The organism is Streptomyces viridochromogenes (assembly GCF_001270495.1).
Classification (GTDB): domain Bacteria; phylum Actinomycetota; class Actinomycetes; order Streptomycetales; family Streptomycetaceae; genus Streptomyces; species Streptomyces viridochromogenes_A.
In genome coordinates, this window is the sequence record NZ_LGUR01000236.1 from 1 (window position 1) to 53,561 (window position 53,561).

Below are 53,561 nucleotides of genomic sequence, written 5' to 3' on the forward strand. Positions count from 1 at the left end.
CGCACATTCAGCCGCCCGCCCCGAGGACCTCACCCAGATCCTCGCCGACCTGGCCCTCGCCGACCGCCTCCCCTTCGTCGCCTCGCCCGAGCCCCTGCCGCCCCGCCGCGTCCTGCTGACCGGCGCCACCGGCTTCCTCGGCAGCCACATGCTGCTGGACCTGCTGCGGCACAGCGACGCCCACGTCTACTGCCTGGTCCGCGCCGCCGACGAGGAGACGGCCACGGCCCGGCTCGGCACAGCGCTCAAGAGCTACGCGTTGCCCTGGTCGGCAGAGGTCCGCCGCCGCATCACCGTGCTCCCCGGCGACATCCGCCACCCCCACCTGGGCCTGTCCGACGACCTCTGGAACACCCTCGCCCACGAGCTGGACAGCGTCGTCGGGGTCGCGGCCGCGGTGGACTTCCTGCGCGGCTACCAGTCCCTGCGCACCAGCAACGTCCTCGGCGCCCTCACCCTGGCCGAACTGGCGGCGACCGGCCGCCCCAAGCCGCTGCACCACATCTCGTCCATCGCCGTCTTCAACGAGGTCGGCATCCCCTCCATGGGCGAGGACGACCCGCTCGCCCACGTCGACCGGCTGATCGCCGGCTACGACCAGACCAAGTGGGCCGCGGAGGTCGCCCTGCGCCGCGCCCGCGACCACGGTCTGGTGGTGACCGCCCTGCGGCCGGGCGGCATCGGCGGTCACACCAGGACGGGCGCCTACAACCCCCAGGACCTGAGCAGCGGCCTCATCTCGGCCTTCGGCCGCTTCCGCACCGTCCCCGCGTTCCGCTACCTCAACGCCGCCCCGGTCGACTGGGTCAGCCGCGTCGCGGTCGCCGCCGTCTGCGAACCCGACGCCTGGGGTTTCGACTACAACCTCACCGGCGTTCCCAACACGCTCGACGACGTCGTGGGGGACATGGCCCTCGGCGGCGTGCACGTCCGCGTCCACGACTGGGACGAGTGGCGTACCGACGCCCTTTCCCGCCTCCAGGCGGACCCGATCCCCGAACTGGCCTTCCTCGCCCGCGTGTTGCAGAGCCCCACCGCCCTGAAACTGTGCGAGGCGACCCTGAAGGGCCCGGCCGCCACGGCCGACCGCACCACCGCACTCGTCGACGCCCTCGGCCTGCCGCCCGCCGCCCGCTACGACGCCCGGGCCCAGCTGCGGACCTTCGAACGCCTCGCCCGCGACGGCCTCGCCCGCCTCCCGCAGCAGGACGACCAGCCCTACCTGTGGTTCTCCGAGACCACCGAGGGCAGCGTCGGTCCCGTCGGAGCCACCCCCGACACACCCTGCGCCATGTCCCTCACCCTCTCCATCGCGAGCATGCACCAGCTGGTGACGGAACGCCGCGTCGACGTCCGCGGCGAGGTCACCTGCCCGGCCCTGCACCCCGAGCCGCTTACCGTGGCACGCGGTGACATCTGGATCCGCCCCGAGGAGGGCATCCCGCACCGGCACGGCCTGCGCCACCAACTGCTGCGCTACCGGCTGGAGTTGACGGACACCGAAGGCGGCCGCTGGTGGCTGGAGGGCCACAAGTACGCCCGTGCCCGCCGCGACGTCTGGCGGCAGACCCGCGCCCTCACCGTGGAGCTCGGCCGCGAGGGCGGACCGGCGAGCCTGGCGGGCGAGGTCGTCGTCCCCGCGGATTCCTACGTACGCGACCAGATCGACGGCATCAAGGTCGACCCGCGCCTGACCAGCCAGGAGAAGCGCGCCGCCAAGCTGACCTGGCTCGCCTGGTTCGGCCTGGAGATGGGTCGCGGCCTGCTCGGACCCTTCGCCCGCGCCGCCGCGGACCTGCTCGACCTGCGCCGCACCCAGACCCCCACGGAGCAGCACCGATGATCTTCCGGACGACGAACACCAGAACCCCCCGGCCGGCACTGCGCAAGGTCAGAACCACCCCGACCCCGCGCCCCCTCCGCCACCGCCTCGACCCCGCGAGGGTCGAGGAGATCCCGTTCCGCACCACCGACGGCGTACGCCTCGGCCTGACCCGCATCGACACCGGCGACCGCGCCCCCGCCCACGACCGCCCCGCCGTCCTGCTCCTGCACGGACACACCGCCTCGGCCGACATGTTCCTGCTGCCCGAGACCCGCAACCTGGTCGACTCCCTCCTGGACGAGGGCTACGAGCCCTGGCTCCTCGACTGGCGGGGCAGCTGCCGCCTGCCGTACAACGAGACGGGCCGCCGCTACACCTACGACGACGTCGCCCTCTACGACATCCCGGAGGCCGTCGCCCACATCCGCACCCGCATCGGCGACCGGCCGCTCTTCGCCGTCGCCCACTGCATCGGCTCCCTCACCCTCTCCCTGAGCATGACGGCCGGCCTGGTGCCCGGCCTCGCGGGTGTGGTGTCCCAGGGGGTGTTCCTCACCCCGAAGCTCGCGGGGCGCACCTCCCTGCGGATGTCCCTGGCCGGCGAACTGCTGAAGTCCCGTATCGACCACATCCCCGTCGACTTCCGCAAGGTCGGCCTCTGGTCGAAGTACACCCCGCTGTTCGCCCTGGCCTCCCGCAAGGCCACCTGCCCGGACCCCACCTGCCAGATCCTGCACAACTCGGCCTGGGGTACCGGCGCCTCGCTCTTCGTCCACGAGCATCTGACCGAGACGACACACGACCGGCTCGCCGAACTCCTCGGCCCCGCCCCGCTGTGGATCCTGCCGCACCTGCGCCGCATCGAACTGGCCCGCACCGTCGTCCGCTGGCACGACACCGACCACCGCTACCGGACCCTCCCGCAGAACGCCCTGGACGCGGCGGCCCGCATCGACGCCCCCGTCCTGCTCCTGGCCGGCAGCGAGAACGGCCTGTGGCTCGACTCCCAGCGGCTCTGCCGCGACGTCCTCGCCCACCGCCAACCACAACTGGACGTCACGTACACCGAGATCCCCGGCTACGGCCACCTGGACACGTTCCTGGGCAGGGGAGCGGCCCTCGACGTGTTCGGGCACATCCTCGGCTTCCTGGGGGAACGCCGGTGACGGCACCCCGCGCGGCCGGTTACCGTACCGGGCAGTAACCAGAGATCGCACTCCAGGAGGCCACCCATGCCGCAGCTCGCAGTCGACGCCGCGACGCTGACGTACGACGACGAGGGCCCCCGCGACGGCGGGGGTGTGCCCCTGGTGTTCGTCCACGGCTGGACGGCGAACCGGCACCGCTGGGACCACCAGGTGGCCCACTTCGCCGAGAAGCGGCGCGTCGTCCGGCTGGATCTGCGCGGCCACGGGGAGAGCAGCGGGGCGGGAGCACGCCGGGTCGACGATCTGGCCCAGGACGTCCTCGCCCTCCTCGATCACCTCGGGATCGAGCGGTTCGTGATCATCGGCCACTCCATGGGCGGGATGATCGCCCAGACCATCACCCTCGCGCACCCGGAACGCGTCGAGCGCATGGTGCTGGTGAACTCCATCGGCAGGATGGCCTACAGCCGGGGTCGCGCCCTGCTGATGGCCGCCTCGACCCTCGCCCCCTTCAAGCTGTTCGTCGCCGCCAACATCCAGCGCGCCTTCGCCCCCGGCTACCCGCGCGAGGAGATCCGCGAGTACATCCGTGCCTCCGCCGACACTCCCCGCGAGGTCGTCATGACGCTCTACGGCGCCATGCGCGCCTTCGACGTGCTGGACAGGGCCGGCGAGATACGGACGCCCACCCTGATGGTGCACGGCTACCACGACATCCAGCTGCCCCTCGCCCAGATGCTGCGGATGGCCAAGGCGTACCCGGACGCGTTGATCCGTGTCCTGGACGCCGGTCACGAACTGCCGGTGGAGAAGCCGGCCGAACTGACGGCGGCACTCGACCGGTTCCTCTGTGACTGCTGTTGACGGCGGAGGGCGGTGCTCCTAGGGTCTGCCGCGAAATTCGGAAATCACTCCGAAACTTTCGGCAGGCTCACGAGATGGTGACCCCCCACTTCCATCGACCCGCCTCCCGAGCGCCGGCGGCCCCGGCCCCGGCGCTCACGCACCCGCACCGCACTGACCCTCGGCATGGCGGGCCTGCTCGCCACGGCCGCTGTCACCGCCCTCGCGGGCACCGCCCAGGCCGCGAGCACCCTCGGCGCGGCGGCCGCCGAGAAGGGCCGCTACTTCGGCGCCGCGGTCGCGGCGAACCACCTGGGCGAAGCCCCGTACGTCTCGACGCTCAACACCGAGTTCAACTCGGTGAGCCGGAGAACGAGATGAAGTGGGACGCCACCGAGCGCACCCGCGCAGCCTTCACCTTCGGCTCCGCCGACCAGGTCGTGAACCACGCCCAGAGCAGGGGCATGAAGGTCCGCGGGCACACCCTGGTCTGGCACTCCCGGCTGCCCAGCTGGGTCGCCGGACTCGGGGCCGCCGACCTAGCCTCGTTGACGACGTCCCAGGAATGGATCTTGCCCTTGTAGTGCTGCACGACCTGGGTGATGTGGTTGTTCATCGCCGATCTGCCTGCCTGGCGGTCTCACGCTGCACCGGCATCACCGTCTGGGGCGTCACCGACAAGTACTCCTGGCGCGCGAGCGGAACACCCCTGCTGTTCGACGGCAACGACAACAAGAAGCCGGCCTGCAACGCGGTCCTGACCGCACTCGGCGGCTCCTCATCCGGTGGCGGCACACCCGGCGCCGCCTGTACGGCGACCTACAGCAAGGCCGAGGAGTGGAGTGACCGCTTCAACGGCAAGGTCACCATCACCGCGGGGAGTTCGGCGATCGGCAACTGGACCGCGACCGTCACGGTGACGGCCCCGCAGAAGGTCTCCGCGACCTGGAACGGCACCCCCAGCTGGGACAGCAGCGGCAACGTCATGACGATGAGGCCGAACGGCAACGGCAGCCTGGCCGCCGGAGCGTCGACGAGTTTCGGCTTCACGGTCATGAAGAACGGCACCAGCACGGCCCCGGCGATCGGCTCCTGCACGGCATCCTGATCGGCCCCGCACCGGCCCCGAACGGTGTCCGGCGCGGCGCTCATACCGCCCCGCGCCGGACACACCCGCCGCTCAGCCGACCCGCAGGGTCTTCTTGGCCAGTTCGTACGCCGGCAGCATCGCCCGGTGCTCGTCGGTGTCCATCCCGCCGAGGTGTATGACGACCGGACCCTCCTCGGTGGAGACCGCCAGGGCGGTCTCCTCCTTCGTCTCCTCCAGGAGTTCGCTCGTGACGAGGTACTCGACCTCGGCCCCGGCGAGGCCGCCCGCCTCGAACTCGCTGTACTTCGCCTTGCTCACGCCGTTTTCGTCCGCCAGGAAGGCCTCCAGTACGGTGCGCGCGTCGTCGGCACCCGGTTCGCCCGTCCAGATGCGCAGGAAGCCGATGTTCCCCGCCGGCTTGGCGTCGACCTCGCAGGCCGCCGTGACCGGGCCCTGGTGCATGAGGGCGTCGGCGATCTCCTGGGCCAGCTCGTCGTCCTCGGCGTCGGCGGAGCCGTCACCGCCGCCGGCCGACTCGTCCTTCTCCGTCCCGGCGTCGACGGCCTCCGCCTCCCAGTACTGGGCGATGTCGAAGGTGACCGGGAGCTCGCAGGCCGATCCGGCCGCGCCGATGGTGCCCCCGCTCCTCACCGCCGTATCGCTGTCACTCGCCGCCTCGGCCGACGCCGTAGCGCTCGCCGATGTCTTCGTGTCGTCCTCGGCCGCACCCGAGCAGCCCGTCAGCACCCCGGCCAGCAAGGCCACCTGGGCCAGCCGACGACGATGTGCCTGTCTTGCCCCCACCAGCATCGTGCTCTCTCCCCACCCGATCCCGCCTGCGGATCCCGTTTCAGGCGGCATACAGTATCCGAGCCCACCGGCAAGGCGGAGCCCGGACCACCGGCCGAACGGATTTGGGCCTGCGGCATCATGAGGCGATGACCTCGCTGAGCTTCGACCGCTACTGCGACGAGATCGTCTCCCAGACCGAGCGGCTGATCTCCCACGTGCGCGGCGCGGACATGACCGCCCCGGTGCTCTCCTGCCCCGGCTGGAACCTCGGCCAGCTGCTGCGGCATGTGGGCGGCGACCACCGGTGGGCGGAGGAGATCGTGCGCACCGGCGCCACCGGCCCGCTCCCCGACGACGGGGTCAACGACCTCTCCGCCTACACCCACGAGGACGCGACCGTCCTGATCCCGTGGCTCACCGAGGGTGCGGCACGGCTCGGTGCCGCCCTCCGCGCCGCGGGACCCGACGCCCTGGCGTGGAACCCCTCCGCGGACGGTTCGGCGCCGGTGGTGTTCTGGGCGCGGCGCATGACCTACGAGACGGTCGTGCACCGGGCCGACGCGGCGCGGGCCGCCGGAGCCGGGTTCGCTCTCGACAAGGACCTCGCCGTCGACGCGGTGGAGGAGTGGCTGGAGTACTCCACCTTCCCCGAGGCCTTCGAGCCCGGCACGGACCTGCCCGACCTGCTCGGCCCCGACCGCACCCTCTACTTCGACGCAACGGACGCCGGGGAGTGGGTCGTCGACCTCACCGGCGAACGGCCCGTCTGGCGCCCGGGGTCCGACGGGGCCACCGGGACGGCACGCGGCCCGGTGACCGACCTCCTCCTGTACTTCTACCAGCGGCCCGCGCCCGGCATCGAGACCAAGGGCGACACGGCACTTCTCGACCTCTGGAGGACCCGCTCCGGATTCTGGCTGGAGGCGCCGGAGGAGTGACCTATGCGGCGGCGCGGGGGACCACCTTGATGTTGAACGTGTGGGCGCCCAGGCCGCCGGCGATCCCCATGAAGAGCAGAGCGAAGTGCTCCTGCCCGCGCGCGGTGGTGATGCCCCCGATGTCCAGCTGCGACGACGGGGGCCAGCCCAGGTCGGTGAGCAGCCGGCCGGTGGTGCGCTTGGCCTCGGCGTCGTCGCCCGAGAGGAAGACGGTGCTCGGACCTTCCAGACCGTCGGGGGCGGTCATCGCCGTCGAGTCCATCGTGCACAGCGTCTTGACGACGGGGGTCAGGGGGAAGGCCTCCTGGATCTGTTCTCCCAGGCTGCTGTTGGGGTGCGAGAGCTCGGTGTAGTCATCGGTGAGGCCGACTCCGACGTCGATGAGCACCTTGCCGGCCAGGGCTGGTGCCCCGATGGAGCGCAGCAGTTCCACGGACACGTTCCCCGGGGTCGCGTTCACGAGCACCTCCGCGTGTGCCGTCGCCCCGCTCAAGTCCGCCACGGGGAGGCCGAGATCCGTCCGTTCCTTCGGTTCACGGGAACCGAGCAGGGTGTCGTGCCCTGCGGCTCGCCAGCCCTGGGCGAGTGCTCGTGCGACGTTGCCGGTGCCAAGCAGTCCTATACGCATGGTTCGACGCTAGGCGGGGCGACGGGTCCGGCGAATCGGGCCGCGGGTCCAGGAGGTACGGCACCAAGGTCGTAGTCCTGTGGTCCCGGCCGCCCGGCGGGTTTGCCGAACCGGCAAGGTCGTTTGTCACTCCTCGGGGCGTCCCGCAGGCTTCTTCAGTGTGAACGCGACCACACCTGCGCACCGGGAGATGCCATGACCGAGACCCCCGCTCTGAAGGCCGCCGAGTTCTGGGAGGGCCGCTACCGGGACGGCGACCGTCTGTGGAGCGGTCGCCCCAACGCGCTCCTCGTCCGCGAGGCCGCCGAGCTCGCGCCGGGCACCGCACTCGACCTCGGGTGCGGTGAAGGAGGCGACGTGGTGTGGCTCGCCGCACGCGGCTGGCGGGTCACCGGCGTCGACATCTCGCACACGGCGCTGGAGCGTGCCGCCGGGCATGCCGCCGAGGCGGGCCTGAGCGACCGTACGGCCTGGGAACGGCACGTGCTGGGAGAGACGTTCCCCGAGGGGTCGTTCGACCTCGTCAACGTCCAGTTCCTGCAGTCGCCGGTGGCACTCGACCAGCGGCGGATCCTGCGCCAGGCCGCCGAGGCCGTCGCGGCCGGCGGCACGCTGTTGATCGTCATGCACGCCGGTTGGCCGTCCTGGCAGAGCGAGCCGCCCTTCGCGGCGGAGTTCCCGACGCTGGACAGCGTCCTGGACGAACTCGCGCTGCCCAAGGCCGACTGGACCGTGGAGACGCTGGAGACGGTGCGCAGCGTGAGCGTGTCACCCGAGGGTGTGGAGGGCTTCCGGGACGACAACGTGTGGCGCATCCGGCGCGGCGGCGACGCCTGACACACCCCGCGACCCGCTCCTGCGCCTACCTCTCACCCATCTGCGCCGACACCTCGCCCAGCACGTCGTGCACGGCGTCCAGCGCTGCCGCGCGATCGGCGGGCACCAGCCCGATACGGGTCCGCCGGTCCAGCAGGTCGGCCTCGTCCAGGGCGCCTTCGTGGCGTACGGCCCACAGCAGTTCGGCGCCGGTGACGGGATGCCCCGGCAGCACGGGTTCGGCCGACCGGGGATCGCGCGCGGCGAGCGCCTGGACGGCCGGTGCTTCCGTGCCGTAGCGCTGGACGAGGCGGCGCGGGGCCCGGAGGGAGCCGAGGGTGCCGGGTGACGCGGCGCCGACGAGGGGGAGGGCGGCGGTGGGGGAGGGGCCGGCGGTGACCCGGCGCGTGGCGACGGCCGCGTCGACGGCGTCCTCGGCCATGCGCCGGTAGGTGGTGAGCTTGCCGCCGACCACCGTGATCACGCCCTCGGACGAGGTGAGGACCGCGTGCCGCCGGGAGATGTCGGAGGTCCGACCGGCCTCGCCGGACCCTGCTGACCTGGTGTCGAGCAACGGGCGCAGGCCGGCGAACGCGCCTACGACGTCGGTGCGTTGGACGGGCGCGTCCAGGACCGAGCCGAGGACGTCGAGGAGGAAGCCGATGTCCGTCTCGGGTACGTCGGGAACATCGGGGATGTCACCCTCGACGGGCTCGTCGGTGAGCCCGACGTAGACCCGGCCGTCGCCCTGGGGCAGCACGAGGACGAAGCGGTTGGTCTCGCCGGGGACCGGCACGTGCAGCCCCGCGGGCAGGGGGCCGAGACGGTCGGAGCGCAGGACGAGGTGGGTGCCGCGGGACGGGCGGATCCGGATGCCGTCCACCAGGTCGCCCGCCCAGACGCCGGACGCGTTGATCACGACGCGGGCCCTGATCTCGCCCTCCTCGCCGGTGAGTTCGTCGCGTATCCGGGCGCCGGACGCGGTGAGTCGCAGTGCCCTGACCCGGGTCAGGATCCGTGCGCCGTGCGCGGCCGCGGTGCGGGCGATCGCGGTCACCAGGCGGGCGTCGTCCGTGAGCCGCCCGTCCCACGACAGCAGGCCGCCGCGCAGTCCGTGGGTGCGCAGGGCGGGGGCGAGGTGCCGGGTCTCCACCGCGGAGAGGCGGCGCGGGGCGGGCAGGGTGGCGCGGGCGGTGCGGGCCGCCAGGCGCAGGCCGTCGCCGGCCCGGAATCCGGCCCAGGCCAAGGCGGACTGACCGCGGGAGACCAGGGGCGTCAGGGGCAGGACGAAGGGCTGGGCCCGCACCAGGTGCGGTGCCGTGCGCTCCATCAGCACGCCGCGCTCGACCGCGCTCTCGTGGGCCACGTCGAGCTGGGCCGAGGCGAGATAGCGCAGCCCGCCGTGGATCAGCTTGCTGCTGAAGCGGGAGGTGCCGAAGGCCAGGTCGTGGGCGTCGACGGCGGCCACCGTCAGACCGCGGGCCGCGGCGTCCAGGGCGGCCCCGGCGCCCGTCGCGCCCAGCCCGACGACCAGGACGTCCACGACGGGACCGCCCACGGTCTCGGCGAGTTCGCGCGAGCGCCGGGCGGCGGACAGCGACGAACCGGGCACCGGCCCGGGAACCGATCCGGCGGCGGATCCGGGAACAGGGGCGGGAGGCGGAGGAGTGGCGGGACTCATGGCGTGAGGGTCCTTTCCAGGATGCTGCGCAGTTCCGCCAGGAAGGCCTCGCTGCTCAGGTCGGCGTCGTCCTCGTCGGTCATGGTCCGCAGGGACAGGGTGAAGGACTGGACGATCAGCAGCAGGGCCCGCGCCTGCCGTTCGACGTGACCGGCGCGCACCGACCCGTCGGCGTGGCCTTCGCGCACGGCATCGGCCAGCAGCGCGATGAGCGCCTCCTGGCTCGCGCCGCGGCGGTCGAGGACGTAGGGGAGCAGCAGCTCCGGGTCGACGTCGACGATCTTCCGGAAGAGCGGGTGGGCCCCGAATGCCTCCACTCCGGCCACCAGACCCTCGACGATCAGGCCGCGCGCGTTCGCCCCGGGCCGCCGCTCGGGCATGGCCCCGGTGGCGACGGCGACCCACTCCCGGGTCATCAGGTCCCCCACCAGGGAGCGCACGTCGGGCCACCGTCGGTAGAGCGTCATCCGGGAGACACCGGCGCGGCGGGCCACGTCGGTCAGCGTCGTACGGCGTACTCCGACGGCCAGGACGCAGTCGCGCACCGCGTCGAGCACCGCGTCGCCGTCCGAGTGGTTGTGACGAATAGGCGTCATGTGTCACAGTGTAACGCCTGCGAGGCCGTCCGGGACACGGCATCGCTCGAATCGACCGGTGAGGACAACAGCCATGGACATGCTGTGGAGCGGCTGGGGCGACCCGGCCAAGGCGGCGCCGCTGCCCGAGACCGTGACCGGGCTGCTGCGCGACCTGCTCGGCGTCAAGCCGCGCACCGCCGGGCCGGTCGCCCTGGAGGACATCGCCGTACCCGAGCCGCGGCTCGAACCCGCCGTACGCCAGGCCCTGTTCGCCGCGGTCGGCGGTGCGGAGCACGTCCGCACCGACGCGGAGACCCGCATCCGCCACACGCGCGGCAAGTCCACCCCCGACCTGCTGCGCATCCGTGAGGGCGAAGTCGACGACGTCCCCGCGGCCGTCGTGCTCCCCGCCGACCACGACGAGGTACTCGCCGTGCTGCGTGTCTGCGTCGAACACGGCCTGCCGGTGGTCCCGTTCGGCGGTGGCACCTCCGTCGTCGGCGGTCTCGCCCCCGGCCGGCCGAGTCGCTTCGTCGCGCTGGACCTGCGGCGCATGAACCAGTTGCTCGCCCTCGACCCGGTCTCGCGCACCGCCACCCTGGCGCCGGGGCTGCGCGCCCCCGAGGCCGAGGCGCTGCTGGCCGAACAGGGCTTCACCCTCGGCCACTTCCCCCAGTCCTACGAGTGGGCCACCATCGGCGGATTCGCCGCCACCCGCTCCAGCGGCCAGGCATCCGCCGGCTACGGCCGCTTCGACGAGATGGTGCTCGGCCTGACCCTCGCCACCCCCGAGGGCACCATCGACACGGGCCGCGCACCGCGCTCGGCAGCCGGACCCGACCTGCGCCAGCTCCTGCTCGGCTCGGAGGGGGCGTTCGGCGTCATCACATCCGTCACGGTCCGGATCCGGCCCGTCCCCCAGGCCCGTGTGTACGAGGGCTGGCGCTTCGCCTCCTTCGAGGAGGGTGCCGCGGCGCTGCGCCGCCTCGCCCAGGACGGCCCGCGCCCCACGGTGCTGCGGCTGTCCGACGAGACCGAGACCCTGATCGGCCTCGCCCAGCCCGACGCGATCGGCGCCGCCGACGCCGGGCAGCGGTCCGCGGCCGGATGCATGGCGATCACCGGCTACGAGGGCACGGACGAGGACACCTCGTACCGCAGGGAGCGGGCCGCGGCCGTCCTGCGCGAGTGCGGCGGAACCCCGCTGGGCGAGGAACCCGGACAGCGCTGGGCGCACGGCCGCTACTCGGCCCCCTACCTCCGGGACGCCCTGCTGGACGCGGGGGCGTTCGCCGAGACACTGGAGACGGCGACGTTCTGGTCCCGGGTCCCCGGACTGTACGCCTGCGTCCGCGACGCCCTCACCACCGCACTCACCGAGGCCGGCACCCCGCCCCTGATCATGTGCCACATCTCCCACGTCTACGAGAACGGAGCCTCGCTGTACTTCACCGTCGTCTCGGCCCAGGGCGACGACCCGGTGGCGCACTGGGAGAGGGCCAAGCACGCCGCCAACGAGGCGATCCTCGGCGCGGGCGGCACCATCACCCACCACCACGGAGTGGGCACCGACCACCGGGACTGGTACGTCCGCGAGGCGGGCCTCCTCGGAATCGACGCGCTGCGTGCGGTGAAGCGACGACTGGACCCGGCGGGCCTGCTCAACCCCGGTGTCCTCGTCCCCCTCGACTGAGCCCACGCCTCAGCCGGCCCGACCGCCGGCCACCCCTCCACCGGCCCACCCTCACCCCCAACCCCCCGCCCGCCTCCGGCAGCGCGCCCTCCCGTCGGCCCGAAAGGCACATCGATGCGACAGTTCACCGCCATCGTCAACCCCACGGCGGGGGGATCCGCCTCAGCTGCCGCACTGCTGAACGTGGCCCGGCCGCTGCGGGAGGCCGGGGCCGACCTGGAGACCGAGTACAGCCGCAGCCTGGAACACGCCCGGGAACTCGCCCGGGACGCCGCAGAGCGGGGCCGCGTGGTGCTCGCCGTCGGCGGGGACGGAATCGCCGGCGGCATCGGCGGCGCCCTCAGCGGCACGGACGCCCTGCTCGGCCTCGTGCCGGCCGGCCGGGGCAACGACTTCGCCAGAGCACTGAACCTGCCCACCGACCCGGCCGCACTCGCCCGGGTACTGCTCCACCACGAGCCCCGCAGGGTCGACACCATCGAAGTCGAATCGGCCGTCCATCACCGCACGGTGGTCCTCGGCAGTGTGTACGCCGGTGTCGACGCACTGGCCAACCGCCACGCCAACAACGCCACACTGCTGCGCGGCGCGGCCTCCTACTACGCGGGCGGACTGCGCGCCGTCACCACCTGGCGCGCCGCGCGCTACCGGGTCACCGTCGACGGCCAGGAACACCTGCACACCGGGTACACGGTCGTGGCCGCCAACTCCGGCTACTACGGTTCCGGTCGCCACATCGCCCCCGACGCCCGCGTGGACGACGGCCTGCTCGACGTCGTGATGATCCGAGAGGCGCCGCGCCGGCTGTTCTTCGCCCTGATGAACGACCTCAGGACGGGCGCCCACGTCCACCGCCCCCAGGTGCGGATCCTGCGCGGCAAGGAGATCCGCATCGCGGCCGACCGCGAGGTGCCCTACGGCGCGGACGGCGAGGTCGAGGCGACCCTCCCGGTCACGGCGAGAGTCCTGCCGGGAGCACTGCGCGTCCTGTGCTGAGCCCGAGTCACGGCGCTTCCCCGGCCGGGTCCGGTGACGGTTCACACCGGGTTCTCGGTGGCGGTTCACACCGGGTCCGGCGACCGCTCATCCACCGTCGACGGGCATCCGTGGCCGTGCCGCCCTGAGGTGCTCCGGGGCGGTGGTGCGGTCGGCCTCGGCCTGCACGAGCAGGGAGAGCAGTTCGGCCACCGTCAGTCCGGCTTCCGCGGGGTGACGCAGCACCCTGGCGGGGTCGATCCGGTAGGTGTTGGTGCGCCCCTCGCGAGTGTGCGACAGGTAGCCGTCCCGCTCCAGATCGGAAATGATCTTCTGGACGGCGCGCTCCGTGAGCCGACAGTGCGCGGCGATGTTCCTGATACGCACGTTCGGGTTGTCGGCGATGGCCGCGAGAACGCGGGCATGGTTGGTCACGAACGTCCATCCGGTGTGTGGCTCAGGCACTCCGTCCATGGACCAAGCCTACGACTGAGCGTTCACGTATACAAAAACACGCACGGCATTTCATGTATCTGTTGACGTGTTCGGCGGTTCGGGTTCACTCTGGTACCCAAGACGAGGGAGCGCATCTTAGGGAGAGGCGGTCATGCCGGAGTTCGCGTCCTCTGCACAGCCTCCGAACGGGGGCTCTGCCGATCGTGCGAACGCCGAAGGCGCACCAGGAGCGAGCCCGCTGTGGACGCTGGTCACCTCCGTCCGCCCGGACGGCGACAGGGTCGTGGTGGAGGTCTCCGGTGAACTCGACCTCGACGCCAGTGAGCGGTTTCGGAGCGTTCTGCGCGCGGCACTGAGCCGCTCGGTCCGTGGAATCGACCTGGATCTGGAGGGCGTCTCCTTCTGTGACTGTTCCGCCCTCAGCATCCTGCTCTACCTGCGCCATCAAGCCCTGGAGCAGTCCAAGACGGTCGCTGTCCACTCCACCAGTACGGTGGTCGACCGCCTGCTCACCCTGACCGGCACGCACGCACTGTTCGGCCACCCGGATCCGGACGGGGAAGCCATGGCAGACCGACACGCCCAGGACGCGGCCAAGCACCCGGAAGCCTCCGAGGACACCCATCACGACCTGCGGACCGAGGTCGCCCAACTGCGCCGGGCCATGCAGACCCGGCCGACCATCGATCTGGCCCGCGGCATTCTCATGGCCTCCTTCAGCCTGAGCTCCGAGGAGGCCTGGACGGTTCTCGTCACGGCCTCCCAGAACACCAACACCAAACTGCACTCCCTGGCCGGGGACCTGGTCACCGCGGTCAAGGGCGACGCACTCTCCGACGAGTTGCAGGAACATCTGTCGGCCGCGGTCGCCCGGGTCAGCTCAGCCGCCCCCGAGTACTGAGCGCGGCAGCGGGGCCGAGGGCGACACCCCGAACGGCAGGGTTGCGTCGCGCGGCGGCACACCGGCAGGGTTCGGATGTGCCCACCTTGCTGATCGTCCATCACACGCCGTCGCCCAACTGCCAGGCCATGCTCGAAGCCGTCGTCTCCGGCGCGACGGCGCCCGAGATCGAGAACGTCGAGGTCGTGCGGCGGCCGGCCCTGTCGGCCACGGCCTCCGACGTGCTGGCCGCCGACGGTTACCTCCTCGGCGCTCCGGCGAACCTCGGCTACATCTCCGGCGCCCTCAAGCACTTCTTCGACCAGGTCTACTACCCGTGCCTGGACGCGACACAAGGCCGGCCCTTCGGCTACTACGTGCACGGCGGCAGCGATGTCACCGGGGCGGTAAGGGCGATCGAGTCGATCACCACGGGCCTCGGCTGGCGGCGCGCGGCGCATGCGGTGACCGTCACGGGCGAGCCCGCGAAGACCGACACCGAGGCCTGCTGGGAGCTGGGGGCGACGCTCGCCGCCGGCCTGATGGACTGACCCGGACCACAACACCCCGCATCAACCAGGGTGTTTACCCTCCCTGTGAGAAATTTCTGTGAATCCGTGAGGTGTTTGAACACGACGCGGCCCGTCTCCGTATAGGGCCAGGGGATTTTCATGCCCTGACCGACCACGAGGCGTAGGAGTACTTCCTTGGGACGCAGCACGCGAAGACGCCCCACGGGCGCACGGCGCGCGACCTTTGCAGCGGTCGCGCTGATGTTGGGCGGCGGCGGCCTGGTCGCGGCCAACGTCTATGCCTCGGCGACCGAAGACGGCGCGACGGACCCTGCCCGCACACTGTCCTCGCCGGCCGGCACGATCGACTGCCCGGACGTCGGCAGCGAACTGGCGGCCGTGCCGGACGCGGCGAAGGAGGACGTCGCCAAGGAACTGGCGCTCCTGGACCAGCAGATAGCCGACGCCTACCAGCGGCTGCAGGAGTCGGCCCGGGCCATCCAGCAGGACGCCGGCTTCGCCGACAGCGCGATCATGAATCCGCTGAAGGAGAAGCGGGCCGCGACGATCGAGCGGATCGCCATCGCGGTCGACCGCACGGGAGACCGGCCCCAGGGCCTGGAGTCCCTCGCCCCGTGCACCCTGCGTGCCGCCGACAACGGCACCGGTGACGACGGGAACGGCGATGCCCAGGACGGGGGCGGCGACAACCAGGACGGCGCGGACCAGGGCGACCAGGAGCCCGGCAACGGCGGACAGCCCGGCAACGGCGGGCAGGCGGGCAATGGCCCGGTCGCCGCGGACTACGTCGACATCACCGCCGTACAGCCGAACGTGTCCAGCCCGGCGCTCCAGAAGGGTGCCTCCCGGGGCACCTTCGCCACCAGCTGCGGCGTGAACGAGAACGGCCTGTTCAACTCCGACAACGTCATCGTCGCCCCCGGTGTCTCCAACGGCGCCCACCACTTCCACGACTACATCGGCAACCAGTCCAACGACGCCTTCGCGAGCGACGAGGACCTGGCGAACGCCGAGACGAGCTGCGTCGACCAGGGCGACAAGTCCACGTACTACTGGCCCGTGATCCGTCTCCAGAACGGCGCCCAGGAGCAGGACGCCAACTCGCCCGGCGGCGGCATCGAGGGCAACGCCGGTGAGATCGTCACCCCCAAGGAGGTGACCCTGAACTTCGTGGGCAACCCGCGCGGCAAGGTCACCGAGATGCCGCGCCTGCTGCGCATCATCACCGGTGACGCCAAGGCGTTCGTCAACGGCAACGCCAACGCCAACGCCTCGTGGAGCTGCACCGGCTTCGAGGACCGGCAGCTGAAGGACAAGTACCCGCTGTGCCCGCAGGGCAGCGACGTGGTGCGCACCTTCAAGTTCCAGAACTGCTGGGACGGTCAGAACATCGACAGCGCCAACCACCGCGCGCACGTGGCGTTCGCGGCCGCCGACGGCAGCTGCGCGAACGGCTTCAAGGCCATTCCGCAGCTGGTGCAGCGGATCGTGTACGACGTCGACGCGCCCAGCCTCCAGGACGGCGGGAAGACGACCCCGCTGTTCGCGGTGGACTCCTTCCCCGAGCAGCTGCACAAGCCGGTCACCGACCACGGCGACTTCATCAACGTCTTCGACGAGGACCTGATGGGGCAGATGGTCGACTGCATCAACCAGGGCCGCAAGTGCGGCGCCGGAGCCGACGACGGCGACGACCCGGGCCAGGAGGAGCCGACCCAGCAGCCGACCGAGGCTCCCACGACTGCGCCGCCGGGCGGCAACGACGAGCCGGAGCCGGGCGACGGGGGCGACAAGCCGACCGAGGCCCCGGCGACCGAACAGCCCGCGACCGACGAGCCCGCCACTGAGGCGCCCGCGGCCGACGATCCCAAGGCCGAGGCCCCCGAGCCCGACGCGCCCGAGCCGGCGAAGGACGACGAGCCCACCCTGTCGAGCACCGTGGCGCCCAAGGCCGACGGAACCCCGTCGGCCACCGCGGACGCCGACGCGCAACCACAGGACGGCTCGCAGGACGACGGCGCTGACGCGGGGAGCAGTCCCGCGCAGACCCAGCCCGCGGCGGTCGGCGAGGAGTCCGGCGGCGGTTCGGGTACGCAGCCGCAGGCGGTCGGGGGAGACCTCGCCGAGACGGGTACCACGCTGTGGCCGGCCGCCGCCGGCGCCGTGCTCCTCATGGCCGGCTTCCTGCTGCTCATGCGCACGAGGCGCCGTAGCGGCGCCTGATATCCGGACGTTCCATCGGGGCCCGGACCGGTTCACCGGTCGGGCCCCTTCTCCGGACGACAGGCCCTAGTCCACGATGGCGCCGCAGGAGATGTTCACGTCGGTCGCGGTGAGCGTGCGGGCCTGGTCGGAGGCGACGAAGGCGGCGACATCGCCGACGTCCGCGAGGGTCGCCGCACGCCCGAGCTGGGTCGCCCCGACGAGGCTGTCGCTGATCGCCTCCCGGCCGGGGAACCCGTCCGGGAGGGATTCCGGGACACCGCCGGACTTCAGGGTCACCACGCGGATGCCGTGCGGGCCCAGCTCGACGGCCCACTGGCGGCGCAGCCCCTCCAGCGCGTCCAGCGCGACCTTGAAGCCGCCGAGGCCGGGCAGCGTCTGCGGTCCACCACCGCCGAAGGCCAGGATCACTCCCGTGCCGCGCGCGGTCATGTGCCGGGCCGCCGCCCGGGTCGTCAGGAACTGGGAGCGCATCGCCGTCGCGATGGGCTGCAGGAAGTCCGCGACCGAGATCTCCATCAGCGGCTTCTGGACATCTCCGTATCCGATGGCGTTGAAGGAGACGTCGATGCGCCCCGCCCGTGCGGCGACGTCGTCGACGAAGGCGTTCACCGCCGTCTCGTCCAGCGCGTCCACCACGGCGGTCTCGGCCGCGCCGCCCGCGGCACGGATGCCCTCGGCCAGCTTGTCGAGCGGCGCCTCGGTGCGCCCGGCCAGGAAGACCCGCGCCCCCTCACCCGCGAAGGCACGCGCCGCCGCCCCGCCGACGGAATCGCCCGCGCCGTACACCACAGCGACCTTGTCCTTCAGCAGCGTGATCGATCTCCGTTCCGCTCGCCTGCCGGCTGACCGGCCGCGCGGAACGCGGCCCAGCCCTCATGGATACGTCGGAGCAGGGCGCCGGATCTCGACACACGCCGGGACCCCGGGGCACGGATCACGGGATCACGGCGTCGGGATGCCCGCAGGGCGCGCCGGGCGGCCGAGGCGGACCGGGACACCGGGGGAGTACAGGACGCTGACCGGGACGTCGCTCGGTGCGGGCAGCCCGGCCGCCGTCACGAGGTCCTCCTCGCAGGTGATCAGCTCCGCGCGGTGGAGCGGCCAGCGAGGGTGGTGGTTGGGCAGGTACGCCAGCGGCTCGGGCCCGCCGAAGAAGGCGTTGTGCATACCCCAGCGAGCGGTGAGGAAGTGCTCCAACTCGGTGGGTTCCTCGATGCGTTCACCGGTGCGCACGGTGATCCGGCTGGAAGCACCGCGCGGGCCCGGCCAGCGACGGGCGCTTGTGTACGTGACGGTGTCGCCGGCCGAGCGGACGGTCATCCGGGACCACAGGTACGGCAGCCGGAAGCCGACGCGCCCCATCACGACCGGGATCAGCCGCGAGGCGTCCATCGACCGGAACACGACGCCGCGCCGCCCGCGCGCGTCCACGGAGTACAGGCGGACATTGGTCTCGGGAAAGGTCCCGAGATACGGCACCCCTGGCAGCCGCAGCCAGCCGACCCGATGCATCCGGAAGGCGACGAGGCCGACGTACGTGACGCCGTCATGCGTGTCCGGAACGGTCCCCCTCGGCAACAGCCCGGCCACGACGTCCGGCTCGACGGCCCAGTGGATGAAGGTGAGGTCGAGCCACCGCTGGGTGAGGAGAGGGGTGCGTATGGGGGCGGGAGCGTCCGGGGTGACGGGAACGGGGTTCGGCACCACGTCAGGATGGCAGCCGCGGACAGCGGGCGGTGACACCGGTCAGATACCCGCGCAGCATGAGCTTGGCCTCGTCGAGGAGGCCCGGGTCGCCTTCGGGGTCGCGACGGAACGCCTCCTGGGAGAGCGCGTCGGCGGCGAGGACCGCGGCGTGGCAGGCACGGGCGAGCACCTCGTCGTCCCGGGCGACGCCGAGGGTCAGCAGGATGCGCCGGATGCCGTCCGCCATCCGGCGCTTGTGCTCACGGTCGGCCGCGCGGGTCCGCTCGGTCAGGGTGCTGCCGAACCACAGGGCCCTGAAACCGTGTTCGGTGCGGTAGATCGCGGCGTACGCGTCGATGAGCACGCCGACGGGGTCCTCCCACCGCTCGGCCGCCGCCACGCGGACCAAGTCGTCCATCGCCGCCTCCAGCCGGGCGAAGTAGCCGGCCGCGAGGGCGTCGATGATCGCGTCGCGGTCGGGCAGGTACTGGTACAGCGAACCGACCGAGACCTGCGCCTCCGCCGCGATCCGCGTCGTGGTCAGCGCCTGGACGCCCTCGCCGACCAGGACGCGCTCCGCGGCCTGCAGGACACGGGCCAGACGGGCCTTGCTGCGCGCCTGCTGGGGAGTGCGCCGCAGGGGAACGCGCCGGCTGCCGCCGCCGGGCTGCGCGGCGGGATCGCCCATGTACGGCCTCCGAACCTGAACGTGACTTTGTTTCAGGTTTACGTTACCGTCGCGTACATGACCGACTCAAGCTCGGCGCTGGGTCAGGAGCGCGCCGCCGTGGCCGCGGCGAGCCGCCGGCTCGGAGCCGAGGGGCTGCTCATCGGCACGGCAGGAAACGTCAGCATGCGGGTGGACGACCGCGTCGCGATCACCGCGACCGGCGCGGTGCTGGCCGAACTGACGGTCGACCAGGTGACCGTGGTGGACCTCGACGGAAAGGTCGTGGCCGGGACGCTCGCACCCACCTCGGAACTGGACCTGCACCTCGGCGTCTACCGCCGCTACGGCGCGGGCGCGGTCGTCCACACCCACGCGCCGATGGCGACCGCACTGTCCTGTGTGCTCGACGAACTGCCCTGCATCCACTACCAGTTGCTGACCCTGGGCGGCTCCGTGCGGGTCGCGCCGTATGCCACCTTCGGCACACCGGCGCTCGCCGAGTCCGTGCTGACGGCCCTGGAGGGCCGCAGCGCCGCCCTGATGGCCAGCCATGGCGCGCTCACGCACGGCCCGACGCTGGCCAAGGCGGTCGAGCACGCACTCCTCCTGGAGTGGGCGTGCGGTGTCTACCAGCACGCGGCCACCCTCGGAACGCCTCGCGTCCTCGACGAACACCAGCAACTCGCGGTCATCGAGGCCGCGCTCGCCCGGAACTACGGCACCACCCACCCCGTACCACCCGTGCAGGAGGGAAACCGATGAAGGTCGTCACGCTGGGCGTGCATGTGCTGGACGTGCTGGTGCGGCCGGTCGAGGCCATACCCGAGGGCCAGGGCGCGACGCTGGTCGAGGACATCAGGATGACCGCCGCGGGCACGGCCGGCGGAACCGCGCTCACCCTCGCCAGACTCGGCGCCGCCGTCAGCAGCGCCGGGGCGATCGGGACCGACCCCACCGGGGACATGCTCGTCCAACTCCTGGGCGCGGCAGGCATCGACACCCGGTTCCTCGTCCGCCGCACGGACACCCCGACCTCCGCGAGCGTCCTCCCCATCCGCCCCAACGGCGACCGGCCCTCACTCCACCTGCTCGGCGCCAACATCACCTACGGCCCCGACGACGTGCCCTGGGACGCGCTCGCCGAAGCGACCCACCTCCACCTCGGCGGCCCCGAGCTGATCGGCGTCGACACCGCCATGCGCATCCTGTCGTACGCCAAGGAGCACGGCGTCGTCACCTCGGTGGACCTTCTCGCACCGGGCGCCCTCGGCAGTTTCGAGCAGATCGAAGCGGCGCTGCCGTATGTGGACCACATGCTGCCCAACGAGGACCAGGTCCTCGGCTTCACCGGTGAGGACGACCTCGTCACGGGCGCGAAGAAGCTCCTCGCCGCCGGAGCCGGCCTGGTCGCGGTCACCCGCGGCGGCGACGGTGCCCTGCTGGTGACCCAGGACGGCACCGAGAGGGTCCCCGCCTTCGCGATCGACGTCGTGGACACCACCGGCTGCGGCGACGCCTTCTCGGCCGGCTTCGTACGCGGCATGGGCCTGGGCCGCACCCCGTACGACTCCGCGGTCCTCGGCTCCGCGGCGGCGGCACTGGTGGCCCAGGGCCTCGGCAGCGATCATGGGGACTTCGACCTCACCGCCGCCGACGCCTTCGCCGCGACGCACGAGGCTCGCGTCTGAGTGAGGGAGAGGGGAGGCAGGAGCGGGGTGACCGACTTCGATTCCGGCGAGCGGCAGATCTGGGCGGGCCGAGGGGCCGCGTACGCCGACAGCTATGCCAGGTTGTGCGCCTATCCGGTGCCGCGGTTGCTTGACGCCGTTCATGTTCGGCCGGGCACGCGGGTGCTGGACGTGGGGACGGGGCCGGGGACGGTCGCCGCCGCCGCGGGTGCCCGTGGCGCGAGGGTCACGGCCGTGGACGCCGAGCCCAGCATGGTCGAGCTGGCGGCGCAGGCCGCACCGGCGGCCGACGTGCGCGTGGCCGTCCTGCCCGAGCTCCCGTTCAGCGACGGGGAGTTCGACGCCGTCGTGGCCAACTTCGTGCTCAACCACGTGGGTCGACCCAAGGCCGCTCTCACCGAACTGCGCCGTGTCCTCAGGCCGAACGGCCGGATCGCGCTGACGATCTGGGCTGCGCCACCGGCGCCCGGCCAGGCTCTGCTCGGCCGCGCGATCCAAGCCGCGGGCGCGGTGCGTCCCCCGGACATGCCCGCCGGATTGGCCCCCGAGGACGACTTCTCCCGCGACGAGAGCGGCATGACCGGCCTGATGGCCGCGGCCGGGCTGCGTGAGGCGGTCTGCGAGACCTTGCGCTGGGACCACCACGCCGACGCCGCGGAGTGGTGGCGTGGTCCTGCGGCCGGCGTGGCGACCGGCGGTCGGATCGTGCAGAGCCAGACGCCTGAAGTGCGCGCGGAGATCAAGTATCACTTCGATCTCCTCAGCGCCGAGTTCGCCGATGAGCGCGGTCTGCTGGCGTTGCCGCACGCGGCCCTGCTCGGTCTTGCGCGCCGCTGACAGGGTGCGCCCCGATCTCCACGGGCGTCGGTCAGCCACTGCGTCACCGTTCGGGTATCGCGTGTCCGTTCGTGCGATAACGCGGTCGGCCGATGCCGCACCGGTCGACCTGGAGTTTCTCGGCGTAGCCGACGCGGAGTCAGGGCATCTCTGAGTAAGGCATCGCATCGCCCGCGTCCAGGCGAGGAGGCAAGCGCAACTCGACCGACACGAACGGAATCTCAAGACGCGAGGGACAAGTTCAGCGAATGTCCGGTGGATTCTTGCATGTGCCGACGTGGGCGCAGTCCGTGGTGCTGGCCGGAGGATTTCTCGCATTCGGAGTGAGCGGCCTGCTCGCCCGCCCCTGGATCTGTCGGAGCTTCGCCGACGACCCCGACCACAATGAGCGGGTCACCTTCCTGGTCGAGGTCGTGGGGGTCTTCTACGCCTTGCTGGTCGGACTGGTCGCGGTCGGCGCGTACGACCACTACGTGGAGGTGAAGCGGCTGGTGAACCAGGAGGCGTCACAGCTCACCACCGTCTACCGCGCCGCGCAGTCCTTTCCCAACAGCCGCCGGTGCAGACTCCAGTCGCAGATACGCAATTACGCCGAGAACGTGATCGACGACGTCTGGCCGAAGCAGAAACAGGGCGAGATCGAGGAGGACCAGGGCAGGCTGGACGCCGTGTTCGAGTCGCTCATGTTCTACGAGCCCCGGAACGCCCAGGAGTCGAATGCGCAGTCCGTCACCCTGGAAGCCTTCAACGACTACAACAACCTTCGCCGTCAGCGGCAGGGAGAGGTGGAGATCGGTTTGCTGCCCGTTCTCTATGTGGTCCTCTTTCTCGGCGCCACGGTGACCATAGCCGCGACCTGGGCGCTCGTCGGCGTCAGACTGATCGACCACCTGGCCATCACCGGCCTCCTGTCGCTCTTCATCGGCGTCTTCCTGTCCCTGATCGTCGCCCTGGACTTCCCCCTCCAGGACAGCAACTCGATCCCGCCGAAACCCTGGGCGGTCGCGCTCACGAAGGGAATGGGGGTTCCCGCCCCGGGTGAGAAACAGGTCGGCACCTACTTCGGAGCGTCAACGGCGGACCGGGTCCCGGGCTGTCTGCTGAACGTGTCCGACTACGTGTCGTTCGCCAGCTCGGAGCAACTCCCCGAGTGAGGAAGGTCCGGTGCGCGATCGGCGATGCGCCCGAGCGGCACGGGCGGCTGACCCGTGCGGCGTTGGCGGGAACCCTGGCCGCCTTGCTCGCCCTCGGCCCGGCCGCCTGCGCGGACCGCTCCCCGGACACGGAAGGTACGACGGTCACGGTGGCGGCGGTCGACTTCATGCGCACCATGGACAAGCTCGTCGACGACTTCGAGCTGAGCCACCCGGACACGCACGTGAACTTCGTGTTCCTGCCCGAGAACACGCTGCGCGCCAGAGTCCCGAAGGACATCGCCTCCGAGGCCGGCCGGTACGACGTCGTCGCCATCGGCCCGTACGAGGCACCGATCTGGGCGTCACGAGGCTGGCTGACCCGACTCGACCGCTATGCGGGCCAGGGCGACTACGACATGCGGGACTTCATCCCCACCGTGCGCAGGTCCCTGGCGTACGACGGCGGTCAGTACGCGGTGCCGTACTACGGCGAGTCGTCCTTCCTGATGTACCGCAAAGACCTCTTCGCGAAGGCCGGACTGACCATGCCGGAGCGCCCGAGCTGGCAGCAGATCGCCCGGCTGGCGAAGAGACTCCACGACCCCGAGAACGGCGTCGCCGGGATCTGCCTGCGCGGCGGCCCCGGCTGGGGGAACCTGCTGATGCCCTTGAACACGGTGATCCTGACCTTCGGCGGCCGCTGGTACGACGAGCACTGGAACCCCCGGCTCACGTCCCCCGAAACGAAGCACGCGGTGCGCTTCTACGTGGACCTGGTCCGCCGGTACGGCCAACCCCGGGCCGCCGAGGCCGGGCCCGCCGAGTGCCTGTCGACGATGCGGCAGGGCAAGGCGGCGATGTGGTACGACAGCACCGCCCTCGCAGGCAGTCTCGAGGACCCGAAGACCAGCGAGGTCGCCGGCAGGCTCGGCTACGCCCCCGCCCCGGTGGAGTGCACCGCGAGCTCCGGATGGCTGTGGGCCTGGTCGCTGGCGATCCCGGTCACGGCGAAGGATCCGCAGGCCGCGTGGGAGTTCGTCTCCTGGGCGACGTCCAAGAGATACCCGAAGCTCTACGGCGAGAGGCTCGGCTGGGTCCGCGTGCCGCCCGGCGGCCGACTGTCCACGTACCGGTTGCCCGAGTACCAGGACGCCACGCAGGCGTTCGTCCGACCGGCGCTGGACGCCCTCGACGCGGTGAACCCCCGGCACCCGGGGACACACGAGCAGCCGTGGGTCGGGATGTCGTACGTCGGCATCCCGGAGTACGCGGGCCTGGGCAACCGCGTCTCCGCCGAGATCTCCGCGGCGATCGCCGGCCGCCAGTCCGTCGACGAGGCGCTGGCCAAGGCCCAGATCTTCGCGAGGGACGTGGTCGAGGGCGGCGGATACCGGAAGTAGGCAACGGGAGGAGCCGGTCCCGCTGCCGGGCGTCAACCCACGCTCTGGCTAACCGTGCAGCTCGCGGTAGGCGGCGACCGCCCCGGGGTGCAGGGGCACCACGCCGGTGGAGATCAGGCTGCGGGCGTCGAGGAACTGGGTGCCGAGGGCCGTGGTGGGGACGAGCCGGGTGGCGCGGCGCACCAGGACGTGGGTGAGGGCGGCGGCGACGGGCGCCGGCAGGTCGGGGCGGCACAGGAGCAGGTTGGCGACGCCGATGGTGGTCACCTCGGGCGTTCCGCGGTACGCCCCGGCCGGCACCGTCACCGGCTCCACACCCGAGGCGAAGAGTCCCGCGTCGGCGCGCAGTCGGGGCAGGAGGTCGGCCAGCGGCAGGAGGCGGATGCCGGGGCGGGTGTCGAGGCCGGAGAGCGCCGGCAGGGGTAGGCCGCCCGACAGCAGCAGGGCGTCGATCGAGCCGTCCCGCATGGCGCGTACCGCTTGGGGCAGCAGCAGATGGCGGACACGGACGTCGGCGCCCGGGGTCAGGCCCGCGGCACGCAGCAGCCGGTCGCCGAGGACGGCACCGCCGGATGCGGGCGCGCCCAGCGAGACGGTGCGCCCGGCCAGGTCGGCGACGGTGGGGATCCGCGCGTCGGCGCGCACGGCCAGCTGAAGGTAGTTCTCGTAGACCCGGCCGATGGCACGCAGCGGGACCCGGCTGCCGAACGGCGCCGAGCCGCCGTACGCGGCCCCCGCGATGTCGGCCAGTGCCAGCGCCACGTCGGCCCGGCGTGCTCGAAGCAGCCGGATGTTGGCCACGCTGGCCTCGCTGTTGATCACCTCGCAGGACAACTGGGGGTAGGCCGCCGTGACCTGGTCGGCGAGCAGCCGGCCGAAGGCCGCGTAGAAGTTGCCGGACTCGCCGGTCGCGATGCGCAGCCTGCCCCTCGGACCGCGGTCCGTATGGCGGGCGTCGGCCGTCGCGGCGACGGCGAGCAGTGCGGTGCACCCTGCGCCGAGGGCGGCGCGCAGCGCGGTGCGGCGGGCGGCGCCGGTCATGCCGTGAGCCCCTTCGGACCGGACGCCCCGTGCTCGGCGCGGGGCAGCAGGACGCGGACCCGCAGGCCGTGCGGCTCGGCCGCCGCGAACTCGATGCGCCCGCCCCGGCCGGCCACCAGCCGCTCGGCGATCGCCAGTCCGAGGCCGCTGCCGCGCACCGCGCGGTGGCGCTCCGAGCGCCAGAAGCGGGTACCGGCCCGGGGGAGTTCGCCGGTTGCGAGGCCGGGGCCGTCGTCCCGCACCTCGAACACAGCGTCCGGCCCCTCGGTGAAGCAGCGCGTCTCGACGCGGGCACCGCTCCCGGCGTACTTGATCGCGTTGTCCAGCAGGATGTCGGCCACCTGAGCCAGTTCGCCCTCCGTGCAGGACGTGAGGACGGCGGGGCCGGGGGAGAACTCCAGACGGATTCCGGCCCGTTCGGCCAGCGGCTGCCACAGCTGCACCTGGGCTGCGGCCACCGCCGTCGCGTCGCAGGACGCCTCCGGTGTGTCCGTCACGGCCAGTTCGCCGGCGCGGTGTTCGGCGTGGGCGAGGGCGAGCAGGTCGTCGAGGAGACGCTCCATGCGTTCGAGTTCGGAGGTCACGCCCGTGTACGTGCGCGTGGCGGAGTCGGGCAGACGGGGCTGGAGGGAGTCGATGCGCAGGCGCAGCGCGGCGAGCGGGTTGCGCAGCTGGTGCGAGGTGTCGGCGACCAGACGGCGCTGCTGTTCCAGTGCGGTGGTCACGGTGTCGGCCATGCGGTTGAAGCCGGTGGCGAGCTGGCGCAGCTCGGGCGGGCCGCCCTCCCGGGCGTGCTCGGCGGGCAGCCCGGCCGCCAGTGCGCCGACCGCGTGGTCCAGGCGATGCAGCGGGCGTACGACCCACCGCGTCGCGGCGCGGGCGAGCAGCAGACAGGCCACGGCGAACAGGCCCGCGCCGGCCAGGACGAGGGCCCAGCGCAGGGCGATGTCGTCGGCGGCGGCCCGCACCGAGGCCCGCAGCACCACGGCGCCGGACACCCGGGTGCCGGTGCCCACCGGACGGGCGAGCAGTTTGTCGCCGCGTGACCAGGGGCGCAGTGTGCCCCCGGGCGAGACGGGCTGGTTGCGCAGTGCCGCGTCGACGAGACGGGCGACGGCCGGGTCGGCGGCGTGCATGCCGCCGGTCTGCGCCACCGGGGCACGGTGGGCGTCGACGACCACGACCGCCTCGCCGTACAACTCGGCGTACCGGGTGACCTCGGCGGTCAGCGCGCCGGTGTCGCCGCTCCCGGCGGCCTGCTCGGCCAGCCCCGCGAAACGGTCGAGGTCGGCGGTGCGGGCCGCGACGAGCTGCTCGGTGCGCTGGGTGGCGGTGACGCCCAGCAGCGGGACGGCGAAGCCGGCCACCGCGAGCACGGCGAAGGCCAGGACGACGGTCAGTACCCGGGTACGCATAAGGGTGCCCTGGCCGCCTCAGCCGCCGAAGCGGTAGCCGAAGCCGCGGATCGTGGTCAGCACCTCGGGACGGCCGATCTTGGCCCGCAGCTGGGTGAGATGGACGTCGAGCGAGCGGGACACCGCCAGGTAGGCGTCGCCCCACACCTCGTCCATCAGCTGCTGGCGGCTGACCGCCGTACCGGCCCTGGTCGCCAGCGCGGCGAGGACCGCGAACTCCTTGGTGGTCAGCCGCACTTCGGCCCCGCCGACCGTGACCCGGCGCGCGTCGAGGTCGACCTCGACGTCCTCGGCGCGGACCGTGCGCGGCGCCGGAGCGGCGGCTGTCGCGGCGGGCGCGGCGGCGCGGCGGGTGACGGCCTCGATACGGGCCAGCAGCTCGGCCAGCCGTACCGGCTTGACGAGGTAGTCGTCGGCGCCCAGCCGCAGGCCGCGCACCACCGACCGCTCGTCGCCCCGCGCGGTGAGCACCACCACCGGAAGGCCGCTCACCGCGCGCAGCTTGCGCAGCACCTCCAGGCCGTCGAGATCGGGCAGCCCGAGGTCGAGCAGCAGCAGGTCGGCCCGCCGGTGGCGGACGAGGACCTCCTCGCCTCGCCGCACCCGGGTGGGCAGATGACCGTGCTCGTACAGGGCCTCGCTGAGGGCGTCGGCCACCCCGTCGTCGTCCTCGGCCAGCAGCACGCGCACGGTCGCCTCCCTTCCGTCAGTGGTCGCGGGTCTCGGTCTCCAGCGGCGATCCGTCGGACGTCTCGCGCATCCGAATGTAGACGAGCAGCGAAATCAGGACACAGGCGGTGACGTAGTAGAAGTACCAGCTCTCGTGACCGGCGTTCTTGAACCACAGAGCCACGTACTCGGCCGTCCCGCCGAACACGGCCACGGTCAGGGCGTACGGCAGGCCGACACCCAGCGCCCGGATCGAGGTCGGGAACAGCTCCGCCTTCACCACCGCGCTGATCGAGGTGTACAGGGAACTGACCGCCAGCGGCCCGACCATGAGCAGGAACGCGTACACGGGATCGCTGGTGTGCGACAGCAGTGTCAGCGAGGGCACCACGACCACGGCGCCGAGCACGCCGAACGCGATCAGCATCGGACGGCGCCCCACCCGGTCGGACAGCAATCCCATCACCGGCTGGAGCACCACGAACACCAGCAGCGCGAAGAAGTTGATCCAGGCCGCCGTCGGCTTGGCGATGCCGCTGGTGTTGACCATGAACTTCTGCAGGTACGTGGTGTACGTGTAGAAGAACAGCGTGCCGCCCATCGTCAGCCCGACGACGACCAGGCACTGCCGGGGATACGACAGCAGCATCCGCAGACTGCCGCGCGCGGGCCCATCGCCCTTGCCGCCGTCTCCCTCGGCCGCCGCACGCTCGAAGCTCTCCGACTCGTCCATGCCGCGCCGCAGCCACAGCACGACGATCGCCCCCGCCGCACCGACGACGAACGCGACCCGCCAGCCCCACGCCTCCATCTGCGCGGCGCTGAGCACCTGCTGGAGGACGATCTGCAGGCCGAGCGCGGTCAGCTGGCCGGCGATGAGCGTGACGTACTGGAAGCTGGAGTAGTAGCCGCGCCGGCCGGGCGAGGCCACCTCCGACATATAGGTGGCCGACGTCGAGTACTCACCGCCGACCGACAGGCCCTGGAGCAGTCGCGCGGTCACCAGCAGCACCGGCGCGGCGACCCCGATCGAGCCGTACGACGGGGTCAGCGCGACGATCAGCGAACCGGCCGCCATGAGCGTCACCGACAGCGTCAGCGCCGAGCGCCGGCCGTGGCGGTCGGCGTAGCGGCCGAGCACCCAGCCGCCGATCGGGCGCATCAGGAAGCCGACTGCGAACACCGCGGCGGTGTTCAGCAGCTGCGCGGTCTGGTCGCCGGACGGAAAGAACGCGGCGGCGAAGTACACGCTGAACGCGGTGTACGCGTACCAGTCGTACCACTCGATCAAGTTGCCGATCGATCCGCGCACGATGTTGCTGACGACCCTGCGCTCACCGCGGCGCGACTCCTGCGCGCTCACGGGCGTGGTCTGAGTGGCCATCGAAAACTCCCTTGTCTGCGGCCCGGGAGCACACAGGGTCGACGGCGCGACAGGGCCGTTCAACAGCCCGGACGAAGTCCTAACAGTCCCTTAGGGCTGAGGCGGCGGAGGTTGCGGGGCGGCGGAGGTCGCGTGGTGGCGTCGGGGTAGGGGGATATCCCCGTCGTGTTCCCGGCACGTTGACAGGCATCTGCCGACATGTTGCTATAAGCGCTGCTCAGCACGCCTGCGTCGCCTCGCAGGCCGCTCGGGCACCGGATCGACGGCCGCCCGACCGAGGGCGGCGGCGCCCAGAGCCCAGAGCGAGGACCCATGCCGCAGCGTGCCGCGACCATCGTCGGCGGCGGGATCGGCGGTCTCGCGGCGGCCATCGCCCTGCACCGCCGGGGCTGGCGCGTCGAGGTGCTGGAACGGGCCCCGGAGTTCACCGAGATCGGCGCCGGCATCTCCCTGTGGCCGAACGCGCTGCGTGCCCTGGAGGTGCTCGGCCTGGCCGACGCCGTCCGGGCACTCGGCGCCGCCGAGGCCACCGGCGGGGTACGCGACCGGCAGGGCCGCTGGCTGTCCCGCACCGACAACGCGGAACTGACGCGCCGGTTCGGCCATCCCCTGGTGGTCCTGCACCGCGCGGACCTGTTGCGGGCGCTCACCGAGGCGCTGCCCGCCGACAGCCTGCGGTCGGGCAGCGAGGTGTCCGCCCTCCGCGACGACGACCGCGGTGCGATCGTCGAACATGGTGGGGGCGAGTCCCGGGCGGACCTCGTGATCGGCGCCGACGGCCTGCGCAGCGTGGTCCGCCGAGCCCTGTGGCCCGCCGCGGCAGGCCCGCGGTACGCCGGTTACACCGCCTGGCGCATGGTCACCGAGCCGCTCGCCGCCCCGCCCGCCGAGGGCGCCGCGATCTGGGGCCGCGGCGAGAGGTTCGGCTACACGGCGTTGCCGGGCGGGCGGATGTACTGCTTCGCGACCGCGTCGCTTCCGGCGGGAACGGTCTCCGGCACGTCCGAACACGCCGAACTGCTCCGCCGCTTCGGCTCCTGGCCCGACCCCGTCCCCGCCCTGCTGGCCGCCGTCCCCGTGGACGCGGTGCTCCGGCACGACCTGTACGACCTGCCGCCGCTGCCCACCTTCGCCCGCGGCCGGGTCGCGCTGCTGGGCGACGCGGCCCATGCCATGACCCCCAATCTGGGCCAGGGCGCGTGCCAGGCGCTGGAGGACGCGGTCACCCTCGCCCACTGCCTCGACGGGACCCCGGACGTCACCGCCGCGCTCCACTCGTACGACCTGCTGCGCCGCCCGAGGACCCAGGCCGTCGCGCGTCGCTCCGCCCGGCTCGGGACGGTCGCCCAGCTGTCGTGGCCGCCCGCGGCGCTGCTGCGCGACATGGCGGCCCGGCTGACGCCGGCGCGGGCGACGCTGCGGTCCATGACGCCGGTCCTCGGCTGGACCCCGCCCGGAGCCGCGGTGACCCGGTGACCACGACACGGAGCGAGAACCACTGATGCCGGACTGGACGTATCACCCGCTGCGCGGCGCGGCCGCCGCCGTCCTCGGCGAGCGCCGTTCGCACCGCACCGCACTGCGGCTCCTGGCCTCGATCGGCTCCCGGCCCGCCGGTGCACGGCTGATCGCCCGGGGATTCGGCCACCGCCATCCGCCGCAGCGGCTCGCCGGTGACCTGGCCGGCGTGCCCGTGACCGTCCGACTGGGCATATCCGTCCCGCCCTCGCTCGCCCGCGACACGATCCGCGCCATGCCCCCGCTCGGGGCCGGCGTCGTAGAGGTGTCCCCCGTCTCGGCCGCCGATGTGGAGACCGTACGGGAGGCTGCCGCCGGACGCTCGATCCCCGTGGTCGTCCGCGCCCGCGACGCGGAGACAGAGGCCGCGCTCAAGCCCCATATCGACGGCTTCACCAGCGGCGACGACCCGCACGTGGTCCGCGTGTCCGACCCCTCGGTCACCGCCGCCGCAGCCGCGATCGAGGAGCCGGACACCGTCGTACTCGCCCGGCCCGACGTGCTCGTCGCGGCCGGACCCGGCTGGTTCGCACGGGTCACCGAGGCCGCCACGCCCACGGCGCCCGCTCCGGGCCTGCGGGACCTCGGCCTCGATCCGCGCCGCTGGCCCGCCTGGTGGTGGGCGCTGCTCGTCGGGCTCGGTATGACGGCCGCCGGACTCGGTGCCGCGGTGATCACACTCGGGCCGGTACTGCTCTGGTACGACCGTGACTACCTCGGCATGACGCTGCACGAACTGCACGCCGCCAACCACCACCTCGTGCACTTCCTCCAGCACGACCGGATCACCATGGCCGGCACCATGGTGGCGATCGGCGCCCTCTACACCGGTCTCGCCGTGGGCGGTATCAGACGCGGCTGGCCCTGGGCCCGCGAGGTGTACCTGATCTCCGGGGCGATCGGCTTCCCCACCTTGTTCTACTTCCTGGCCACCGGCTTCCTGGAACCCCTGCACACGGCCATCGCCATCGTGCTGTTCCCGATGTTCCTGGCCGCGGTCCGCCGGACCCCGCACACACCGCGCTGGCAGCCGGCACCCGAGGGGCCGGAGCCGGAACGGCGGCGGGCGCTGGTCGGCCAACTGCTGCTGATCGTCACCGGAGCGGGGCTGTTCGCCGGCGGAGCGGTGATCTCCGTCGTCGGCCTGACCGGTGTCTTCGTACCCACCGACCTGACCTTCCTGGGCGCCGACGCACAGACCCTCGAAGCCGTGAACCCCCGGCTCGTGCCCTTCGTCGCCCACGACCGCGCCGGGTTCGGCGGCGCGCTGATGTCCGCCGCGGTGGCGATCACCCTGCTCAGCGCGTGGGGCTGGCGGCGGGGCGAGACCTGGGTGTTCTGGACGCTGACCGCGGCCGCGGCCGCCGGCTTCCTCCCGGCGGTCGTGGTGCACACCGTGATCCACTACACGGACTTCATCCACCTCGCGCCGGTCTACCTCGGCATCGCCCTGACCGGTACCGGCCTTGTGCTCGCGCGTCCCTACCTGTGTGCCAAGGTGTCGAGGGGGCCGACAGACTGACACCGCCGCGGCACGCGGCTGAAGGGAGACGGATGCGGTCCGGACGAGTTGAGGACCCGGCGGACGCCGCGGACCTTCGCGCACGGCTGCGGCACGTCTACTGGATCGGCGGCGGGAGCGGCGCCGGTAAGTCGACGATCGCCCGTCGGCTCGCGGACCGCTACGGGTGGCGTCTCTACGCGACCGACGACGTGATGGGCGATCACGCCCGGCGGACCACGCCCCAGGAGGCTCCCTTCCTGCACGAGTTCACGGCCATGGACATGGACGAGCGATGGGTGAACCGGTCTCCGGAGATCATGCTGGAGACGTTCCACTGGTTCAGGGGCGAGGGATTCGGTCTGATCGTCGAAGACCTCCTCCGTCTGCCGCGGGAGCCGTGCGTCGTCGTCGAGGGCTTCCGGCTGCTGCCGCACCTCGTGAAACCTCTGCTCGCCGCCCCCGAACACGCCGTCTGGCTCCTGCCCACACCTGAGTTCCGCCAGGCCGCCTTCCGGAGTCGCGCCGCAGCGGGGGAGGGGTTCGTCCGGAACACCAGCGATCCAGCGAAGGCCGGCCGCAACCTCGCCGAACGCGACCACATGTTCACAAGTCGCCTCCAAGCGGAAGTCGAGCACCTCCGACTGCCCGCACTCCAGGTCGAAACCACGACGACGGAAGATGCTCTCGCCGAGCGGGTGGCCGCGTTGTTCAACGCCGCGATCGCCACCCGACGTGTGCCGCGGACACCCACCCGAAAGGAAAGGCATCCATGACCGAATGGCAGCTGACCCGGACGTTCTCCAGCACATCCGGTGATGTGCGCTGGGACCGGCTGGGACCCGAAGCCGGCCGGCAGCCTGTCGTACTGTTGCACGGCACGCCGTTCTCCTCCTTCGTCTGGCGCGCCATCTCCCGTTCGCTCGCACGTGACCACCAGGTGTTCGTCTGGGACATGCCCGGCTACGGGATGTCGGACAAGTCCGCGGACCAGGATGTGTCCCTGGCCGCCCAGGGCCGGATCTTCACCGAGCTGCTGAGCCACTGGGGGCTGGACGAACCGCTCGTGGTCGCCCATGACTTCGGCGGCGCCGTCGCACTGCGGGCGCATCTGCTGCACGGCGCCCGCTACCGGGCTCTGGCTCTGGTCGATCCGGTCGCGCTGGCACCGTGGGGGTCCCCGTTCTTCCGGCTCGTCCGTGAGCACGCCGAGGTCTTCGAGCAGTTGCCGCCACCACTGCACCGAGCCCTCGTCCGTGAATACGTCACCTCCGCGAGCAGCCCGGGCCTGCACCCGGCCGTCCTCGACCGGCTCGTCGAGCCCTGGCTCGGCGACCCCGGCCAAGCGGCCTTCTACCGGCAGATCGCCCAGGCCGACCAGCGCTACACCGACGAGGTCCAGGGCCGGTACGCCGAGATCGCCGTGCCGACGCTGATCTGCTGGGGCCGGAACGACACCTGGATTCCCGCGGAGAAGGGGGCGGAACTCGCCGCCCTGATCCCGGGGGCGCGGCTGGAGCCGATCGCCGACGCGGGCCACCTCGTCCAGGAGGACGCCCCCGCGGAACTGACGGCCGTTCTCCTCGATTTCCTCCAACGGCAGCACTGAGCAAGTGAGTTGTCGCTTCTGGTGACGTGCGGCCGGTTCGCGTTCAGGGGTCGAGGCGTTCCGCGTACGCCTCGGTCGGAGGAGCCGGAGTGGGACTGGTCATGCCCACCGACCAGAACCCCGCGGTGCCGGGTACGGATGTCACGTCGTTGAGGTACGGCGCGGGCGCCGCGCCGGCCGGGCCGCGAACGACGGTCCAGGAGTCGCCGTCGCGGCGCAGGTACGTACTGCGGGTCTGGTCCCGGTAGTTCCAGCCGGAGATCCACGCGGCCCGGCCCTGCGCGTCGCCCGCGATGCCGCTCAACGACCCGACGGTGAAGCCCGCCTCCACCCGCGTCCAGGCCGTGCCGTCCCAGTGGGCCAGGGCGGGGTTGCCGGGGCGGCCGGGAGGACCGCCGATGCCGGCCTCGGTGCCCACCGCCCATACGTCGTCCGGCCCGGCGGCGTGGAGATCGGCGATGCCCAGGCGCAGGCCGGAGACCGGGGGCAGGACCGACCACGCTCCGTCCCAGCGGGCCACCAGGCCGGACCATCCGCCGCCGTTCGACTGGTCTCCGCCGACCCAGACCTCGCCCGGCGAGCCCACCACGACCCGGTACAGATTCGCGCTCGGGACGGGCAGCGGGTCCAGCCATCGCCATGACTCCCCGCCCCCGTCGCCGTACAGCAGACCGGCGGCGCCGCCCCGGCTGCCGCAGATCCACACCTGCCGGTCGGATCCCACCGCCACCGCGTTCAGCCGAACGTCCTGTTCTCCCGCGCCCGGGAACGCGGCCTCGCGCCAGGTGGTTCCGTCCCAGCGCAGCAGCGCGCTTGCGGTCCCGGCGGGCTGGCCCACACTCCACGCGGCGGTGGAGCACGTGCCGGCTACGTCCATCAACCGGGTGTGACCCAGATGCGACAGGTCGGTCTTCGTCCAGGCGCTGCCGTTCCACAGCATGGCCAGCCCCCGCCCGAGCGACGACCCGGCGCGGCCCTCCTCGCCCACGGCCCACGCCAGTCGAGGTCCGGCGGCACCGATACGGCGCAACTGCGCGGCCGGAGCGCTGCCGGGCGCCGGCACGGCCTGCCAGCCTTGGGCGAGGGGCCTCGGCACCTCGGCCCGTGCCGGAGCCGGGCCGAGCGCGAGCCCCGAGAGCGTGCCGATCGTCCCTGCCACAAATCGTCTGCGTCTCACTGCTGAATCCCTCCCGATGGATGGGGCGGACAGGGCGGATGGGCGGTAGCGCGGAGAGGAGGGACCACCTTGACCCAGCGAACCTTGGAGGTCTAGATACGTGCGTGACAAAGCAAGTAGCGCCACCGTAGGGCGAGTTGGGGAGTTGGGGAGTGGGATCCCGGCTCCGTCAGTGCCTGCGGCCGCCGCGCAGTTCGAGCCGCTCGCCGGGGAAACGCTCGCGGAAGCCGCGGTCGTGGGAGACCGCGACCACCGCTCCCGGGTAGGCCGCGAGCGCCGCCTCCAGGTCCTCGACGAGGTCGAGCGCGATGTGGTTCGTCGGCTCGTCGAGTACGAGAAGGTCCGCGGGCCGGGTCACCAGGGCCGCGATCTGAAGCCGGCGCTGCTGTCCCGCGGACAGCGACGCGACCGGGACATACAGGTCCTCCTCCCGGAACAGGCCCAGTGCCAGGAGCTGTTCGGCGTACTCCTCCGGCAGCCCGGGCCGGCCGGCCGCGAAGGCGGCGAGCAGCGGGAGTCGCGTGGAGCGCGCGGGCAGCTCCTGCGCCAGGTATCCGATCAGGGCGGGGCGGCGTACCGCGCCCGCGTCCGGCTCCAGATCGCCCGCCAGGACACGCAGCAGCGTCGTCTTGCCCGCCCCGTTCTCGCCGGTGACCAGCAGCCGCCGGCCGGGCGCGATCGCCAGCCGCCCGTCCAGCCGCAGCCGCTCGCCGACCGTCACGCCGTCGACTTCGACGAGCGGGTGCTCGGCGGCGTGCTCGCCGGGGGCCGCCGACAGCGAGGCCGCGAACCGCAGCGGTTCCGGGGGCGCCGGCACCGGATTGCGCCGCAGGCCGGCCAGCCGCTCCCGGGCCGCCCGCACCTGCCCGCCGAGCTTCGCCTCGTGCGAGCGACGGTGCTTGCCGAAGCCCTGCCGCGGGTCCTTGCCGGTGGTGGCAAGCCGTTTCCCGGCGGCCTCGACCAGCTCCTCGGTCCGGGCCACCTCCTCCAGCCAGTCCGCGTACTCCTGCGCGGCGCGGCGCCGGGCGGCGGCCTTCGCGGCGCGGTAGCCGGCCCAGCCGTCGCCGTACCGGTGGACCGTGCGCGCGTCTCGGTCCACCTCGAGGATCGTGGTGGCGATGTTCTCCAGGAAGCCGCGGTCATGGGTGACCGCGACGACGGTGCCGCGATGCGCGCGCAGCCGCTCCTCGAGCCAGCGCACCGCCGACGCGTCGAGGTGGTTCGTCGGCTCGTCGAGCAGCAGTAGTTCGGGGGCGGCGGCCAGCACGCAGGCGAGGGCCAGCCGTGACTGCTCGCCGCCGGAGAGCGAGCCGAGCACGCGGTCACGGGTGACACCGGCCAGCCCGAGGCCGTGCAGGGCGGCGTCGACGCGGGCGTCCGCCTCGTAGCCACCGCGGTCCTCGTACGCGGTCAACAGCTCGCCGTACGCGGCGAGTTCGTCCTTTGACGCCTCGCCCAGGCGCTCCTCCGCCGTCCGGATCCGGCGCTCCATGTCACGCAGTTCGGTCAGGGCGAGGTCGATCGCGTCCCGCACGGTGCGGTCCGGGTCGAGGTCGAGGGTCTGGGCGAGGTGGCCGGTGCCACCGGGGAAGCCGACGGTGACCTCCCCGGCGTCCGGCACCTCGGCCGCGGCCAGCAGCCGCAGCAGGGTGGACTTCCCGGAGCCGTTCTCGCCGATGACGGCGGCCTTCTCGCCCGGGCGGACGGTGAAGGAGACCTGGTCGAGGACGATCCGGGTGCCGTAGGACTTGGTGACGTCCTTGACGGACAGCTGCGCCACGGCAGTGGGCGCAGCGGTACGGGCGCGTTCGCGCATGTGGCTTTCCCTGGGGATGCGAAGTGTCTACGGGCAGCAGAAAACGGCGGCGTCGGCCGTGCCCGGACTCAGAGAAAGTAGAAGAAAGCCATGGGCCCACTATAGCAAGACGAGTCGTCTCGTCTCAATGTCTCGCAAGCCGGGGCTCATGAGCAGCCCGTGAGGAATTCGATGAGCGCCGCGTTCACCTCGGCCGGACGTTCCTGTTGGGTCCAGTGCCCACAGCCCGCCAGCTTCAGGGGCTTGCGCCGGAGGTTGGGCATGAGGTCGGGGAGTTGCTCGATGAGCTCGGGAGTGCCGGGGAACGCCGGAACCAGGTCGCGGTCGCCGTACATGTAGAGGGCGGGCGCGGTGACGACGGCGCCGTGCCACGCGGCGGTCAGCTCCCAGTTGCGGTCGAGGTTGCGGTACCAGTTGAGGGCTCCGGTGAAGCCTTGGGAGAAGCTGTCGGTGAGCGCGTCGAGGTCGTCCTCGGTGAGCCATTGCGGCAGTACCTCGGGGTCCGGCATGTCCGCGAGCCAGCCGCGCTCGGGGTCGACCAGCGGCTGCTTGCCCTCGGCGGTGCCGGGAGCGTCGCCGGAGGCCGAGTAGAAGAACTTCCGCAAGGTGGTGCGGGTGTCCTTCGCGAATTCGGCGTCGGCGACGCCGGGGCGGTTGAAGTAGTTCCAGTAGAACCGGCCACCGAACCGCTCCTCCATGGTGGCCAGCGGAGGCTGCGTCCCCCGGAACGGGGGCGGCACGCTCAGACCGGCCACGCCGAGCACCATGTCCGGCCGCAGCAGCGCCGTGTGCCAGGCGACCGGCGCGCCCCAGTCGTGCCCGACGACATACGCCTTCTCCTCGCCCAGGGCCTGGATCAGTCCTACGACGTCACCGACCAGGTGCAGGATGGTGTACGCGCCGACGTCCTCGGGATGATCGCTGCGACCGTATCCGCGCTGGTCGGGGGCGACCACTCGGAAGCCGGCGTCGGCCAGCGGGCCGAACTGGTGATGCCAGGAGTGCCACGACTCGGGGAAGCCGTGCAGGAGCACCACCAGGGGCCCGCTGCCCTGCTCGGCGATGTGCAGCCGAATGCCGTTCACGTCAACTGTCCGATGCTCAACCATGACGACGAGCGTACGTGCCGTGATCTTCGAACGGCGGAGCAGGTATGTGGCCGACCGTCAGCTCGGCCTGAGGATGATCGCCTGGCCGCCGGCCGGGGCCATGGCGACGTCCAGGCTGGTCGCCGAGGTGACGGTGCGGGTGCTGACGACGACCGGGGTCTGGTACGGGTTGGTGCCCGGTGTGCCGTCGGAGTAGATCGTCGCCGTGTACGTTCCGCTGCCGAGGAAGGACAGCGGGAGCGACAGGGTCCGGGACGTCTCGTTGGTCATCGCCCCGAGGTACCAGGTGGCGCCGTCGCGCCGGGCGACGGCCACGTACTCGCCGATCGATCCGGCCAGCGTCCGGCTCTCGTCCCAGGTCGTGGGGACGGCGTTGAACCAGGGCAGCCCTGGCCAGTTGGCGGGGTTGTTGTACTTGGACGGTCTGTCGTACCAGAAGAGGAAGTTGAGGGGCTGGTAGTACACCGCGGCCATGGCCATCTGGTGGGTGTTGGTCGTCTTGTCGCGGGACTGGCCGTAGCAGATCGTGTAGTCCATCGGGCCGCCGATGTTGCGGGCGAAGGGCAGCGTCACGTTGTGCGTGGCCGTCGGGAACTGCTCGTTGCCCCGGACGCCTTCCAGGCTGATGTAGTTCGGATACGTCCGCTCGAAGCCGAACGGCCGGACGTCGTCGTGCATGTCGATCAGCAGTTCGTACTTGGCGGCCGTCGCGGCCCACTCGATGATCTGGTCGGTCATCGACCGGGTGCCGTCGTTGATGAAGCCGAGCTTGATCCCCTGCACGCCCCAGCTCTTGTAGAGGCCGAACAGCGCGTCCGCGTCCGTCAGGGCGAGCCGGTTGACATAGAGGAAGACGCCGATGCCCTGGCTCGTGGCGTACGAGATGACCGACGGCAGGTCGATGGCGGCGATGGGCCTGGTCGCGTCGACGGTGGAGAACTCCGGGCCGTACCAGCCGGCGTCGTACTCGATGTACTGCACGCCGCGGGCCACGGCGAAGTCGACACCCGCCATGCCGGCGGCGGTGCTGAGCTCACACCGGAAGACCTTGCCCGGCTTGATCCATGAGGTGTCGTCGAGGGCGCTGTCCGGGGCCAGGTTGAGCACCAGCTCGGCGTTGTCGACGAGTTCGGCGTGGGTGGAGCCGACGACGACGGCGCGCCAGGGTGTGGCGAACGGTGTGGTGACGGTCGTGGTCGGCTCGACGGGGCCGGTGCCGCGGGCGGTGTGCTCCATGAGGAAGGCCGACAGGGTGTTGGGCCGCCCCGGGACCGAACTGAGCATCAGCCGGGGGAAGTTCACCCGCGCCGACTCGCAGACGCAGGCGACGAGGCCGCCCGCGAGGGTGGCGGTGAGCGGCAGGTCGGTCAGCGGGCCGTTGTCCGTGCCTGCGGTCCCCGTGACGGGGATCGCGTCGGGGGCGACCGGTTCGTAGGCGTTCTCGTCGCGGGCGCTGTAGACAGTGGTGTCGTCCGGGAAGACGAAGGTCGTCAGCTCGTCGGCGATGGTCGCCGTGCCCTGGTCCAGCAGCACGTAACGGAGGGCCACACCGGTCCGGTACGCCCGGATGCGGACGCCGAACCGGATCCCTGAGGGCCGGTCCCTGAGGTTCCAGCGCTGCTCCTGGTAGTGGTCGACGACCCGCGCGTTGCGCCCGTACACCGGGGACCACGTGCGGTGAACTGTGCCGCGCCCGCTCCCCGTCACCGTCACGTCACTGCCTAGGACGGTCCCGTCGCTCAGCCTGATCCCCAGGGCAGAGGTGTCGATCACCGTCCTGCCGTCGCGCTCGGCGTGCCACCGGAGTGCGCCGTTCACCACGGACAGCGTGATGGACGTGCCGCCCATGCGGGCGGTCGCGCTGCACGAGCTCGCCGCCGCGTGGGCCGGCTGCGCGGCGCCGATCCCCGCCGCTGCCATCCCGACGGTGACGGCCGTGCCCTTGAGCATCCCCCGGCGTGACAGTGGCCCCGGCCCGCCGCCGCTGCCCGCCGCGGACTCGTCCCGGTTCTGTGAAGTTCTCATCGTCAAGGGCCTCTCGGTTGAGGGCAGCGCCGGGCGCGGCTCGATCGGGGCGAAGGGCGTGCGCGGCGAAAGATGTAGTAAGCGTTTTCTTCCGGGGATGTTGTACGCGCCCTTGCGAGGCGGGGTCAAGACGGCGGCCACGATCCGGCCGCACCGGCCCGAGCGACCCGCCGTCCGGCACAGGGCGAACCCCGCCGGAAAGGGACGTCACGCAGTCCTCAGGACGCACGGCGGCATCAGACCCCAGGACCGGGATTCACGTGGATCTTGGGGCCGGGGCCGGCGCCCTCCGGCCGTTCACCCGCGAGCACCGGGCCGACCTCGTCGAGGCTCACGGTGGCCGCGACGAGGGGCCTGGGGTCGACCGCTCCGGACGCGTAGGCGCGGATGGTGTCGTCCAGGCCGGGAGAGGCGGACAGGATCCCCACGGCCGTCACGTCCTTCAGCACGAGCGTCCGGGTGTCGATCCTGCTCGGCTCGCCGGCCAGCCCGATGTGGACGACCCGACCGGACGGTTCGACCAACTCCAGTGCCTTCTCCGGCAGACGGGCAGCGTTCGAGGCGTCGACGACCGCGTCGAAGGGCAGGTCCGGAAGGGAATGCTCGTCCCATACGTGCGCGAAGCCCAAGGCGTGGGCGAAGTCGGGGGACTTGTCGGCACGGTCCAGCAGGTGGACTTCCGCGCCCGCTGCCCGCAGGAACATCGCGACCAGGAGGCCGATCGTCCCGGCCCCCAGGACGAGAGCGCGGTCCCCGGTGCCGGGCGCCGCCGCCCGCGCCGCACGCAGGGCGTTGCCGCCCGGCTCCACGAGCGCGCCGAGTGCGGCGTCGACCGATTCGGGCAGGGCGTGCAACGAGGATGCCGGTACCGCGAGTTGCTCAGCCAGGGCGCCGGCCCGCGCGCCGCGGATGCCGACCTCCTGGCGCCTCTCGCACACGTGCTGATGGCCCCGCAGACAGCGCCGGCAACCGCCGCAGCCGAGCATCGTGTTACCCATGACGCGCCGCCCGATCCACCCGGGGTCGACGCCGTCACCGACCGCCGCCACCCGCCCGGCCCACTCGTGGCCCGGCCGCATCGGGTACGTGGAGTGTCCTTGGTGCAGGTAGGCCATGGCGCCGGTGAAGAACTCCATGTCGGTGCCGCACACACCGACCCGCTCGACGTCCACGACGACTTCACCGGGTACGGCCACCGGTGCCGGGACCTCCTGGACCTCGTACGCGCCGGGGCCGGTCAGGACGAAAGCGCGCATGACACGACCTTGGTTGCGGCGCATGAGGTACACGATGGTCGTTCTCCAGAGTCAGGAGTGGGGTACGCCGAGCCGGCCGAGCAGAACACGCATCTCGTCGAGGGCGTCGACGAGAACGGCCGGCGGCGTCCGGTACGCCAGCGCGCTGACACTCACGGCCCCCGCGGGGACCGTGGGCGATGTCGGATAGACAGGCAGGGCGAGGCAGTTCACCCCGGCCTCGTTCTCCTGGTCGTCGATGCCGTATCCCCTCTCGCGCGTGACCGACAGATCGTGGTGCAGCGCGGCGGCCGTACACAGGGAGCGCGCCGTACGGCGCTCCAGCGGGGAGCCGCCGATCCACGCCTCGACCTCCTCCACGGTGGCCAGCCGCCGGGCGAGCAGGAGCTTTCCGACGGCCGTGGTGTGCGCGGGGTTGCGCCCGCCGATCGTCGACGTCAGCCGGACCGCACCGGTGGGCGGGTCGACCTTGGCGCGGTAGACCACCTCACGCCCGTCGAGCACCGCGTAGTGGGCCGTCTCGCCGAACCGTCGTGCCAGCGCTTCGAGTACGGGACGCAGCCGCACCTGCTCGGGGCGCGCCTCGTGGTGGGCGAAGGCCATCCGCAGGAACTCGTTCCCCAGCACATAGTGGCCACGGGCGTCCTGGTCCGCCAGCCCGGCCCGCCGCAGCGCGCCGAGCGCCCGGTGCACGGTCGGCTTGGGACTGGCGACGACCCGCGTCAGCTCCTCCAGCCCCACGCCGTCCGGATACCGGGCGAGCTCCTTGAGAACGGCCAGGACCCGGTCGGAGCCCACAAGGCGGTTGCCGCCGACGGAAGTTGGACCGTCGTCGCCGGGGGCTGTCGAACCGTCGGGCGTCTGCGTATGCTCCATGGCGTTCCAGACTGTAGACCTCCGTACCAACTGCTGGAAGAGGTCCCATGGTGAGGCTGCGCAGCGCACAGTGGTACGAGGGACAGGACCGCAATGCCTACATCCACCGCGCGTGGATGCGCCGGGGCGTGCCGGGCGACGCCTTCACCGGCCGACCGCAGATCGCCATCGCCAACACGGCATCGGACCTGACCCCTTGCAACGCTCATCTCCACGAGGTCGCGTCCTCGGTCCGCGACGGCGTGTACGAGGCGGGCGGCATCCCGCTGGACCTGCCCGTGGTGTCGCTCGGCGAGACGAACGTACGGCCCACCGCCATGCTCTGGCGCAACATGGCCGCGATGGCCACCGAGGAGATGCTGCGGGCCAACCCCGTCGACGGCGTCGTCCTGCTGGGCGGCTGCGACAAGACGATCCCGTCGCTGCTCATGGCCGCCGCTTCGGTGGACCTGCCCGCCGTCGTCGTGCCCGGCGGCCCGATGCTGAACGGAACGTTCCGCGGCACGCCGCTGGGCTGCGGCACCGATGTGTGGCGGCTGTCGGAGGAGGTCCGCGCGGGCACGCTCTCGCAGGAGCAGTTCACCCGCTCCGAGTCGGCGATGATCCGCAGCAGAGGCCACTGCAACACCATGGGAACCGCCTCCACGATGGCCCTGGTCGCCGAGGCGCTGGGCACGGTCGTCCCCGGCGTGGCCGGCACCCCGGCCCCCGACAGCCGGCTGCTGGAGGCCGCTCACCTCACCGGACGCCTGGCGGTCGACATGGTGGGCGCCGACCGAAGGCCGGGCTCCCTCCTCACCAAGGCGTCCTTCCACAACGCGATCGTCGCCCTGGCCGCGATCGGCGGCTCCACGAACGCGGTCGTCCACCTCCTGGCCATCGCGGGCCGCCTGGGCATCGACCTCGCCCTCGACGACTTCGACCGCGTCGGCTCCCGCGTCCCGGTCCTGGTCGACCTCCAGCCCGCCGGCCGCTTCCTCATGGAGGACTTCCACCGCGCCGGAGGCATGCTCGCCGTCCTGCGCGAGGTACGCGACCTGCTCGACCCCGACGCCCTGACCGTCACCGGCAAGCCCCTCGTCGACGCGCTCGACGACGCCTCGATCTGGGACACCGAGGTCATCCGCACCCGCGCCGAACCCCTGGTCGCCGAGGGCGGCATCGCCGTCCTGCGCGGCAACCTCGCCCCCGACGGCGCGCTCGTCAAACCGGCCGCCGCCTCCCCGCACCTGCTGCGCCACCGCGGCCGGGCCGTCGTCTTCGACTCCATCGAGGACTTCCACGCCCGCATCGACGATCCGGACCTCGACGTCGACGCCGGCTCGGTCCTCGTCCTGCGCGGCTGCGGCCCCAAGGGCTACCCGGGCATGCCCGAGGTCTCCAACATGCCCCTGCCGAAGAAGCTCCTCGAACAGGGCGTCCGCGACATGGTCCGCGTCTGCGACGGCCGGATGAGCGGCACGGCGTACGGCACGGTCGTCCTGCACGTGGCGCCGGAAGCGGCGGCGGGCGGGCCGCTGGCCCTCGTGCGGACCGGCGACTTCATCGTCCTGGACGTCGAAGCCCGCCGTATCGACGTCGACGTACCGGCCGGCGAACTCGCCCGCAGAAGCCCGAGCGAGGCCACGGCCGACGCCTACGCCAACCCACGGCGCGGCTGGGAACGCCTCTACGTCGACCACGTCCTCCAGGCCGACACGGGCGCCGACCTGGACTTCCTGGTCGGCTCCAGCGGCTCGGAGGTGGGCCGCGAGTCGCACTGACCGCGTTCCGCCCCCCCGACCCCGGGCCGCCGCCGGGGCAGGGGCCGCGGAAAAGGAAACAGGTCCGTCAGACCCGTGTAGCGGGTCTGACGGACCTGAGTAGACGCGAACGGACCGGAACGGACCTGAAATGCGGCTACGCCTTCGTCAGGCGACGACGCCGCATTCCTCGACGACGATCTTCGTGCTCGTCGCGCCCGAGCGGCTGCCCAGGGCCTCGACCGCCTTGACGACGTCCTCACCCTCGACGACCTCGCCGAACACGACGTGCTTGCCGTCCAGCCACGGCGTCACCACGGTGGTGATGAAGAACTGCGAGCCGTTGGTGCCCGGGCCCGCGTTGGCCATGCTGAGCAGGAACGGCCGGTCGTGCTTCAGCTGGAAGTTCTCGTCCGCGAACGTCTCACCGTAGATGCTCTTGCCGCCGGTGCCGTTGCCGTTGGTGAAGTCACCGCCCTGAAGCATGAACTCCGGGATGACCCGGTGGAAGGGGGAACCCTTGTATCCGAACCCGTTCTGGCCGGTCGCCAGCTCACGGAAGTTGCGTGCGGTCTTGGGCACGACGTCGTCGTACAGACGGAAGACGATACGGCCGAGGTCCTTGCCACCAGCCGAAACCTTGAAGAAGACGTTCTCGCTCATGACCATGATTCTCCACAAGAGGCGGGCCCAGGTCGAACTGGCGGGCCGTGGCGCGCCGGGAACCGGGCCGCCGACCGTAATGAGGCGGACGGTATGGCAGGCATGACCGGCCGACCCTGCCGACGACCCCCGCAACGGCGAGGGCCCCGGTCCGGACGGTGAACCGGCCACGCTGCAGGACTTCCTGACGGACTACCGCATGACCCTGCGGAAGGCCGCGACCGACGCAGCACCGGCCGGAAGGGCGGGCCGGTGATACGGCGTCTCAGCCGCCGATGAGGGGTGCCGAGAGGCGGCAGTGCACGGAGCGGGCGTGTGCGGGGTCGAGGGCGTTGAGGACGATTTGCAGGGCGTTGGAGTCGTAGGCGATCGAGATGTGCTCGGAGAGGTCCTGCGGACAGATGTCCTGGAGGGTGATGTTGCGCACCTTCGCCCGTGGCCCGGCCTTGAGGAACTGATTGCGGTACGGCGTGACGGCCTCGTCGTACCGGGTGGCGATGACCGTGTAGTCGACGCCCGGTTGGGTGTCGCCGCCCCGGTCGAGTGTGGTGTTCACCTCGGATCCCACCATCTGGTCCGCGTACGCCTGCCCCGCCACCAGGGACACCGTCGGGTTGAGGCCGAGTTCAGTGGTGAGGGTGCCCAGGCCGGAGAGGGTGGCGCCGTGGTTGGACGGGGCCAGGCCGATGAGCCTGCGCACCTTGTTGTGTGACGGCTTCGCCGGGTTCGTGCCCCCTTCGAAGCGCAGATACCAGCGGGGCAGCACTCCACCGCCCTGGGAGTGCCCGACCAGGTCGACCTGCCGGGCACCGGTGGCATCGAGCACCCGGTCGACATAGCGGGCGATCTCACGGGCGGAGTCGGGGATGTGCCGCGTGGCCTTGAACGGAACGCCCGGTCGGCCGCCGTAGTTCGGTGCGAAGACGCAGTACCCGGCTTCCTTGAGCAGGGGGGACAACATGCTCCAGTTCATGTGGGCGTTCGTCAGGGTCGCGTGCAGCAGGACCACGGGGCGGGGGTGCGCCGCGGTCGGCCGGCACTTCCAGTCGTTCGCCCCCGGCGGCGAGGCGTCCGGCTGGAGCGTGCCACGCAGGAAGGCCTCGGGGGCCGAGGCGGTCGCTGCGCCGGGTGGGGTCGGGCCGTCGGCGGCGACCGACGTACCCGGGAATCCGAGGGCGAGCGCTGTGACAGCGCTGACGGTCGCAGTCGCCCACCGTCTGATCAGGCGGGAACGCGGCGCGGGCCGGACAGGGCGATGGGACATTCTTCCGCTCCTCGGCAGGGTCGATCACAAACTGACGATCAAGATCCTCAAGGAGCCGCCGCCCGGGCCATGCCCAATCCGCACCGGACACCCCCGTCGGAGTAGCGGCTTTCATTCGTGCGGCTCTGCGACCTTTCATTCGTGCGGCTCTGCGACGTCGACGGCGTGAGCCCACCTCGGCTCGGGCTGGGCGAAATACGATTGCCGGCTCCCGGGCGCGCTGGCACGATCGCGGGCGTGATCGCTGCTGGGACGCGGGACTGCCTCATCGTGACGGGCATGCCGGGGGCGGGGAAGTCGACCGTGACCCGGCTCATCGCCGAGCGCCTGCCGCGCTCTGCCCGGCTCGACGGCGACTTCATCAGCAGGCTGGTCGTCAGCGGCCGGGTCTGGGCCCTTGGCGAACCCGCGGAAGAGGCGGCGCGGCAGGTGGAGCTGTGCAACCGCAACCTGTGCACCCTGGCGAACAACTTCTCCGATGCGGGCTTCACACCCGTGATCGACTGGGTGATCCCCGACCGGGAGCAGCTGGACTTCTTCCGCTCCCTCCTCCCGGCTCGACGCGTCCTGTTCATCGTCCTCGCCCCGGGCATCGAGACATGCCGGTACCGCAACACCATCCGTGATCCTCGGGAGCGGTTCGCCTTCGACGGCTACGAAGATCTAGAGGCCGGCATGAAGCGCGAACTCGGCGATGCCGGATGGTGGTTGGACTCCGCGGCCCTCACGGCCGAGGAGACCGCCGACCGCATCCTTCGAGAGGCTCGCCATCGCGCCCTGGTGGCCTGACGGGGATGGGGGCGGGTCGGGGAGCGGGACGGAGACGGCCGTCACTTACAGGCAGTGAGCACAGGCCGGGAACGGACATCGCGGTGCCGGGCCGCGTGAAACCTGCGGGGCGGGGGACTTGACGACAAGGCCGGGCCGAGCTGCGTTCCCCCTGGGGGCTGGTCCGGCCAGGCTCCCCTGGTTCAGACCACGAGCCGGGGGAGCCGCTCGCGTGGTCAGGCCAGGTTGCCGTGCTCGCAGATCAGACGGGCGACCTCACGGAGTTTGACGTTGTTCTCCTGCGAATGCCGGCGCAGCGTGTCGAATGCCTGTTCCTCGGTGAGGTGGTGGCTGCCCATGAGGATGCCCATGGCCTCGCCGATCATGTGACGGGTGGCGACCGCGTGTGCCATCTGGGCGTGCGTGCGGGCGCTGGCGAAGGCGACGGCGGCGTGGGAAGCCAGCAGCCAGCCGGCCAGCTCGCTGACCTCGGTGAACACGCCGGGCTTGCGGGAGTAGAGGTTCAGCGCACCGAGTTCCTCGTCCTCCGTGTACAGCATGAAGCCCATCATGCTGCCCACGCCGAGTTGCTGGGCCTGGGGTGCGAAGGAGGGCCACCGCGGCTGTTCCCGGGTGAGGTCCGGGATGCGGAAGACCCGCTCGCCCCCCTTGGTGTGGGCGGCATCGAAGCACGGCCCCTCGCTCAGGCGCTCCTGGAGCCGGTCACTGTCGACGACCAACTCGTGTGTGGGTGCGAGCGTCTGGACCTCCTTGCCGCGGAGCACCAGGATGCCGGCCGCGTCGCAGCCCTCCACCAGTTCGGTGGCAGAGCCGGTGATCCGGTTCAGGGTCGCGTCGACCGACTCCTGGGCGAGGAGATCCCGGGCCATCGCCGCCATCTGCTGCGCGAACCGAGCCCAGTCCATCGCGTCCTCCACGTCGGTGTGCCCGGGTCCAGTCGTCTATCCAGCATGGCACGCCGGCCTGACGACCTGACGAGGAGTGGGATGGATTCCGCCCTCCGGATGATCTTCCCGAAGGACCTGCCGCTCTCATTCCTCCTTCTCGGCGAGTGTGCTCTCGGCAGGGCCGGAAGGGGGCGCTTCATGGCCTGCCGGGTGGATCGTGCGCTGCCGGACGTCGGCCATCAGCTTGTCGAGCAGTTCGATGAGCGAGGCGCGTTCGTTCACCGAGAGGCAGCTGACGAGTGTCGCTTCCCGGCCGAGCACGGTGTCGACGGACCGTTCGATCAGCGCGTGGCCCTCGGCCGTGAGCCTCACCAGGACGGTCCGGCTGCCGGCGGGGCCAGGGACGCGCTCGACGAGGCCGTCCCGTTCGGCTCGGGCGACGCGCTGGGAGATCGCTCCGGCGGTCACCAGGGTCCGTAGGGCGAGTTCGCGGGTGCTGAGGGTGTACGGCGGCCCCGAGCGGCGGATCACGGACAGCAGGTCCAGCGTGGCTGTGTCGATGCCGGCTTCGCGCAGGGCCCGGTTGCGGTCGTCGGCGAACAGCTTGGCCAGCCACCAGATGGGCGTGACGATCTCGATCGACTCCGTGGGGGTGCCCGGTCTCTCCCGCCTCCAGGCTGCCGCGATCTCGGCGGGGGAGTGGGCGGGTTCGGGTCTTCCCGGAGAGGAGGGGAGGGCGTCGGTCATGGTGCGATCCTCTGTCCGCGTGGACTATGTTTAGGTCTAAACGTAGCAAGGAGGCAGGAGGAGATCTTGACGCGCACTGTTCTCGTCACGGGTGGCACCAGTGGCATCGGCCGCGCCATCGCCGCACGGTTCGCCGCCGACCAGGCAGAGGTCCTCATCACCGGACGCAACCCCGACACGGTCGAAGCGGCCGCCAGGGAGCTGGGCGTACACGGCGCCGTCTGCGACGCCACCGACACCGTTCAGGTCGCGGAACTCGCCGCCCGGCTCGACGAGGTGGACGTCCTCATCAACGCCGCCGGTGGCCTGTCCCAGCCCGTCGGTGACGGAACGTCGCTGGACGAGGTGCTGGCCCTGTGGCATGCCAACCTGGCACAGAACCTGCTCAGTGCCGTACTGACCACGGCCTCGGTCCAGGACAGGCTCACCCGCGACAGCTCGGTCGTCAGCATCGGTTCGATCGGCGCCGAGCGCCGAGGCGGCTCCTACGGGGCGGCCAAGGCCGCCCTCGGCGCATGGAACGCCACGCTCTCCGCCGAACTCGCTCCGGCGGGCGTCACCTGCAACATCATTTCCGCGGGCTACATCGCCGGCACCAACTTCTTCCGCGGCGGCTTGAGCGACGAACGCCGTCGCGCACTCGTGGAGGAGACGCACAACAAACGACCGGGCACGGTCGACGACATCGCCCAGACCGCCCATTTCCTCGCATCACCAGGGGCGCGCCACATCACCGGGCAGACCGTCCATGTCAACGGAGGTGCCTTCACCACGCGTTAGCGCGGGCCGGGTCCCAGGGCCTCACCCCGCTACTCGTCACCCGGTGGCAGCTGACTCAAACAGGCCGTTTATTGCCATCTGCGGCATTTCCTCGCCGGTGAATGCCGCGTACGGCAGCAAGAATCGTTATCGGTGCAGGTCAAGTGCCGATCGTTTCGGCGTGGAGGACAGATGAGCTCTAGTTCCGCCGCCCAGGTCCCGGATCCCGTGTCGGCCGGTATCGGCAACGGTCCCGCCGTGTCCCGTCGGGAGTTCGACGCACTCTTCGAAGCGGTTCGCACGTGGGGGCGGTGGGCCCCGGCCGACCGTGGTGCCTGGAACCGCGTGACCGCGGACCATGTGCGGCGGGCCACGGCCGCCGTACGGTCCGGGGCCGTCGTCCCGACGGCGCTGCCCTGGAACACCCGGCCCGGCCCCGACAACCGCAAACCGGCCCTGCACCACATGACCGATCTGGGCGATGTGGAAGCACCCGAACCCCGCACCCACAAGGATTTCATCGCTGTCGACTACCACGGCAAGGGTGTCACCCATCTCGACGCCCTGAGCCACATCGCCTACCAGGGGCAGCTCTACGACGGCCGGACGGCGGGCGAGGTCGTCGACTCCGCGGGCGCCCGCTTCGGCGCGGTGTCGACGCTCGGACCCCTCGTCACGAAGGGTGTGCTGCTCGACCTCCCGGCCGTACTGGGGGTCCGCTGGCTGGAGCCGGGGCGAGCGGTCCACGCGAAGGACGTGATCGCCGCCGAGAAGGCGCTTGGCGTGGCGATCGGCGAGGGTGACGCGGTGCTGCTGCGCTCCGGACATGTCCGCCGCCGCGCGGAACTCGGTGCCTGGGACTCCGACGCGGCGAGCGCGGGCTTCCACGTGGACGCCCTGCCGCTGCTGGCCGAGCGCGGTATCGCGCTGCTGGGCGGAGACGGCGACAGTGATGTGCGGCCCTCGCCGGTGGACGGCGTGCACTCGCCTGTCCACGCCCTGGCCGTGACCGCGATGGGAGTGCCGCTGTTGGACAACCTCGACCTGGAGGCGCTCTCCGCCGCGACCGCCGAGGCGGGGCGGTATGAATTCATGCTGGTCGTGGCGCCGTTGAACATTCCGGGCGGGACCGGCTCACCCGTCACCCCCGTCGCCGTCCTGTGACGAGGACGCCGCCCGTTACCGTGCGTGAGGGATTTTACCAACCGTGACCCTCGCCCTTGATGTCCCGTATTCTCGTTAATGCCAGATATTTTCGCAAAGTGGATTATTGAAGGCGTGAGTGAGGCGAAGCGTGGTTCTGCCCGACCGGGAACCGATGCCGACGGGGCCTGCGACAGACGGCACAGGGCCCGTTCGTTCCCGTGAGCGGTTTCTGCAAGGGGAGCCGGTCGAGACGGGTGTGCGAGCGTCGATCTTGAATTCATGGCAGCGCTGTGGGCTTCTGGGCCTCTCGCCGGACCAGGACGACCTTCCCTTCCGGGATGATTTCGATCCGGATGGCCGGATCGTGCGCGCGGCCGTGCCCGTACTCGACCGACTCCAGTCCCGGTTCGCCGGCAGCGCGATGAACATCTCCGTCGCCGACGCGAACGGGACGGTTCTCCTGCGCCGTTTCGGAGAGGCGTCCCTGGCCAGAGCTCTCCCGGCGATCCAGCGCGTCCCGGGATTCGTGTTCGCCGAGCGGGTCGCCGGAACCAACGGCATCGGTCTCGCCCTCGCGGAGCGTCGCCTCATCCGGGTCTACGGTGCCGAGCACTTCGCCGAGCGTTCTCAGGGCAGCGCCTGCCGCGCACTCCCCGTCCGGGATCCGCTCAGCGGCCGTATCGAGGGTGTCCTGTGCTTCGGCTACCCGCGCAAGCTCGAGAACCCGGCGCTGGACGCCGTCATACGCAAGGCGGCGGGGGCCATCGAGCGGCGGCTGCTCGGCCAGAGTTCCGCGCGAGGGCGCGCCCTGCTGCGGGCCTACCTGGACGCGGGAGCCAGAACCGCGGCCGGTCTCCAGCGCGGTATCGGGGTGGACGAACTGGCACTCGAACTGCACCCCCGAGACCGGTCCATGCTCGTGGGGAAGGCCACCGAGCTGATCTCCCGAGGGGATCGAGCCGCTGTCGACGTCTACCTGTCCGACGGCCGGCGGGTCACGCTCGTGAGCCGTCCGGTGGCGAGTGCGTCCGGGGTGGCGGGTATCGCCATCGAGGCCGTCCTCCCCGTCCTCGCGCCGGCGCCGGGAAAGCCCCTTGGCGTCCCGCGTCAGGCCGACGAGCCGCTGGGCCTTGCCGCTGCGCCTGCCGACGTTCCCGGCGGCCCGCTCTCGGGGGCTGCTCACGCTGCCCCGGCGCCCGAGCACCGCGCCGCCACCGCGCCGTACACGATCCTGCCCGGTGCCGAATCCGGCCAGGGCATCACGACCGGCGACGCCGACGACGCACACGATGCCGCCGACACGACGGATCACCACCCCGACCCCCCGCCCCGGGAGGGCGGGCTCGTGCTGGTGGGGGAGCCGCACGTGGGGGCGTACGCCCTGGCCGCGCGACGCCGCCTGGAGCTGCTCTCCGAGGTCAGCACCCGCATAGGCACCACCCTGGACATACGCCGCACCGCCGAGGAACTCGCCGAGACGGCGGTCCCGCGACTGGCCGACTTCGTCACCATCGATCTGCCCGAGGCCGTACTGCGCGGTGAGGAGTCCACCGATCCCGGCAGTGACCTGCGTCGCGCGGTGGTCCACGGCATACGCGACGACCTTCCCTTCCGGCCGGTCGGCAAGCGGATCGACTACGGCCCGACGACCCCCCAGCTGCGGTGCCTGACCGACGGGCAGGCGGTGCTGGAACCGGACCTGAAGGCCGCCGCCGGCTGGCTCGCGCAGGACCCCGAGCACACCGGGCAACTGCTGGACCACGTCCACTCCCTCATCGCGGTGCCCTTGGTCGCCCGCGGCGTCGTGCTGGGCATCGCCGGCTTCTACCGAGGGCAGGACCCCGCACCCTTCGGCGACGACGACCGCTCGCTGGCCCAGGAACTGGCCACCCGAGCCGCCCTGTCCATCGACAACGCACGCCGCTACACACGTGAACGCACCATGGTCCTGGCCCTGCAACGCAGCCTGCTCCCGCGCGGACTGCCCGATCAGGACGCCGTCGAGGTCGCGCATCGCTATCTCCCCGCCGAATCCGACGTCGGCGGGGACTGGTACGACGTCGTTCCCCTCTCGGGGGCCCGGGTCGGCCTCTTCGTCGGCGACGTCGTCGGACACGGCATGCTCTCCGCCGCCACCATGGGCCGACTGCGCACCGCCGCACGCAGCTTCGCCGAACTCGACTTCCCTCCGGACGACGTCCTCACCCACCTCGACAACCTCGTGGGACGCCTGGACCGGGAGGACCCCGCCTCCGACGGCGCCGGCATCATCGGCGCCACCTGCCTGTACGCGATCTACGACCCGACCTCGCAGCGGTGCACCCTGGCCCGCGCAGGCCATCCTCCGCCCGCGGTGGTGCAGCCCGACGGCACGGTGTCCTTCCCCGACCTTCCCGCCGGGCCCCCTCTCGGTCTCGGCGGCCTGCCCTTCGAGGCCACCGAGATCCACCTACCCGAGGACAGCCAGCTCGTCCTCTACACGGACGGACTCATAGAGGACCGGCAACGCGACGTCGACGTGGTCCTCGACCAGCTGCGAGAAGCCCTCGCCCACCCGGAGCACACGCCCGAGGAGGCCTGTGAGGCCATCCTGGACACCGTCGCGCCCGCTCACCCCCGGGACGACATCGCCCTGCTCGTCGCCCGCACCCACGCCCTGGCCCCCGAGCGGATCGCCACCTGGGACCTGCCCGCCGACCCCGCCCTGGTCAGCGACGTCCGCGCCGCCGCCCTCCGGCAGCTGGCCGACTGGGGCCTCGACGAGGCCGCGTTCGCCGCGGAACTCATGCTCAGTGAGCTGGTCACCAACGCCATCCGTCACGGTGCCGGGCCCATCCGGGTGCGGCTGCTCCACGACCGCACCCTGATCTGCGAGGTCTCCGACGCCAGCAACACCGCCCCGCACCTGCGCCGAGCGGCCGGCACCGACGAGGGTGGCCGTGGCCTGTTCCTCGTCGCGCAGCTGTCGCAGAGCTGGGGCACGCGCTATCTCCCGCAGGGCAAGGTGATCTGGGCCGAGTGCGGGCTCGCCGGTGTGTGACGGCAATGCCTCACATACGCTGCCGTAAATGTCATGATCTGTACCGTTGGTGTCCCTCACGAAAGCCGGGAAGAACGTGCCAGGAGCGGAACCTCTGGTCCGCATCCGCGGGCTCCGCAAAAGGTTCGGGGGGACCGTCGCGCTGGCCGGGGTCGACGTCGACGTCCACGTCGGCAGCGTCCTCGCCCTTCTGGGTCCGAACGGGGCCGGCAAGTCCACCCTCATCAAGGTGCTCTCCGGCGTCCACCACGCCGACGCGGGCCAGATCACCGTGGACGGGCACCCACTCGGTAGTCACGCCGCATCGCACAGCATGTCCTTCATCCACCAGGACCTCGGTCTCGTGGAATGGATGACGGTCGCCGAGAACATCGCCCTGAGCACCGGGTACGCGCGCCGCGCCGGACTGATCTCCTGGCGGCGGACCCGTGAGGACAGCACCGACGCCCTGCGGACCGTCGCCGCGCATCTCGACCCCGACACACCCATCGCCCACCTCGCCCCCACCGAACGCTCGCTGGTCGCCCTCGCCCGAGCCCTGGCGGCACGGGCGAAGCTCATCGTCCTCGACGAGCCGACCGCCCGCCTCCCGGCCGCGGACTGCGCCCG

Annotated in this window: 50 protein-coding genes and 1 pseudogene; 28 read left to right on the forward strand and 23 right to left on the reverse strand. The window is 71.7% G+C overall.

Going from position 1 to position 53,561, the window contains the following annotated elements:
* The 5 genes from ADK36_RS36205 to ADK36_RS51670 all read left to right on the forward strand — a co-directional run.
* A partial coding sequence (locus ADK36_RS36205) for a thioester reductase domain-containing protein (RefSeq protein WP_053200605.1) occupies positions 1–1,843 on the forward strand: 1,843 nt, incomplete at its 5' end.
* Entirely contained in the window at positions 1,840–2,991 is a 1,152-nt protein-coding gene (locus ADK36_RS36210; RefSeq protein ID WP_053200606.1) for an alpha/beta hydrolase, read from the forward strand. The genes ADK36_RS36205 and ADK36_RS36210, both read left to right, overlap by 4 nt.
* A 66-nt stretch (positions 2,992–3,057) precedes the next feature.
* Positions 3,058–3,837 (forward strand): alpha/beta fold hydrolase, encoded by a 780-nt coding sequence (locus tag ADK36_RS36215; RefSeq protein WP_048583794.1) that lies wholly within the window; start codon positions 3,058–3,060, stop codon positions 3,835–3,837.
* Between the two features lie 165 nt (positions 3,838–4,002).
* Positions 4,003–4,197 (forward strand): hypothetical protein, encoded by a 195-nt coding sequence (locus tag ADK36_RS49210; protein ID WP_048583793.1) that lies wholly within the window; start codon positions 4,003–4,005, stop codon positions 4,195–4,197.
* Positions 4,194–4,400 carry an endo-1,4-beta-xylanase gene (locus tag ADK36_RS51670; RefSeq protein ID WP_048583792.1) on the forward strand — a complete coding sequence of 69 codons (207 nt, stop codon included), beginning with the start codon at positions 4,194–4,196 and terminating at the stop codon, positions 4,398–4,400. Before ADK36_RS49210 ends, ADK36_RS51670 begins: the two co-directional genes overlap by 4 nt.
* Here ADK36_RS51670 and ADK36_RS51675 read toward each other — a convergent pair.
* A pseudogene (locus tag ADK36_RS51675) lies at positions 4,388–4,432 on the reverse strand (hypothetical protein); the annotation flags it as partial. The gene ADK36_RS51670 and the pseudogene ADK36_RS51675 overlap by 13 nt on opposite strands.
* Between ADK36_RS51675 and ADK36_RS50710 the strand changes: the two are divergent.
* Positions 4,421–4,924 carry an endo-1,4-beta-xylanase gene (locus ADK36_RS50710; protein ID WP_234330019.1) on the forward strand — a complete coding sequence of 168 codons (504 nt, stop codon included), beginning with the start codon at positions 4,421–4,423 and terminating at the stop codon, positions 4,922–4,924. The pseudogene ADK36_RS51675 and the gene ADK36_RS50710 sit on opposite strands and share 12 nt — an antisense overlap.
* Before the next feature lie 72 nt (positions 4,925–4,996).
* On the opposite strand, the gene ADK36_RS36235 is transcribed toward ADK36_RS50710, so the two are convergent.
* Positions 4,997–5,716, reverse strand: coding sequence for a lipoprotein (locus tag ADK36_RS36235; RefSeq protein WP_048583790.1), 720 nt, complete (start codon positions 5,714–5,716; stop codon positions 4,997–4,999).
* A gap of 128 nt (positions 5,717–5,844) precedes the next feature.
* Between ADK36_RS36235 and ADK36_RS36240 the strand changes: the two genes are divergently transcribed.
* Positions 5,845–6,636 (forward strand): maleylpyruvate isomerase family mycothiol-dependent enzyme, encoded by a 792-nt coding sequence (locus ADK36_RS36240; RefSeq protein ID WP_053200610.1) that lies wholly within the window; start codon positions 5,845–5,847, stop codon positions 6,634–6,636.
* A gap of 1 nt (position 6,637) precedes the next feature.
* Here ADK36_RS36240 and ADK36_RS36245 read toward each other — a convergent pair whose 3' ends face one another.
* On the reverse strand, positions 6,638–7,264 hold the full coding sequence (locus tag ADK36_RS36245) for an NADPH-dependent F420 reductase (RefSeq protein WP_048583788.1): 627 nt from the start codon (positions 7,262–7,264) through the stop codon (positions 6,638–6,640).
* A gap of 195 nt (positions 7,265–7,459) precedes the next feature.
* On the opposite strand from ADK36_RS36245, the gene ADK36_RS36250 reads away from it, so the two are divergent.
* A complete protein-coding gene (locus tag ADK36_RS36250) occupies positions 7,460–8,101 on the forward strand; it encodes a class I SAM-dependent methyltransferase (protein ID WP_048583787.1) in 642 nt (213 codons plus the stop codon).
* Positions 8,102–8,126: 25 nt separating this feature from the next.
* Here the strand turns inward: ADK36_RS36250 and ADK36_RS36255 are convergent, their stop codons facing one another.
* Positions 8,127–9,761 (reverse strand): glycerol-3-phosphate dehydrogenase/oxidase, encoded by a 1,635-nt coding sequence (locus tag ADK36_RS36255; protein WP_234330014.1) that lies wholly within the window; start codon positions 9,759–9,761, stop codon positions 8,127–8,129.
* Positions 9,758–10,357 (reverse strand): TetR/AcrR family transcriptional regulator, encoded by a 600-nt coding sequence (locus ADK36_RS36260; RefSeq protein WP_048583785.1) that lies wholly within the window; start codon positions 10,355–10,357, stop codon positions 9,758–9,760. Before ADK36_RS36260 ends, ADK36_RS36255 begins: the two co-directional genes overlap by 4 nt.
* A gap of 73 nt (positions 10,358–10,430) precedes the next feature.
* Here ADK36_RS36260 and ADK36_RS36265 point away from each other — a divergent pair, with 73 nt between their 5' ends.
* Together ADK36_RS36265 and ADK36_RS36270 are read left to right on the forward strand one after the other, a co-directional pair.
* The gene (locus ADK36_RS36265; RefSeq protein ID WP_053200615.1) at positions 10,431–12,032 is read left to right on the forward strand and encodes an FAD-binding oxidoreductase; all 1,602 of its coding nucleotides are present in this window, start codon (positions 10,431–10,433) and stop codon (positions 12,030–12,032) included.
* A 114-nt stretch (positions 12,033–12,146) separates the two neighbouring features.
* Positions 12,147–13,028, forward strand: a complete 882-nt coding sequence (locus tag ADK36_RS36270; protein WP_048582654.1) for a YegS/Rv2252/BmrU family lipid kinase — start codon at positions 12,147–12,149, stop codon at positions 13,026–13,028.
* 87 nt (positions 13,029–13,115) lie between these two features.
* Here the strand turns inward: ADK36_RS36270 and ADK36_RS36275 are convergent, their stop codons facing one another.
* A complete protein-coding gene (locus ADK36_RS36275; RefSeq protein WP_048582655.1) occupies positions 13,116–13,481 on the reverse strand; it encodes a helix-turn-helix transcriptional regulator in 366 nt (121 codons plus the stop codon).
* Positions 13,482–13,614: 133 nt separating this feature from the next.
* Between ADK36_RS36275 and ADK36_RS36280 the strand changes: the two genes are divergently transcribed.
* The 3 genes from ADK36_RS36280 to ADK36_RS36290 all read left to right on the forward strand — a co-directional run bounded on the left by ADK36_RS36280 (position 13,615) and on the right by ADK36_RS36290 (position 17,099).
* Positions 13,615–14,364, forward strand: coding sequence for an anti-sigma factor antagonist (locus tag ADK36_RS36280; RefSeq protein WP_078942609.1), 750 nt, complete (start codon positions 13,615–13,617; stop codon positions 14,362–14,364).
* A 77-nt stretch (positions 14,365–14,441) separates the two neighbouring features.
* Complete coding sequence (locus tag ADK36_RS36285) at positions 14,442–14,894, forward strand: flavodoxin family protein (RefSeq protein ID WP_053200617.1); 453 nt, start codon at positions 14,442–14,444, stop codon at positions 14,892–14,894.
* 156 nt (positions 14,895–15,050) lie between these two features.
* Positions 15,051–17,099 carry a DUF1996 domain-containing protein gene (locus ADK36_RS36290; protein ID WP_425315457.1) on the forward strand — a complete coding sequence of 683 codons (2,049 nt, stop codon included), beginning with the start codon at positions 15,051–15,053 and terminating at the stop codon, positions 17,097–17,099.
* A 66-nt stretch (positions 17,100–17,165) separates the two neighbouring features.
* Here ADK36_RS36290 and ADK36_RS36295 read toward each other — a convergent pair whose 3' ends face one another.
* The 3 genes from ADK36_RS36295 to ADK36_RS36305 all read right to left on the reverse strand — a co-directional run bounded on the left by ADK36_RS36295 (position 17,166) and on the right by ADK36_RS36305 (position 19,476).
* Complete coding sequence (locus tag ADK36_RS36295) at positions 17,166–17,891, reverse strand: SDR family NAD(P)-dependent oxidoreductase (RefSeq protein ID WP_234330015.1); 726 nt, start codon at positions 17,889–17,891, stop codon at positions 17,166–17,168.
* 153 nt (positions 17,892–18,044) lie between these two features.
* Positions 18,045–18,806 carry a YqjF family protein gene (locus ADK36_RS36300; RefSeq protein ID WP_053200647.1) on the reverse strand — a complete coding sequence of 254 codons (762 nt, stop codon included), beginning with the start codon at positions 18,804–18,806 and terminating at the stop codon, positions 18,045–18,047.
* A 4-nt stretch (positions 18,807–18,810) separates the two neighbouring features.
* Entirely contained in the window at positions 18,811–19,476 is a 666-nt protein-coding gene (locus tag ADK36_RS36305) for a TetR family transcriptional regulator (RefSeq protein ID WP_048582659.1), read from the reverse strand.
* Between the two features lie 57 nt (positions 19,477–19,533).
* Here ADK36_RS36305 and ADK36_RS36310 point away from each other — a divergent pair, with 57 nt between their 5' ends.
* The 5 genes from ADK36_RS36310 (at position 19,534) to ADK36_RS36330 (ending at position 24,519) form a co-directional block, all read left to right on the forward strand.
* Positions 19,534–20,220: a class II aldolase/adducin family protein gene (locus tag ADK36_RS36310; RefSeq protein WP_048582660.1), complete on the forward strand. Its 687-nt coding sequence runs from the start codon at positions 19,534–19,536 to the stop codon at positions 20,218–20,220.
* Complete coding sequence (locus ADK36_RS36315; protein ID WP_053200623.1) at positions 20,217–21,146, forward strand: carbohydrate kinase family protein; 930 nt, start codon at positions 20,217–20,219, stop codon at positions 21,144–21,146. The genes ADK36_RS36310 and ADK36_RS36315 overlap by 4 nt, the downstream gene beginning before the upstream one ends.
* A 27-nt stretch (positions 21,147–21,173) precedes the next feature.
* Positions 21,174–21,983, forward strand: coding sequence for a class I SAM-dependent methyltransferase (locus ADK36_RS36320; RefSeq protein ID WP_048582662.1), 810 nt, complete (start codon positions 21,174–21,176; stop codon positions 21,981–21,983).
* A gap of 248 nt (positions 21,984–22,231) precedes the next feature.
* A complete protein-coding gene (locus tag ADK36_RS36325; protein WP_048582663.1) occupies positions 22,232–23,137 on the forward strand; it encodes a DUF4239 domain-containing protein in 906 nt (301 codons plus the stop codon).
* Positions 23,134–24,519: an ABC transporter substrate-binding protein gene (locus ADK36_RS36330; protein ID WP_234330016.1), complete on the forward strand. Its 1,386-nt coding sequence runs from the start codon at positions 23,134–23,136 to the stop codon at positions 24,517–24,519. Before ADK36_RS36325 ends, ADK36_RS36330 begins: the two co-directional genes overlap by 4 nt.
* Positions 24,520–24,567: 48 nt before the next feature.
* Here ADK36_RS36330 and ADK36_RS36335 read toward each other — a convergent pair whose 3' ends face one another.
* The 4 genes from ADK36_RS36335 to ADK36_RS36350 are packed head-to-tail and all read right to left on the reverse strand — an operon-like array spanning position 24,568 to position 29,028.
* Positions 24,568–25,560, reverse strand: coding sequence for a TAXI family TRAP transporter solute-binding subunit (locus ADK36_RS36335; RefSeq protein WP_053200625.1), 993 nt, complete (start codon positions 25,558–25,560; stop codon positions 24,568–24,570).
* Positions 25,557–26,975 (reverse strand): sensor histidine kinase, encoded by a 1,419-nt coding sequence (locus ADK36_RS36340; RefSeq protein WP_053200627.1) that lies wholly within the window; start codon positions 26,973–26,975, stop codon positions 25,557–25,559. Before ADK36_RS36340 ends, ADK36_RS36335 begins: the two co-directional genes overlap by 4 nt.
* An 18-nt stretch (positions 26,976–26,993) precedes the next feature.
* Entirely contained in the window at positions 26,994–27,665 is a 672-nt protein-coding gene (locus ADK36_RS36345; RefSeq protein WP_048582666.1) for a response regulator transcription factor, read from the reverse strand.
* A gap of 16 nt (positions 27,666–27,681) precedes the next feature.
* Entirely contained in the window at positions 27,682–29,028 is a 1,347-nt protein-coding gene (locus ADK36_RS36350) for an MFS transporter (protein ID WP_048582667.1), read from the reverse strand.
* Positions 29,029–29,340: 312 nt separating this feature from the next.
* Between ADK36_RS36350 and ADK36_RS36355 the strand changes: the two genes are divergently transcribed.
* Genes ADK36_RS36355 through ADK36_RS36370 form a run of 4 tightly spaced genes read left to right on the forward strand, consistent with a single transcriptional unit; the run spans position 29,341 to position 33,656 of the window.
* Entirely contained in the window at positions 29,341–30,504 is a 1,164-nt protein-coding gene (locus ADK36_RS36355) for an FAD-dependent monooxygenase (RefSeq protein ID WP_048582668.1), read from the forward strand.
* A gap of 25 nt (positions 30,505–30,529) precedes the next feature.
* Positions 30,530–32,068 (forward strand): hypothetical protein, encoded by a 1,539-nt coding sequence (locus tag ADK36_RS36360; RefSeq protein WP_053200630.1) that lies wholly within the window; start codon positions 30,530–30,532, stop codon positions 32,066–32,068.
* Between the two features lie 32 nt (positions 32,069–32,100).
* On the forward strand, positions 32,101–32,823 hold the full coding sequence (locus ADK36_RS36365; protein ID WP_234330017.1) for a hypothetical protein: 723 nt from the start codon (positions 32,101–32,103) through the stop codon (positions 32,821–32,823).
* The gene (locus tag ADK36_RS36370; protein WP_048582670.1) at positions 32,820–33,656 is read left to right on the forward strand and encodes an alpha/beta fold hydrolase; all 837 of its coding nucleotides are present in this window, start codon (positions 32,820–32,822) and stop codon (positions 33,654–33,656) included. The genes ADK36_RS36365 and ADK36_RS36370 overlap by 4 nt, the downstream gene beginning before the upstream one ends.
* Positions 33,657–33,699: 43 nt before the next feature.
* Here ADK36_RS36370 and ADK36_RS36375 read toward each other — a convergent pair whose 3' ends face one another.
* From ADK36_RS36375 to ADK36_RS36400, 6 genes are all read right to left on the reverse strand, one after another.
* The gene (locus ADK36_RS36375) at positions 33,700–34,833 is read right to left on the reverse strand and encodes a hypothetical protein (RefSeq protein WP_048582671.1); all 1,134 of its coding nucleotides are present in this window, start codon (positions 34,831–34,833) and stop codon (positions 33,700–33,702) included.
* Positions 34,834–35,002: 169 nt separating this feature from the next.
* Positions 35,003–36,649 carry a ribosomal protection-like ABC-F family protein gene (abc-f, locus tag ADK36_RS36380; RefSeq protein ID WP_048582672.1) on the reverse strand — a complete coding sequence of 549 codons (1,647 nt, stop codon included), beginning with the start codon at positions 36,647–36,649 and terminating at the stop codon, positions 35,003–35,005.
* Positions 36,650–36,795: 146 nt separating this feature from the next.
* Complete coding sequence (locus tag ADK36_RS36385) at positions 36,796–37,758, reverse strand: alpha/beta fold hydrolase (protein WP_048582673.1); 963 nt, start codon at positions 37,756–37,758, stop codon at positions 36,796–36,798.
* A gap of 57 nt (positions 37,759–37,815) precedes the next feature.
* Positions 37,816–39,783, reverse strand: coding sequence for a glycoside hydrolase family 97 protein (locus ADK36_RS36390; protein WP_053200632.1), 1,968 nt, complete (start codon positions 39,781–39,783; stop codon positions 37,816–37,818).
* 236 nt (positions 39,784–40,019) lie between these two features.
* Positions 40,020–41,039, reverse strand: coding sequence for a zinc-dependent alcohol dehydrogenase (locus ADK36_RS36395; protein WP_199830323.1), 1,020 nt, complete (start codon positions 41,037–41,039; stop codon positions 40,020–40,022).
* Between the two features lie 51 nt (positions 41,040–41,090).
* Positions 41,091–41,915, reverse strand: coding sequence for an IclR family transcriptional regulator (locus ADK36_RS36400; protein ID WP_053200634.1), 825 nt, complete (start codon positions 41,913–41,915; stop codon positions 41,091–41,093).
* Between the two features lie 47 nt (positions 41,916–41,962).
* Here ADK36_RS36400 and ADK36_RS36405 point away from each other — a divergent pair, with 47 nt between their 5' ends.
* Positions 41,963–43,678: an IlvD/Edd family dehydratase gene (locus ADK36_RS36405; protein ID WP_199830324.1), complete on the forward strand. Its 1,716-nt coding sequence runs from the start codon at positions 41,963–41,965 to the stop codon at positions 43,676–43,678.
* Positions 43,679–43,825: 147 nt separating this feature from the next.
* On the opposite strand, the gene ADK36_RS36410 is transcribed toward ADK36_RS36405, so the two are convergent.
* Both ADK36_RS36410 and ADK36_RS36415 read right to left on the reverse strand, forming a co-directional pair.
* Entirely contained in the window at positions 43,826–44,320 is a 495-nt protein-coding gene (locus ADK36_RS36410) for a peptidylprolyl isomerase (RefSeq protein WP_048582746.1), read from the reverse strand.
* 265 nt (positions 44,321–44,585) lie between these two features.
* Positions 44,586–45,584 (reverse strand): esterase/lipase family protein, encoded by a 999-nt coding sequence (locus ADK36_RS36415; RefSeq protein ID WP_053200636.1) that lies wholly within the window; start codon positions 45,582–45,584, stop codon positions 44,586–44,588.
* A gap of 237 nt (positions 45,585–45,821) precedes the next feature.
* Here ADK36_RS36415 and ADK36_RS36420 point away from each other — a divergent pair, with 237 nt between their 5' ends.
* Positions 45,822–46,373 carry an AAA family ATPase gene (locus ADK36_RS36420; RefSeq protein ID WP_078942610.1) on the forward strand — a complete coding sequence of 184 codons (552 nt, stop codon included), beginning with the start codon at positions 45,822–45,824 and terminating at the stop codon, positions 46,371–46,373.
* A gap of 215 nt (positions 46,374–46,588) precedes the next feature.
* On the opposite strand, the gene ADK36_RS36425 is transcribed toward ADK36_RS36420, so the two are convergent.
* Positions 46,589–47,278, reverse strand: a complete 690-nt coding sequence (locus tag ADK36_RS36425; RefSeq protein WP_053200639.1) for a GAF and ANTAR domain-containing protein — start codon at positions 47,276–47,278, stop codon at positions 46,589–46,591.
* A gap of 126 nt (positions 47,279–47,404) precedes the next feature.
* Positions 47,405–48,007: a MarR family winged helix-turn-helix transcriptional regulator gene (locus ADK36_RS36430; RefSeq protein ID WP_078916315.1), complete on the reverse strand. Its 603-nt coding sequence runs from the start codon at positions 48,005–48,007 to the stop codon at positions 47,405–47,407.
* Positions 48,008–48,073: 66 nt separating this feature from the next.
* Here ADK36_RS36430 and ADK36_RS36435 point away from each other — a divergent pair, with 66 nt between their 5' ends.
* The 4 genes from ADK36_RS36435 to ADK36_RS36450 form a co-directional block, all read left to right on the forward strand.
* Positions 48,074–48,787 carry an SDR family NAD(P)-dependent oxidoreductase gene (locus tag ADK36_RS36435; protein WP_048582678.1) on the forward strand — a complete coding sequence of 238 codons (714 nt, stop codon included), beginning with the start codon at positions 48,074–48,076 and terminating at the stop codon, positions 48,785–48,787.
* Positions 48,788–48,958: 171 nt separating this feature from the next.
* On the forward strand, positions 48,959–49,930 hold the full coding sequence (locus tag ADK36_RS36440) for a cyclase family protein (RefSeq protein ID WP_053200641.1): 972 nt from the start codon (positions 48,959–48,961) through the stop codon (positions 49,928–49,930).
* A gap of 130 nt (positions 49,931–50,060) precedes the next feature.
* The gene (locus tag ADK36_RS36445) at positions 50,061–52,952 is read left to right on the forward strand and encodes a SpoIIE family protein phosphatase (RefSeq protein ID WP_053200643.1); all 2,892 of its coding nucleotides are present in this window, start codon (positions 50,061–50,063) and stop codon (positions 52,950–52,952) included.
* Positions 52,953–53,028: 76 nt separating this feature from the next.
* On the forward strand, positions 53,029–53,561 hold a 533-nt coding region (locus ADK36_RS36450), incomplete at its 3' end, for an ATP-binding cassette domain-containing protein (RefSeq protein WP_234330018.1).

What these genes read in the sequence shown, in the direction of transcription:
- ADK36_RS36210 (WP_053200606.1), top strand. Translation starts at nt 1,840, where the DNA reads ATGATCTTCCGGACGACGAACACCAGAACCCCCCGGCCGGCACTGCGC.
- ADK36_RS36215 (WP_048583794.1), top strand. Translation starts at nt 3,058, where the DNA reads ATGCCGCAGCTCGCAGTCGACGCCGCGACGCTGACGTACGACGACGAG.
- ADK36_RS49210 (WP_048583793.1), top strand. Translation starts at nt 4,003, where the DNA reads ATGGCGGGCCTGCTCGCCACGGCCGCTGTCACCGCCCTCGCGGGCACC.
- ADK36_RS51670 (WP_048583792.1), top strand. Translation starts at nt 4,194, where the DNA reads ATGAAGTGGGACGCCACCGAGCGCACCCGCGCAGCCTTCACCTTCGGC.
- ADK36_RS36235 (WP_048583790.1), bottom strand. Translation starts at nt 5,716, where the DNA reads ATGCTGGTGGGGGCAAGACAGGCACATCGTCGTCGGCTGGCCCAGGTG.
- ADK36_RS36240 (WP_053200610.1), top strand. Translation starts at nt 5,845, where the DNA reads ATGACCTCGCTGAGCTTCGACCGCTACTGCGACGAGATCGTCTCCCAG.
- ADK36_RS36245 (WP_048583788.1), bottom strand. Translation starts at nt 7,264, where the DNA reads ATGCGTATAGGACTGCTTGGCACCGGCAACGTCGCACGAGCACTCGCC.
- ADK36_RS36250 (WP_048583787.1), top strand. Translation starts at nt 7,460, where the DNA reads ATGACCGAGACCCCCGCTCTGAAGGCCGCCGAGTTCTGGGAGGGCCGC.
- ADK36_RS36255 (WP_234330014.1), bottom strand. Translation starts at nt 9,761, where the DNA reads ATGAGTCCCGCCACTCCTCCGCCTCCCGCCCCTGTTCCCGGATCCGCC.
- ADK36_RS36260 (WP_048583785.1), bottom strand. Translation starts at nt 10,357, where the DNA reads ATGACGCCTATTCGTCACAACCACTCGGACGGCGACGCGGTGCTCGAC.
- ADK36_RS36265 (WP_053200615.1), top strand. Translation starts at nt 10,431, where the DNA reads ATGGACATGCTGTGGAGCGGCTGGGGCGACCCGGCCAAGGCGGCGCCG.
- ADK36_RS36270 (WP_048582654.1), top strand. Translation starts at nt 12,147, where the DNA reads ATGCGACAGTTCACCGCCATCGTCAACCCCACGGCGGGGGGATCCGCC.
- ADK36_RS36275 (WP_048582655.1), bottom strand. Translation starts at nt 13,481, where the DNA reads ATGGACGGAGTGCCTGAGCCACACACCGGATGGACGTTCGTGACCAAC.
- ADK36_RS36280 (WP_078942609.1), top strand. Translation starts at nt 13,615, where the DNA reads ATGCCGGAGTTCGCGTCCTCTGCACAGCCTCCGAACGGGGGCTCTGCC.
- ADK36_RS36305 (WP_048582659.1), bottom strand. Translation starts at nt 19,476, where the DNA reads ATGGGCGATCCCGCCGCGCAGCCCGGCGGCGGCAGCCGGCGCGTTCCC.
- ADK36_RS36310 (WP_048582660.1), top strand. Translation starts at nt 19,534, where the DNA reads ATGACCGACTCAAGCTCGGCGCTGGGTCAGGAGCGCGCCGCCGTGGCC.
- ADK36_RS36315 (WP_053200623.1), top strand. Translation starts at nt 20,217, where the DNA reads ATGAAGGTCGTCACGCTGGGCGTGCATGTGCTGGACGTGCTGGTGCGG.
- ADK36_RS36325 (WP_048582663.1), top strand. Translation starts at nt 22,232, where the DNA reads ATGTCCGGTGGATTCTTGCATGTGCCGACGTGGGCGCAGTCCGTGGTG.
- ADK36_RS36335 (WP_053200625.1), bottom strand. Translation starts at nt 25,560, where the DNA reads ATGACCGGCGCCGCCCGCCGCACCGCGCTGCGCGCCGCCCTCGGCGCA.
- ADK36_RS36340 (WP_053200627.1), bottom strand. Translation starts at nt 26,975, where the DNA reads ATGCGTACCCGGGTACTGACCGTCGTCCTGGCCTTCGCCGTGCTCGCG.
- ADK36_RS36350 (WP_048582667.1), bottom strand. Translation starts at nt 29,028, where the DNA reads ATGGCCACTCAGACCACGCCCGTGAGCGCGCAGGAGTCGCGCCGCGGT.
- ADK36_RS36355 (WP_048582668.1), top strand. Translation starts at nt 29,341, where the DNA reads ATGCCGCAGCGTGCCGCGACCATCGTCGGCGGCGGGATCGGCGGTCTC.
- ADK36_RS36360 (WP_053200630.1), top strand. Translation starts at nt 30,530, where the DNA reads ATGCCGGACTGGACGTATCACCCGCTGCGCGGCGCGGCCGCCGCCGTC.
- ADK36_RS36365 (WP_234330017.1), top strand. Translation starts at nt 32,101, where the DNA reads ATGCGGTCCGGACGAGTTGAGGACCCGGCGGACGCCGCGGACCTTCGC.
- ADK36_RS36370 (WP_048582670.1), top strand. Translation starts at nt 32,820, where the DNA reads ATGACCGAATGGCAGCTGACCCGGACGTTCTCCAGCACATCCGGTGAT.
- abc-f (WP_048582672.1), bottom strand. Translation starts at nt 36,649, where the DNA reads ATGCGCGAACGCGCCCGTACCGCTGCGCCCACTGCCGTGGCGCAGCTG.
- ADK36_RS36385 (WP_048582673.1), bottom strand. Translation starts at nt 37,758, where the DNA reads ATGGTTGAGCATCGGACAGTTGACGTGAACGGCATTCGGCTGCACATC.
- ADK36_RS36390 (WP_053200632.1), bottom strand. Translation starts at nt 39,783, where the DNA reads ATGAGAACTTCACAGAACCGGGACGAGTCCGCGGCGGGCAGCGGCGGC.
- ADK36_RS36395 (WP_199830323.1), bottom strand. Translation starts at nt 41,039, where the DNA reads ATGCGCGCTTTCGTCCTGACCGGCCCCGGCGCGTACGAGGTCCAGGAG.
- ADK36_RS36400 (WP_053200634.1), bottom strand. Translation starts at nt 41,915, where the DNA reads ATGGAGCATACGCAGACGCCCGACGGTTCGACAGCCCCCGGCGACGAC.
- ADK36_RS36405 (WP_199830324.1), top strand. Translation starts at nt 41,963, where the DNA reads ATGGTGAGGCTGCGCAGCGCACAGTGGTACGAGGGACAGGACCGCAAT.
- ADK36_RS36410 (WP_048582746.1), bottom strand. Translation starts at nt 44,320, where the DNA reads ATGAGCGAGAACGTCTTCTTCAAGGTTTCGGCTGGTGGCAAGGACCTC.
- ADK36_RS36415 (WP_053200636.1), bottom strand. Translation starts at nt 45,584, where the DNA reads ATGTCCCATCGCCCTGTCCGGCCCGCGCCGCGTTCCCGCCTGATCAGA.
- ADK36_RS36425 (WP_053200639.1), bottom strand. Translation starts at nt 47,278, where the DNA reads ATGGACTGGGCTCGGTTCGCGCAGCAGATGGCGGCGATGGCCCGGGAT.
- ADK36_RS36430 (WP_078916315.1), bottom strand. Translation starts at nt 48,007, where the DNA reads ATGACCGACGCCCTCCCCTCCTCTCCGGGAAGACCCGAACCCGCCCAC.
- ADK36_RS36440 (WP_053200641.1), top strand. Translation starts at nt 48,959, where the DNA reads ATGAGCTCTAGTTCCGCCGCCCAGGTCCCGGATCCCGTGTCGGCCGGT.